The organism is Actinokineospora guangxiensis (assembly GCF_042657845.1).
Taxonomy (GTDB): domain Bacteria; phylum Actinomycetota; class Actinomycetes; order Mycobacteriales; family Pseudonocardiaceae; genus Actinokineospora; species Actinokineospora guangxiensis.
Window position 1 is genome coordinate 54794 of the sequence record NZ_JBHSKF010000021.1, and the last position, 54863, is coordinate 109656.

General features: G+C 73.3%; 43 protein-coding genes and 1 pseudogene (1 of these 44 cut by a window edge). 25 read left to right on the forward strand and 19 right to left on the reverse strand.

Features of this window, described 5'->3' with window-relative positions; translation table 11 throughout:
- A protein-coding gene (locus ACFPM7_RS29015; protein WP_378251019.1) for an NAD(P)-binding domain-containing protein crosses the window boundary here: on the reverse strand, nt 1-245 show its start. Its footprint begins 1021 nt before the window's first position; only the first 245 of its 1266 coding nucleotides appear in the window; it begins with the start codon at nt 243-245; its stop codon lies beyond the left edge, outside the window.
- On the reverse strand, nt 223-780 hold the full coding sequence (locus ACFPM7_RS29020; protein ID WP_378251020.1) for an OsmC family protein: 558 nt from the start codon (nt 778-780) through the stop codon (nt 223-225). Before ACFPM7_RS29020 ends, ACFPM7_RS29015 begins: the two co-directional genes overlap by 23 nt.
- A gap of 166 nt (nt 781-946) precedes the next feature.
- On the opposite strand from ACFPM7_RS29020, the gene metX reads away from it, so the two are divergent.
- The 3 genes from metX to ACFPM7_RS29035 are packed head-to-tail and all read left to right on the forward strand — an operon-like array spanning nt 947 to nt 3976.
- Nucleotides 947-2143, forward strand: a complete 1197-nt coding sequence (metX, locus tag ACFPM7_RS29025) for a homoserine O-acetyltransferase MetX (protein WP_378251021.1) — start codon at nt 947-949, stop codon at nt 2141-2143.
- A gap of 13 nt (nt 2144-2156) precedes the next feature.
- Nucleotides 2157-3497, forward strand: coding sequence for an O-acetylhomoserine aminocarboxypropyltransferase/cysteine synthase family protein (locus ACFPM7_RS29030; protein ID WP_378251022.1), 1341 nt, complete (start codon nt 2157-2159; stop codon nt 3495-3497).
- The gene (locus tag ACFPM7_RS29035; protein ID WP_378251023.1) at nt 3494-3976 is read left to right on the forward strand and encodes a CoA-binding protein; all 483 of its coding nucleotides are present in this window, start codon (nt 3494-3496) and stop codon (nt 3974-3976) included. Before ACFPM7_RS29030 ends, ACFPM7_RS29035 begins: the two co-directional genes overlap by 4 nt.
- On the opposite strand, the gene ACFPM7_RS29040 is transcribed toward ACFPM7_RS29035, so the two are convergent.
- Nucleotides 3948-4280: a hypothetical protein gene (locus ACFPM7_RS29040; protein WP_378251024.1), complete on the reverse strand. Its 333-nt coding sequence runs from the start codon at nt 4278-4280 to the stop codon at nt 3948-3950. The two genes, ACFPM7_RS29035 and ACFPM7_RS29040, sit on opposite strands and share 29 nt — an antisense overlap.
- Nucleotides 4281-4302: 22 nt before the next feature.
- Entirely contained in the window at nt 4303-4959 is a 657-nt protein-coding gene (locus tag ACFPM7_RS29045; protein WP_378251025.1) for a GOLPH3/VPS74 family protein, read from the reverse strand.
- Between the two features lie 101 nt (nt 4960-5060).
- On the opposite strand from ACFPM7_RS29045, the gene ACFPM7_RS29050 reads away from it, so the two are divergent.
- Nucleotides 5061-5264, forward strand: a complete 204-nt coding sequence (locus tag ACFPM7_RS29050) for a DUF3072 domain-containing protein (RefSeq protein ID WP_378251026.1) — start codon at nt 5061-5063, stop codon at nt 5262-5264.
- Between the two features lie 120 nt (nt 5265-5384).
- On the forward strand, nt 5385-6653 hold the full coding sequence (locus ACFPM7_RS29055; protein WP_378251027.1) for an SLC13 family permease: 1269 nt from the start codon (nt 5385-5387) through the stop codon (nt 6651-6653).
- Here ACFPM7_RS29055 and ACFPM7_RS29060 read toward each other — a convergent pair.
- Nucleotides 6650-9325 (reverse strand): glycoside hydrolase family 9 protein, encoded by a 2676-nt coding sequence (locus ACFPM7_RS29060; RefSeq protein WP_378251028.1) that lies wholly within the window; start codon nt 9323-9325, stop codon nt 6650-6652. The genes ACFPM7_RS29055 and ACFPM7_RS29060 overlap by 4 nt on opposite strands.
- 90 nt (nt 9326-9415) lie before the next feature.
- Nucleotides 9416-10015 carry a DUF1349 domain-containing protein gene (locus tag ACFPM7_RS29065; protein ID WP_378251029.1) on the reverse strand — a complete coding sequence of 200 codons (600 nt, stop codon included), beginning with the start codon at nt 10013-10015 and terminating at the stop codon, nt 9416-9418.
- A 370-nt stretch (nt 10016-10385) separates the two neighbouring features.
- On the opposite strand from ACFPM7_RS29065, the gene ACFPM7_RS29070 reads away from it, so the two are divergent.
- Nucleotides 10386-10571, forward strand: coding sequence for a glycoside hydrolase family 12 protein (locus ACFPM7_RS29070; RefSeq protein WP_378251030.1), 186 nt, complete (start codon nt 10386-10388; stop codon nt 10569-10571).
- Here the strand turns inward: ACFPM7_RS29070 and ACFPM7_RS29075 are convergent.
- From ACFPM7_RS29075 to ACFPM7_RS29090, 4 genes and pseudogenes are all read right to left on the reverse strand, one after another.
- A complete protein-coding gene (locus ACFPM7_RS29075) occupies nt 10568-11974 on the reverse strand; it encodes a rhamnulokinase (RefSeq protein ID WP_378251031.1) in 1407 nt (468 codons plus the stop codon). The two genes, ACFPM7_RS29070 and ACFPM7_RS29075, sit on opposite strands and share 4 nt — an antisense overlap.
- On the reverse strand, nt 11971-14001 hold the full coding sequence (locus ACFPM7_RS29080; protein ID WP_378251032.1) for a bifunctional aldolase/short-chain dehydrogenase: 2031 nt from the start codon (nt 13999-14001) through the stop codon (nt 11971-11973). The genes ACFPM7_RS29075 and ACFPM7_RS29080 overlap by 4 nt, the downstream gene beginning before the upstream one ends.
- Complete coding sequence (gene rhaI / locus ACFPM7_RS29085; RefSeq protein WP_378251033.1) at nt 13998-15164, reverse strand: L-rhamnose isomerase; 1167 nt, start codon at nt 15162-15164, stop codon at nt 13998-14000. Before rhaI ends, ACFPM7_RS29080 begins: the two co-directional genes overlap by 4 nt.
- Nucleotides 15164-15534 (reverse strand): annotated as a pseudogene (locus tag ACFPM7_RS29090) (L-rhamnose mutarotase). The gene rhaI and the pseudogene ACFPM7_RS29090 overlap by 1 nt, the downstream one beginning before the upstream one ends.
- Before the next feature lie 116 nt (nt 15535-15650).
- Between ACFPM7_RS29090 and ACFPM7_RS29095 the strand changes: the two are divergent.
- Nucleotides 15651-16694 (forward strand): LacI family DNA-binding transcriptional regulator, encoded by a 1044-nt coding sequence (locus ACFPM7_RS29095; RefSeq protein WP_378251034.1) that lies wholly within the window; start codon nt 15651-15653, stop codon nt 16692-16694.
- 47 nt (nt 16695-16741) lie between these two features.
- On the opposite strand, the gene ACFPM7_RS29100 is transcribed toward ACFPM7_RS29095, so the two are convergent.
- From ACFPM7_RS29100 to ACFPM7_RS29120, 5 genes are all read right to left on the reverse strand, one after another.
- Complete coding sequence (locus ACFPM7_RS29100; protein ID WP_378251035.1) at nt 16742-18322, reverse strand: carbohydrate binding domain-containing protein; 1581 nt, start codon at nt 18320-18322, stop codon at nt 16742-16744.
- Nucleotides 18323-18442: 120 nt separating this feature from the next.
- Nucleotides 18443-19333 carry an NAD(P)H-binding protein gene (locus ACFPM7_RS29105; protein WP_378251036.1) on the reverse strand — a complete coding sequence of 297 codons (891 nt, stop codon included), beginning with the start codon at nt 19331-19333 and terminating at the stop codon, nt 18443-18445.
- Between the two features lie 92 nt (nt 19334-19425).
- Nucleotides 19426-19914 (reverse strand): AbfB domain-containing protein, encoded by a 489-nt coding sequence (locus tag ACFPM7_RS29110; protein WP_378251037.1) that lies wholly within the window; start codon nt 19912-19914, stop codon nt 19426-19428.
- 328 nt (nt 19915-20242) lie between these two features.
- Nucleotides 20243-20854, reverse strand: a complete 612-nt coding sequence (locus tag ACFPM7_RS29115; RefSeq protein ID WP_378251038.1) for an AbfB domain-containing protein — start codon at nt 20852-20854, stop codon at nt 20243-20245.
- 471 nt (nt 20855-21325) lie between these two features.
- Nucleotides 21326-21817 (reverse strand): FBP domain-containing protein, encoded by a 492-nt coding sequence (locus tag ACFPM7_RS29120; protein WP_378251039.1) that lies wholly within the window; start codon nt 21815-21817, stop codon nt 21326-21328.
- A gap of 60 nt (nt 21818-21877) precedes the next feature.
- Between ACFPM7_RS29120 and ACFPM7_RS29125 the strand changes: the two genes are divergently transcribed.
- A complete protein-coding gene (locus ACFPM7_RS29125) occupies nt 21878-22447 on the forward strand; it encodes a TetR/AcrR family transcriptional regulator (protein WP_378251040.1) in 570 nt (189 codons plus the stop codon).
- Here ACFPM7_RS29125 and bla read toward each other — a convergent pair whose 3' ends face one another.
- Both bla and ACFPM7_RS29135 read right to left on the reverse strand, forming a co-directional pair.
- Complete coding sequence (gene bla / locus ACFPM7_RS29130) at nt 22448-23362, reverse strand: class A beta-lactamase (RefSeq protein WP_378251041.1); 915 nt, start codon at nt 23360-23362, stop codon at nt 22448-22450.
- Nucleotides 23359-24324, reverse strand: a complete 966-nt coding sequence (locus ACFPM7_RS29135) for an MBL fold metallo-hydrolase (protein ID WP_378251042.1) — start codon at nt 24322-24324, stop codon at nt 23359-23361. Before ACFPM7_RS29135 ends, bla begins: the two co-directional genes overlap by 4 nt.
- 111 nt (nt 24325-24435) lie before the next feature.
- On the opposite strand from ACFPM7_RS29135, the gene ACFPM7_RS29140 reads away from it, so the two are divergent.
- Both ACFPM7_RS29140 and ACFPM7_RS29145 read left to right on the forward strand, forming a co-directional pair.
- Nucleotides 24436-25320 (forward strand): LysR family transcriptional regulator, encoded by an 885-nt coding sequence (locus ACFPM7_RS29140; protein ID WP_378251043.1) that lies wholly within the window; start codon nt 24436-24438, stop codon nt 25318-25320.
- The gene (locus tag ACFPM7_RS29145) at nt 25317-26210 is read left to right on the forward strand and encodes a serine hydrolase (protein WP_378251044.1); all 894 of its coding nucleotides are present in this window, start codon (nt 25317-25319) and stop codon (nt 26208-26210) included. The genes ACFPM7_RS29140 and ACFPM7_RS29145 overlap by 4 nt, the downstream gene beginning before the upstream one ends.
- Here the strand turns inward: ACFPM7_RS29145 and ACFPM7_RS29150 are convergent.
- Entirely contained in the window at nt 26207-28777 is a 2571-nt protein-coding gene (locus ACFPM7_RS29150; protein ID WP_378251045.1) for an AAA family ATPase, read from the reverse strand. The genes ACFPM7_RS29145 and ACFPM7_RS29150 overlap by 4 nt on opposite strands.
- 224 nt (nt 28778-29001) lie before the next feature.
- Here ACFPM7_RS29150 and ACFPM7_RS29155 point away from each other — a divergent pair, with 224 nt between their 5' ends.
- From ACFPM7_RS29155 to mycP, 4 genes are all read left to right on the forward strand, one after another.
- Entirely contained in the window at nt 29002-31350 is a 2349-nt protein-coding gene (locus ACFPM7_RS29155) for a helix-turn-helix transcriptional regulator (RefSeq protein WP_378251046.1), read from the forward strand.
- Nucleotides 31351-31387: 37 nt separating this feature from the next.
- Complete coding sequence (locus tag ACFPM7_RS29160) at nt 31388-33781, forward strand: right-handed parallel beta-helix repeat-containing protein (protein ID WP_378251047.1); 2394 nt, start codon at nt 31388-31390, stop codon at nt 33779-33781.
- Nucleotides 33782-33858: 77 nt separating this feature from the next.
- Nucleotides 33859-36390, forward strand: a complete 2532-nt coding sequence (locus tag ACFPM7_RS29165) for a hypothetical protein (RefSeq protein ID WP_378251048.1) — start codon at nt 33859-33861, stop codon at nt 36388-36390.
- Nucleotides 36387-37610, forward strand: coding sequence for a type VII secretion-associated serine protease mycosin (gene mycP, locus ACFPM7_RS29170; RefSeq protein WP_378251049.1), 1224 nt, complete (start codon nt 36387-36389; stop codon nt 37608-37610). Before ACFPM7_RS29165 ends, mycP begins: the two co-directional genes overlap by 4 nt.
- A gap of 508 nt (nt 37611-38118) precedes the next feature.
- Here the strand turns inward: mycP and eccCa are convergent.
- Nucleotides 38119-42102, reverse strand: a complete 3984-nt coding sequence (gene eccCa / locus ACFPM7_RS29175) for a type VII secretion protein EccCa (RefSeq protein ID WP_378251050.1) — start codon at nt 42100-42102, stop codon at nt 38119-38121.
- Between the two features lie 136 nt (nt 42103-42238).
- Here eccCa and eccD point away from each other — a divergent pair, with 136 nt between their 5' ends.
- The 11 genes from eccD to ACFPM7_RS29230 all read left to right on the forward strand — a co-directional run.
- Entirely contained in the window at nt 42239-43645 is a 1407-nt protein-coding gene (eccD, locus tag ACFPM7_RS29180) for a type VII secretion integral membrane protein EccD (protein WP_378251051.1), read from the forward strand.
- A 3-nt stretch (nt 43646-43648) separates the two neighbouring features.
- A complete protein-coding gene (eccB, locus tag ACFPM7_RS29185; protein WP_378251052.1) occupies nt 43649-45079 on the forward strand; it encodes a type VII secretion protein EccB in 1431 nt (476 codons plus the stop codon).
- A gap of 132 nt (nt 45080-45211) precedes the next feature.
- On the forward strand, nt 45212-45544 hold the full coding sequence (locus tag ACFPM7_RS29190) for a hypothetical protein (RefSeq protein ID WP_378251053.1): 333 nt from the start codon (nt 45212-45214) through the stop codon (nt 45542-45544).
- A gap of 45 nt (nt 45545-45589) precedes the next feature.
- Complete coding sequence (locus ACFPM7_RS29195; RefSeq protein WP_378251054.1) at nt 45590-45874, forward strand: WXG100 family type VII secretion target; 285 nt, start codon at nt 45590-45592, stop codon at nt 45872-45874.
- 79 nt (nt 45875-45953) lie between these two features.
- Entirely contained in the window at nt 45954-46307 is a 354-nt protein-coding gene (locus tag ACFPM7_RS29200; protein ID WP_378251055.1) for a hypothetical protein, read from the forward strand.
- 1 nt (nt 46308) lies between these two features.
- A complete protein-coding gene (locus ACFPM7_RS29205; RefSeq protein WP_378251056.1) occupies nt 46309-46752 on the forward strand; it encodes a hypothetical protein in 444 nt (147 codons plus the stop codon).
- Nucleotides 46753-46794: 42 nt separating this feature from the next.
- Nucleotides 46795-49512, forward strand: a complete 2718-nt coding sequence (locus ACFPM7_RS29210; RefSeq protein WP_378251057.1) for a hypothetical protein — start codon at nt 46795-46797, stop codon at nt 49510-49512.
- Between the two features lie 3 nt (nt 49513-49515).
- Nucleotides 49516-51480 carry a WXG100 family type VII secretion target gene (locus tag ACFPM7_RS29215; protein WP_378251058.1) on the forward strand — a complete coding sequence of 655 codons (1965 nt, stop codon included), beginning with the start codon at nt 49516-49518 and terminating at the stop codon, nt 51478-51480.
- Nucleotides 51481-51494: 14 nt separating this feature from the next.
- Nucleotides 51495-51956, forward strand: a complete 462-nt coding sequence (locus ACFPM7_RS29220) for a YbaB/EbfC family nucleoid-associated protein (protein ID WP_378251059.1) — start codon at nt 51495-51497, stop codon at nt 51954-51956.
- Entirely contained in the window at nt 51949-52272 is a 324-nt protein-coding gene (locus tag ACFPM7_RS29225; RefSeq protein ID WP_378251060.1) for a hypothetical protein, read from the forward strand. The genes ACFPM7_RS29220 and ACFPM7_RS29225 overlap by 8 nt, the downstream gene beginning before the upstream one ends.
- A gap of 50 nt (nt 52273-52322) precedes the next feature.
- Nucleotides 52323-54863, forward strand: a 2541-nt coding sequence (locus ACFPM7_RS29230; protein ID WP_465251847.1) for a WXG100-like domain-containing protein, incomplete at its 3' end; no start/stop codon positions are given.

Below are 54863 nucleotides of genomic sequence, written 5' to 3' on the forward strand. Positions count from 1 at the left end.
TCGGGGTCCGGGCCGCCGTAGTGGTGGCCCGGCAGCCCGCTCTGCCAGTTGGGCGTGAGCAGCCGCAGCGAGTCCCAGCGCTCGGTGCGCCAGGAGTTCGCCACCTCGCCGCGTTCGAGCACGACGTGGTCGATCGCCCGCGCGCTGAGGAAGTGGCTGGCGGCCAGGCCCGCGTGGCCCGCCCCGATGACGACGGTCGTGGTGCGGTCTATGGCTCGGCCCTCAGACGACCTCGACGGAGACATCGGTCGGGTTGGTGAGCGCGTCGAAGACGGCGGACCGCTTCTGCGACTGCGCCACCAGCGCCTCGATGTCCTCGCGGGAGGCGTCGGCGTCGACCTTGAACGACACCGTGATGGCGTTGTAGCCGTTGCGCACGTCGCTGTCGGCGCCGAGGATGCCGCGGATGTCGTGGGCGCCGGCGATGGTCGCCTCGACCGAGCGCAGCTGGATGCCGCGGTTCTGGGCGACGGAGGCCACGCCCGCGGTCAGGCAGCTGCCCAGGCCGACGAGCAGGTACTCGATCGGGGTGATGCCGTTGTCCTCGGCGGCGAACACCTCGGGGTGGTCGGCGGTGAAGGCCGACTCGGCCTTGTGGTTCTGCTCGGCGCCCAGGCCCGCGAAGTCCTTGACGGTCGTGGTGGTGTGCACGCCCTTCTCCCACCGGGTGGTGGCGCGCCAGGTGAACTGCGCGGCCTCCGGGGCGCCCTTGAGGGCTTCCCGCGCGTCCAGCAGCGCCTGGACGTTGACGCCGTTGTCGACACCTTCGGTGGTGGTCATCCCGGTCCTCTCGCAGGCTCCGTTTGGGGTAGTCCCGTTGACCCTACCGCTCAGTGGAACGACTTCCCATAATTCGGGATCAGGGCTCCTGACCTGCATGTTCTCGTGATGTGGGAGGGCGTTCCACTCCGGTGGCGAGGCTCCGCGGCGTAGTTATGATGCGGTCATGGTGCCCGCGTCGACGCTCGCGGCCGGATCGGTCGGCATCGCGGAGACGCGACACCTCGACCTGCCCGGCCCGCTGTCCCTCGACTGTGGACGCGAGCTGTCCGGCGTGCGGATCGCCTACGAGACCTACGGGACGCTCTCGCCCCGGCGCGACAACGTCATCCTCGTCTGCCACGCCCTCAGCGGGGACGCCCACGCCGCGGGCCGCTCGGCCGAGCGGCCCGCGGCGGGCACCCGCGACGGGTTCGGCGCCGAGGACCGCGACGGCGCCGCGGGCGGCGCGCTCGGCTGGTGGGACGGGATGATCGGCCCCGGCAAGGCGTTCGACACCGACCGGTACTTCGTGGTCTCCACCAACCTCCTCGGCGGCTGCCGGGGCACGACCGGCCCGTCGTCGCCCAACCCGGAGACGGGCGCTCCCTACGGCTCCGCCTTCCCGGTGATCACCGTCGCGGACATGGTCCGCGCGCAGCGCGCCTTCCTCGACGCGCTCGGCGTCGAGCGCCTCGCCGCGGTGGCGGGCGGCTCGCTCGGCGGCATGCAGGCGCTGGAGTGGGCGACGCGCTACCCCGACCAGGTGGACTCCATCGTGGTCATCGCCAGCACGCACGCCTTGCAGCCGCAGGGCGTGGCGTGGAACGCGATCGCCCGCGAGGCCATCATGCGGGACCCGGCCTGGTGCGGCGGGGACTACTACGGCACCGGCAGCGCGCCGGACGCGGGCATGGGCGTGGCCAGGATGGTCGGCCACATCACCTACCTCTCCGCGCCCGCCCTGCACGACAAGTTCGGCCGCAGGCTCCAGTCCGCCGACGACCTGCGCTACACCCTCACCGAGCCCGAGTTCGAGGTGGAGAGCTACCTGCGCCACCAGGCGGACTCGTTCGTCAAGCGCTTCGACGCCAACACCTACCTCACGCTCTCCCGCGCGCTGACCTACTTCGACCTGGCCCGCGGGCACGGCGGCTCGCTGGAGCGCGCGCTGGGCGGGATCTCGGCCCGCACGCTGCTGATCACCTTCAGTTCCGACTGGCTCTACCCGCCCGCGGCCTCGCAGGAGATCGACGCCGCGCTGCGCGCCCTGGGCAAGCCGACCGAGCTGCACCTGATCGACGCGCCGTACGGCCACGACTGCTTCCTGCTGGAAGAAGAACGACAGACACCGATCGTCCGCCGGTTCCTGGCGGGCGGGTGAGGACGGGGAACTGGTGAGCGAGCACCCGCACCGGGTGGAGCCGGAGCACGAGTTCGGCTTCGAGACGCGGCAGCTGCACGCCGGGCAGCGGCCGGACCCGAACACCGGCGCCCGCGCGGTGCCGATCTTCCAGACGACCAGCTACGTGTTCGAGGACCCGGAGTCGGCCGCGGCGTACTTCAACCTCCAGGAGTATGGGAACACGTACTCGCGCATCATGAACCCGACGGTCGCGGTGTTCGAGGAGCGGGTGGCGAACCTGGAGGGCGCCGCGGGCGCGGTGGCTTTCGCCAGCGGCATCGCCGCCCAGGCCGCCGCCCTGTTCACCCTGCTTCAGCCGGGCGACCACGTGGTGTCGTCCTCGGCGCTCTACGGCGGCACCGTCAACCAGTTCAAACACCTGCTGCGCAAGCTGAACGTCGAGCTGACCTGGGTGGACCCCGACGACATCGGCGCCTGGCGCGCGGCGGTGCGGGAGAACACCAAGGCGTTCTTCGCCGAGACCATCGGCAACCCGGCGGGCAACGTGCTCGACATCGAGGCCGTCGCCGCACTCGCCCACGAGCACGGTCTGCCGCTGGTCGTGGACAACACCTTCGCCACGCCGTACCTGTGCCGCCCGATCGAGTGGGGCGCCGACATCGTGGTGCACTCGGCCACCAAGTTCATCGGCGGGCACGGGACCAGCATCGGCGGCGTGGTCGCCGAGGCGGGCACGTTCGACTGGTCCAACGGCCGGTTCCCGGTCGTCGCCGACCCGTCGCCCGCCTACCACGGCCTCCAGTTCCACGAGACGTTCGGCACCTACGGCTACCTGATGAAGCTGCGCGCGGAGACGCTGCGCGACCTCGGCGGCGCCATGTCGCCGTTCAACGCCTTCCTCTTCCTGCAGGGGCTGGAGACGCTGTCGCTGCGCATGGAGCGCCACGTCGCCAACGCCCGCCGGGTCGCGGAGTTCCTGGCCGGGCACGACCTGGTGTCCCGGGTCAGCTACCCGGACCTGCCGTCGAGCCGGTACCGGCCGCTGGTCGGCAAGTACCTGCCGAAGGGCGCGGGCGCGGTGTTCTCCTTCGACGTCGCGGGCGGGCGCGCGGGCGGGCAGGCGTTCCTGCGCGGGCTGACCCTGTGGTCGCACCTGGCCAACGTCGGCGACGCCAAGAGCCTCGTCATCCACCCGGCGAGCACCACCCACCGCCAGCTCGGCGACGACGAGCTGGCCGCGGCGGGCGTCGGCCCCGGCACCATCCGCCTGTCGGTCGGCACCGAGTCGGCCGAGGACCTCATCTGGGACCTGGAGCAGGGCTTCGCCCAGGTCGCTGAAACCGCTGCCGTGCTCGCGAAGGAGGCGGTGTGACCGACCTGGCGCGCTACCAGAACCCCCTGGACATCCAGCGGGTCCTCAACGCGGCGAAGACGATCGCGGTCGTCGGCCTGTCGAACAACGAACTGCGGGCGAGCCACTTCGTCGGCTACTACCTCCAGCGCCACGGCTACCGGGTGATCCCGGTGAACCCGCGCGCCACCGAGATCCTCGGCGAGACCAGCTACCCGAGCCTGCTGGACGTGCCCGAGCCCGTCGACACCGTCACCGTCTTCCGCGCGCCGGACGCGCTGCCCGGCATCGCCGAGGAGACCGTGCGCATCGGCGCCGGGGCCATCTGGTGCCAGTTCGGCGTGGTCAACGCCGAAGGCGCGCAGATCGCCGAGGACGGCGGCGTGTCGGTGGTGATGGACCGCTGCATCAAGGTCGAGCACGCGCGCTACGTCGGACGCATGCACTGGCTCGGCTTCAACACCCAGCGGATCACGTCGGTGCGGTCCGGGCTGCAGTAGGCCTCGGCGGGAGGGGCGGGCCGTCAGCACCCAGAAGCCGCTGCCGGGGATGGGACTCGCCGCCTCCAGCGCGAACCCGGCGGCGGCGTGCCGTCGTCGCCGCCGACGTCGAGCGCCACGCGGTGGGCGGCGAACTCGTGCGGGGCGGCAGGCGTTCGGCGACCATCCTGGTGGCATCGCGCATGGACGCGTTGACCAGTGCGGACTTCACCGGGTCCTCGCTCACCTTGGCGAGGAACGGCTTGCCGTACACCTCGGTGAACGACGTCTGCCCGGGGTGGTCGCCGCGCGGCAGACGGGTCACCCAGCCCAGATGGGTGCCGTTGTCAGGTGGTGCCCGCCGTGGTCGCGCCGGTCGAGGCGATCACCGCGACCATGACCGCGCTCTGCACCTCCTGCACGGCCTTGCGCACGGCGGCGGCGGCCCAGTCGCCCACGGCGATCTGCTTGGCGCGCCGCTTGGCGGCCTTCTTGTCGTCGGCTGGGATGACCCTGGTGACGACGTCCATCGCGTGCAGCAGCGCGATCAGCGCGCCGGTCCGCCCGTCCGGTTCGGCCGTGCCCGCCAGGACGGCGGCCAGGTGGGCGCGCAGGGTGGTCTCGCGCGAGGCGTCGGCGGTGGGCAGGCGGGTGGTGGGGAACAGGCCCAGCACCTTCTTCTCGTCGCGGCGCAGGATTCCGGCCTCGACCAGGTCGTCGGCGAGGTGGTCGCGCAGGCCCTTCGCGAGCGGGCCGAGGACGTTCTTCGGCTTCTGGCCGTCGCGCTCGCGGACCACGGCCAGCGCTTGGGCGAGCACCGGCTCCGGCGGGGTCGGCCCCGGCTTCGCGGCCAGGCGGCCGTCGGCCACCCCGACCAGATCGCGCTCGGCGAGGTCCACCAAGACCGCGCCCGCGAGCGCCTTGTCCGGTTCGGACATGCCGAACGAGACCTTCCCGGACTCGTCGTCGATGAGCAGGAGCAGCAGGTCGTGGGCCACAAGCATGCCGTCGAGGCTAGCTCCGGCGCGCGCGGTCCGCCGGACGGTCCTACCATCGAACCGGTGTTCGACTCCCCGTCGGGGGGAGCGCGCTGAGGAGGAAACGGATGGCCGAGCAGGACGTCACGCCGAACCCGGAGAAGGACCCGGCCGACTGGGTCACCGGCGACGAGCCGATGACCGGACCGCAGGCGTCGTACCTGTCCACGCTCGCCAGGGAGGCGGGCGAGGAGGTGCCGGACGGTCTGAGCAAGGGGGAGGCCTCCGAGCTGATCGACCGCCTCCAGGAGCGGACCGGCCGGGGGACCTGAGACCCGCGCGCGGTGACCGCGGGCACAGCCGAGGCCACCGCGCGGGGTGCGAGACTGGGGCGAACTCCTGGGGCCGCGCCTGCCGACCCGTGACCGGGTTCGCGGAGGTGCGTGCTGGGCGTGGGATGGACCGAGGTCGTCTCGGCGGGATTGCTGCTGGCCGTGCTCGGATTCGCCGTGGCGCGGCCACGAGGGCTGCCGGAAGCCGTGGCGGCGGTGCCCGCGGCGCTGGCCGTGGTGCTGCTCGGCGCGATCGGGCCCGCGGCGGCGTGGGACGAGGTCACCCGGCTGGCGCCGGTCGTCGGATTCCTGGCCGCGGTGCTGGTGCTGGCCAAGCTGTGCGACGACGAGGGCCTGTTCCAGGCGGCGGGCGCGGTGATGGCCAGGGTCGCGCGGGGCAGGCCGCGCAGGCTGCTGCTTGCGGTGTTCGTGCTGGCGAGCGCCATCACGGCGGTGCTCAGCCTGGACGCGACCGTGGTGCTGCTGACCCCGGTCGTGCTGGCCACGGCGGCGCGCATGGGCGTGCGGGCCCGACCGCACGTGTTCGCCTGCGCCCACCTGGCCAACTCCGCGTCACTGGTGCTGCCGGTGTCGAACCTGACGAACCTGCTCGCCGTGGCGGCGACGGGGATCTCGTTCCTGCGGTTCACCGCGCTGATGGCGCTGCCGTGCCTGGTGGCGGTCGTCGTGGAGTACCTGGTCTTCCGCCGCTTCTTCGCCGCCGACCTGGCGGGTACGACACCGCACCCGCCCGAGGCCGCACCCGCGACCGGGCCGGGCGGCGCCGGGGCGCGGCTGCCCGCGTTCGTGCTGTGGGTGCTGGGGGCGACGCTGGTGGGCTTCGTCGCGGCGTCGCTGGTGGGGGTCGGGCCGGGGTGGGTGGCCTTTGGCGGCGCGGCGGTGCTCGCGGTGCGGGCGCTGCGGCGGCGGCGCACGAGCGTCGCGGGGATCGCGCGGGCGGCGAACGTGCCGTTCCTCGCCTTCGTCCTGGCGCTCGCGGTCGTGGTGCGCGCCGTGGTGGACAACGGGCTCGCCGAGGCGCTGGCCGACGTCCTGCCGACCGCGGACAGTCTGCCGAGTCTGCTCGCCGCGGCGGCCGTCGCCGCCGTGCTCGCCAATCTGATCAACAATCTCCCGGCCGTGCTCGTCCTGCTGCCGCTGGCCGCGACCGGCGGGGTCCCAGCCGTGCTGGCGGTCGTCATCGGCGCGAACCTCGGGCCGAACCTCACCTACGTCGGCTCGCTGGCCACGCTGCTGTGGCGGCGCATCCTGCACCACCACGACGCCCACCCGACCCTGTCGGAGTTCACCAGGCTGGGCCTGATCACCGTGCCGCTCACGCTCGTCACGGCCGTGACGGCGCTGTGGGCGGGTGTGCACCTGTTCTAGGGCTCGACTCCCCAGCTGAGCGCGCCGTTGGTGTAGGCGGTGACCTGAGGAGCGTCGCGGTAGGCGGCGGTCGCGCCCGTGTAGCTGTGGTCGTCGGCCTGGTTGAGGGGGGACCAGTCGGACTTGGCGATGCGCAGCTGGACCTCCCCGGTGTCCTGGCCAGGCGGCACGGTGCCGGAGGTGAACGCGACCTGCACGTAGTGGTCGGCGCCCGGTTTCGCCGACGGCAGGCGCACGACGCTCAACCGGACGTTGGCGCAGCCGACCCTGGCGTAGTCGCACCAGACCTGGAAGGTCTGCGCGCCGTCGCCGGTGAACCAGTAGCGGGCGGTCGTCGTCGCCAGGGCGACGGCGCTGGTTCCGGTGTTGGCGATCAGGACCGCGCCGCGGATCTGGTTGTCCACCGGCCCGGAACTGGTGGTCCTGTGGCGCACCAGCAGCGGCCCGGTCGGGTCGGGCTCGGACTCGGCGCCGGTGCGCACCGCCAGCGGGGTGCTCGCCGGTGAGGTGTTGCCCGCGGCGTCGCGGGCGCGCACCGCGAAGGAGTAGTCGGTGCCCGGCGTCAGCCCGGAGACCACCAGCGACGTCGTCGTCGCCCGGCCGACGACCGCGCCGCCGGAGAGCACCTGGTACTCGGCGACCCCGACGTCGTCGCTGGCCGCGGTCCAGGCCAGGCTCGCGGTCCGCGCGCCGACCGACGTCGTCCGCAGGCCCGTCGGCGCGGTGGGCGCCTCGGTGTCGGGGACCGGCTCGCCCGGCGTTTCGCCCCACAGCACGCCGGAGGCGTCGGCGATCACGATGCGGTCGGTGGTCGTGCCGGTCGTGCCCGGCGGCAGGCCCTGGTAGGACCAGTCGTTGGTCGGGTCCCAGGCGCCCGAGCTGGTCAGGCGCAGCTGGATCTCGCGCCGCCACGCGCTCTGCCCGGCGGGCGCGATGTCGCCCTGGCACACCACCTCGACGTAGTGCACCGCCCCGGCGACCTGCCGTGGCGCCGAAGGCGCGCCGCACTGGTTGTAGTTGGTGGTCGCGGTGATCTGGCCCGCCGTGGTCGTGCCGTCCAGGGTGAAGTAGTAGCGCACCGCGCCGTCGCGCACCGCCCGGGCCGGGAACGCCGACTTGTTGTAGGCGAACATCTTCACCTCGGTGAAGGTCGGCGCCGACTGGGTGACGCTGGCCTGGGCGTAGATCTCGTCGCCGTCCGTGGTCTCGGCCACCGGGAAGTTCGCCGTCGGGGTGCCGCCGAACTGGTCGTAGACCTTGACCAGGGCGCTGGTGAAGCCCGCGTTGTAGTCCAGCGCGACCTCGTTGGCGACGTAGTCGGTGCGATCGTCCACATAGGCGTCATTGTTGGTTGAGGGGCCGCCGACCAGCGCGCCGTAGAGCACGTGCCGGTTCACCGCGGGGGACTGCATGGTGTCCAGCCACGCGCCGTGCGCGGTGCGGTGGTGCGGATTGCGCGGCGGGTTCGCGCCGAAACCGACGACGTAGCTGGAGGAGCGCGGGTTGTCGCCGAGGATGTAGTCGATCTGGCGGACGCCGAAGTCGTGGTAGCGGGCTCTGCGGGTGGCGTCGGTGACGTTCTCGGCGTGCACCATGGCGACGAAGGCGGTGTTGGCCGCGTAGCGCAGCGAGCCCCAGGTGTCCAGGACGGCCTGGCCGCCGGGGGAGTAGCGCACCCGCTGGCCGTTGTGGCCGGTGGTCCAGAAGTCCAGCCAGCGGTTGGCGTCGGTGAAGTACTTCTGGTTCCCGGTCAGCTCGGCGAGCAGCACATAGGCGCCGTAGGACTTGTCGTCCCAGGCGATGGTCCACTTGTACTTGCGCTCGGTGCTCTGCTGCTCGGTGCCGAGCTTGTCGTACTCGGCCTCGGCCTTGGCCAGGTAGCGGGCGTCACCGGTGGCCTTGTGGAGCCAGATCGCGCCCCAGACCAGCTCGTCCTGGTAGCCGCTCCACGACCGGTAGAAGTTGCGCGCGTCGGTGATGCAGTCGCTGTAGTTGCCCCGGTGGGTGTCGGCGAAGGTGAACAGCTGCACGGCGTGGGTGCGCAGGGTCGCGGCGTAGGCGGGGTCGCTGTCGCGGAAGACCAGGGACGCCGCGGCCGTCGCGGCGGCGTACTCGCCCGCGAGGTCGGACCCGGGGCAGGACGCGTCGACCTTGTAGGCGGGCCGGGCCATGGGCATGACCTCGGCCGGGCCCCACCACTTGTGGTCGTCGTCGCCGTTGCCGACCTGGCCGTAGACGGTGTTCGGCTCCGGGTGCGCCTTGATGATCCAGTCGGTGCCCCACTTGAGGTTCGCCTTGAGGTGCGCGAGCTGCCCGGAGCGGGCGTAGGCCTCGGGCTCCTCCACCGCGCCCCAGGCGAGCATGGTCATCGACGCCGCGAACGGGAGCCCGAACTTGACGTGGTCGCCCGCGTCGTAGAACCCGCCGGTCAGGTCGACCGAGCCCGCCCGGTCGCCGAGTGCGGAGTCCCCGCGCCAGGACACCCGGTTGGCCGCGCCGAGGTCGCCGGAGCGCTGCGCGTCGTAGAACCACAGCGACTTCTGCAGCGCCTCGGCGTAGTTGAAGGCGGGCGCGGCCTGCGCGGCCCCCGACACCGCGACCGGAACGACGGCGCCCGCGACTCCCGCGACGAGCGCGGCCCCCACCACCGCCCGAACGACCCGAGTGATCACGACCGCGTCCTCCCTCGAAGCCCGGACAATGCGCTGGGAGCGCTCCCAACGCACTGTAGACCCGGGCCCGGGACTTTGGGAACAGCCCACTCAGGTCCCGTCGCGCAGATCCTTGGGAGCCGACGGGGTGAAGCGGATGTCGGAGAAGACGCTCGTGCAGCCCTTGCCCGTCGGGGACTGGGACAGGAAGCCGACCCTGGCCGGAACGCCGAGGGCGAAGTAGCGGATCAGCCGCCAGTAGACGCCGTCCTCGGAGGCGTGGAAGGCATGAGCCTCGCCGGTGCGGGTGACGCGCAGCCAGGACGCCGGGGCGTCGAGGTCGAAGGAGTTCGCGTCGTCGGACTCGCCCCTGGTCACGACCGAGACGATGCTGGGCTCGCCCTGCGGGGTGAACTCGCAGCACAGCTTCGCCCAGTGGCGCTCGTCGGCGTGCACGAGCAGGACGCCCGCGTCGAAGGTGGCGTGGAAGCCGACCTCGACCTTGGCGCTGAGCTGGTAGTCCCCGGCGGGCGGCTCCCCGAGCAGGCGGAACGCGTCGGGCGACTGCGCCGAGCCCGCGGGGTCGACGAACAGGTCGGTGCCCGCGCCCGCCGCGATGGTCACCTGGTCGGGGGAGGACGTCCAGGAGGCGGGCTCGGGGCCGTCCGGCGCGAAGGGGAACGGCACGCCGTCGAGGGTGATCTGGGTCATGGTGCACAAGGTAGCCGCGCCGAGGTGTCGACGTCGGCGGGCGTCGTTCGACGAACTCGTTCGACACCAGAGCGAGCGAGGAAGCCGAGCGAACGGGGTGCGGAGGAAGGTCGGGGCGCGGATGGCGGTCGTGCCGGCCGCTGTTGGCGGGCTGCTCGTCGGGACGACCGGGACCGCCAGTGCGACGGCCTGAGCAGGTTGGCCAGCTCCTTCGACGTGACCAGGCCCAGTTCCGGCGCGTATGCCACGGCCTACGGCAGCTGGGCGGACAACCACGCCTGCGAGGTCATGATCTGGGTCAACAGGCAGAGCGCGGTCGGTCCGATCGGCGGTCGGGTGACGACGGTGTCGGTGGGGCCACACCTGGGACGTGCGCCGGGGCTCGAACGAGGTGTTCTCCTTCGCGCGGACCGGGTACACCAACGCGGGCACCGTCGATCAGCGCTCGCGGCTGGTGGGGCGATGGGACGGCCAACGACGTGCGGTTCGGGTTCGAGATCACCTCGTCGGCGGGGGCATGGAGTTCCGCGCCAACAGCTTCTCCATCACGGGCTAGGGGTGCAGCCGCCGTTCGGCCGCGTCCCAGTCGGCCCGGCCGGACGGGCGGTGGGAACGCATCGGCTGGGTCGTGCGCACCAGTGCCCGCATGGCGGGGAGGTCGGTCAGGTCCGCACCCAAGGTGCGGGCCTGCACGAGGATGTTGCCCAGTGCCGTCGCCTCCACCGGACCCGCCAGGACGGGCAGGCCGCAGGCGTCGGCGGTCAGCGCGCACAGCAGGTCGTTGCGCGCGCCGCCGCCGACGATGTGGACGACCTCCACCCGCACGTCCGCCAGCTCGGCCGCCTGGCGCACCGTCCTGCGGTAGGCGAGGGCGAGGCTGTCCAGCACGCACCGCACGAACTCCGGCGGCGTGCGCGGGACCGGCTCGCCCGTGCGGGCGCACGCGGCCACGATGCGCGCGGCCATGTCCCCCGGCGGCAGGAACGCCGGGGCATCGACGTCCACCACCGATCGCAGGCCGGGGGACTCGGCCGCCGCCGCGAGCACGGTGTCGAGGCCGACATCCAGCGTGCGCAGCAGTTCGGTGAGGACCCACAGGCCCATCACGTTGCGCAGGAACCGGATCGTGCCATCCACACCGGACTCGTTGGTGAAGTTCGCCAGCATCGCCGCCTCGCCCAGCTCCGGCTCGGCGAGTTCCAGGCCCACCAGCGACCACGTCCCCGAGGAGATGTAGGCGAAGCGCGCGCCCGGTTCGGCGGGCACGGCGGCCACGGCCGAGGCGGTGTCGTGCGAGCCGACCGTGATCACCGGGACGCCGGCGAGGTCGTGCTCGGCGAGCACCGGCCCGACGACCGTCCCCGGGTCGCGCAGCGGGGGAAGCAGCCGGGGCGGGATGCCGACGCGCGCGGCCAGCTCCGCCGCCCAGGTCCGGGCGCGGACGTCGTAGAGCTGGGTGGTGGAGGCGTTGGTGCGCTCGGCGCCCACGGAACCGGTCAGCCAGTACCCCAGCAGGTCCGGGATCAGCAGCGCCGTCTCCGCCGACTCCAGTCTGTCCCCTTCGGACAGGAGCTGATAGAGCGTGTTGAACGGCAGCCGCTGCGACCCCGTCACCGCGAACAGCTCCCGCTCGGGGACGTCCAGGCCCTCCATGATCCCGTCGGTGCGGGAGTCGCGGTAGTGCACCGGGTTGCCCAGCAGGGCCCCGCGGGCGTCCAGCAGGCCGTAGTCCACCGCCCACGAGTCGATCCCGACCCCGTCGACCCGGCCTGCCGCGCGCACCCCGGCGAGCACCTCGCGGAACAGCCCGAGGACGTCCCAGTGCAGCGTCCCGGCCACCCGCACCGGTCCGTTGGGGAAGCGGCGCACCTGCTCGGCCCGCAGCTCCCCGCGCCCCACCGACCCGACGATGACCCGTCCGCTGGAGGCCCCCAGGTCGACCGCGGCGACCCTGGTCACCGGACGAACGCCGCCGCGACCCCCGCGTCAACGGGGACGTGCAGCCCGGTGGTGTGGGTCAGCTCGCCCCCGGCCAGCGCGAAGACCGCGGCGGCCACGTGCTCGGGCAGGACCTCGCGCTTGAGGATCGTGCGCTGGGCGTAGAAGGCCCCCAGTTCCTCCTCGGGCACCCCGTAGACGGCCGCCCGCTGGGCCCCCCACCCGCCCGCGAAGATCCCCGACCCGCGCACGACACCGTCCGGGTTGACGCCGTTGACCCGGATGCCGTGCTCGCCCAGCTCGGCGGCCAGCAGCCGCACCTGGTGGGCCTGGTCGGCCTTCGCCGCGCCGTAGGCGAGGTTGTTCGGCCCGGCGAACACCGCGTTCTTGGACGAGATGTAGACGATGTCACCGCCCATGCCTTGGACGATCATGGCCGCCGCGGCGGCCTGCGAGACCAGGAACGAGCCCTTGGCCATGACGTCGTGCTGGATGTCCCAGTCCCGCTCGGTGGTCTCCAGCAGTGACTTGGAGATCGACAGCCCGGCGTTGTTCACCACCAGGTCGACCCCGCCGAAGGCCAGCGCCGCCGCGGCGACCGCCCCCCGCACGGCCTCGGCGTCGGTCACGTCGGCGGTGACCGCCACCGCCGCGTCCGGCCCGCCGATCCCGGCCGCCACGGCTCGCGCCGCCTCGCCGTCGAGGTCGGCGACGACCACGCAGGCGCCCTCGGCGGCGAGCCGTTCGGCGATCGCCCTGCCGATGCCCGATCCCGCGCCGGTGACCAGCGCGACCCGCCCGGCCAGCGGACGCGGCCTCGGCAGCCGCCGCAGCTTCGCCTCCTCCAGCGACCAGTACTCGATCCGGAACTTCTCGCTCTCGGCGATCGGCGCGTAGGTCGAGACCGACTCCGCGCCGCGCATGACGTTGATCGCGTTGACGTAGAACTCGCCCGCCACGCGCGCGGTCTGCTTGTCCTTGCCGAAGGAGAACATGCCCACGCCAGGGACGAGCACGATCGCCGGGTCCGCGCCGCGCATCGGCGGGCTGTCCGGGGTCGCGTGCCGCTGGTAGTAGGCGGTGTACTCGGCGCGGTAGTCCTCGTGCAGCTCCCTCAGCCGCGCGGTGACGTCCTCCAGCGGTGCGGTGGCGGGCAGGTCGAGCACCAGCGGCCGGACCTTGGTGCGCAGGAAGTGGTCGGGGCAGGAGGTGCCGAGCGCGGCGAGCGGCCCCAGCTTGGCCCGGGACAGGAAGTCCAGCACCACGTCGGTGTCGGTGAAGTGCCCGACCTGGCGCTGGTCGGTCGAGGCCAGCCCGCGCACCACCGGGGCCAGGGCCGCGGCCCGCGCGCGCCGCCGCGCCTCGGGCAGCGGCTCGAAGCCGGCCACCACCGGCCCGAACGGCTCGGCCGAGCCGTGCTCGGCCAGGAACGCCTCCGCCCCGCGGATGATCTCCAGCGAGTGCGCCTGGCACTCCTGCGACGTCGAGCCCCACGCGGTGATGCCGTGCCCGCCCAGGACCACCCCGATGGCGTCGGGGTTGGCGGCCTTCACCGCGGCGATGTCCAGCCCCAGCTGGAAGCCCGGCCGCCGCCAGTCCACCCACGCGACCCGCCCGCCGAAGCACCGCTCGGTGAGCGCGCGACCGTCGGCGGCGGTGGCCAGCGCGATCCCGGAGTCCGGGTGCAGGTGGTCGACGTGCGCGGCGTCGACCAGCCCGTGCATCGCGGTGTCGATCGACGGGGCCGCGCCGCCCTTGCCGTGCAGGCAGTAGTCGAACGCGGCGACCATCTCGTCCTCGCGCTCCACCCCCGGGTAGACCTCTACCAGCGCGCGCAGCCGGTCCAGCCGCAGCACGGCCAGGCCGGCCACGGTCAGCGTGCCCAGGTCGCCGCCGGAGCCCTTGACCCACAGCAGCTCGGTCGGCTCGGCCGTGACCGGGTCCACCGCCGACCCCTTGGCCGAGGTGTTGCCGCCCGCGTAGTTGGTGTTGCGGGGGTCCGAGCCCAGGGCGTTGCTGCGCGCGATCAGCTCCTCCGGCGTGCTCACGCGCCCCACCCCGCCTGCTCGCCGCCCACCCGCTCGGCCTCGATCGCCTGCTGGTAGCCGCTGCGCCGGTAGGCGGCGACCGGGTCGGGATCCAGCCCGGAGTCCGCGCGCAGCTCGGCGAGCAGCGGGCGCACGTCGGTGTTGTAGGCGTCCATCAGCACCGCGTTGGCCTCCAGCACGTCACCGGCGCGCTGGGCGGCGGCGAGGGCGTCGCGCTCGACCAGCAGCGCCTTCGCGGTGGCCTCCTGGACGTTCATCACCGAGCGGATCACCGCCGGGATCTTGGCCTCGATGTTGTGGCACTGGTCCAGCATGAAGTTGATGCCGCGCGCCGGGTCCAGCGCGCCCGCCCCGACGATCTCGTGCATGATCCGGAACAGCTGGAACGGGTCGGCCGCGCCGACCATCAGGTCGTCGTCGGCGTAGAAGCGGGAGTTGAAGTCGAACGCGCCGAGCCTGCCCTGGCGCAGCAGGAACGCGACGATGAACTCGATGTTGGTGCCCGGGGCGTGGTGGCCGGTGTCGATGCACACCGCGGCCCGCTCGCCCAGCTCCACGCAGTGCGCGTACGCCGTGCCCCAGTCCGGGACGTCGGTGGCGTAGAAGGCGGGCTCGAACAGCTTGTACTCCAGCAGCATGCGCTGGTGCCCGCCGAGGCGGTCGTAGGCCTCGCGCAGCGCGGCGGCGAGGCGGTCCTGGCGGGCGCGCAGGTCGTCCTGGCCGGGGTAGTTGAGACCGTCGGAGAACCACAGCTTGAGGTCGCGCGAGCCGGTCGCGTCCATGATCGCGACGGCGTCGAGCAGGTGGTCGGTGGCCTTGCGGCGGATGCCGGGGTCGGGGTTGGTGACCGAGCCGAGCTTGTAGTCGGGGTCCTGGAAGACGTTGGTGTTGATCGCCCCGATCTCCACCCCGAGGTCGGCGGCGTGGCGGGTCAGGGCGGCGTAGTCCTCGACGGCGTCCCACGGGATGTGCAGCGCCACGCTCGGCGCGACCCCGGTGAAGCGGTGCACCGTCGCCGCGTCGGCGATCTTCTCCTGTGGGGTGCGCGGCACGCCGGGCTGGGCGAAGACCTTGAACCGGGTGCCGGAGTTGGCGTAGCCCCACGACGGGGTCTCGATCCGCTGCGCCCGGAGTGCTTCTTTGACGCTCGCCCGGTCGGGCATCAGGTCTCCTCGCCATCGGGGCCATCGGGGCCATCGGGGCCATCGGGGCTGTCGGTGAGGTGGAACACCTCGGTGAGCGGGGCGCCCCCTCGTCGGAGCCGCGGCCGTCGAGCCCGGTGAAGTACTCGGCCATCTCGGCCTGCCAGCGGGCGTTGACCTCGGTGCCCGCCATCGCGGCCTGGGCGGCGGCGAGGTCGTCGGCCTCGACGCAGCCGATCAGCAGGCCGTCCTCGCGCAGGAAGGGCGAGTAGTTGCGCCAGCCGGTCTGGCCCAGCGCGGCCAGCATCTGCGGCCACACCGCGGCGTGGCGGGCGGCGTACTCGGCCCTGCGCTCCGGCTCCACCCGGAGGCAGAAGCAGTATCGGACCACGCTCACCCCAGGGCATTGAAAGGTTTCAAGTCGGTCTCGGCCAGGCTAGCTCGGCACATGAGGTACCGTCAACGACGGTGGGCAGGTCGGTTGAGACGTTTCAATCAGGGGGTCGGATGACGGGACAGGGCGATGCCGAGCCCAGGACTCCGGGGATCAAGGACGTGGCCGCCGCCGCGGGCGTCTCCCTCGGCACGGTGTCCAACGTCCTCAACCGGCCCAGCCGGGTCGCCCCGCACACCCGCGCCCGCGTGGAGGCGGCGATGGCGAAGCTGCGCTTCGTCCGCAACGACGCCGCCCGCCAGCTGCGCGCCGGGCGCAGCCAGGTCATCGGCTACGTCATGCTCGACGGCCGCAACCCGTTCTTCACCGACGTCGCCGCGGGCATGGAGGAGGCGACCGACGCCGACGACCTGTCGCTGTTCCTGTGCAACAGCGCCAACCTCGCCGAGCGCGAGCGCACCTACCTCGGCAGGCTCGAACAGCAGCGCGTGCAGGGCATCCTGATCACCCCCGTCGACCCGGACTCGCCGCTGCTGGACGAGATCGCCGCGCGCGGCACGCCGATCGTCATCGTGGACCGGACGCGCACGGTCACGACGCACTGCTCGGTCGCGGTGGACGACGTCTACGGCGGGGAGATCGCCGTGCGCCACCTCATCGAGCAGGGCCACGAGCGCATCGCCTTCATCGGCGGCCCGGCCTCGGTCGGCCAGGTCCGCGACCGGCGCGCGGGCGCCGTGCGCGCCCTGCGCGACGCCGGGCGCTCGCCTGATGGCCTGGTGGAGCTGGAGACCGCGTCGATGACCGTGCCCGACGGCGCGAACGCGGGCCGCAGGCTTGCCGGCCTGCGCGCCGCGAAACGCCCGACGGCCGCCTTCTGCGCCAACGACCTCGTCGCGCTCGGCCTGCTCCAGAGCTGTGCCGCCCTCGGCCTGCGGGTGCCGGAGGACCTCGCCATCGTCGGCTACGACGACATCGATTTCGCCGCGGGCGCGACCGTCCCGCTGACCTCGGTCAGCCAGCCCCGCCGCGCCCTGGGCCGCACCGCGGCCGAACTGCTGGTGCAGGAGACGGCCGACCCCGAGCACATCCACCAGCAGGTCACCTTCACCCCGGAACTGGTGGTGCGCGCCTCGACCGGCGTGGGCCGCGCCTGAGCGCCCGACTGTCCGGTGTGGACAGCCGGGCGCGGCGCGGGGGCGGATCAGCCGGTGAAACCCGCGGTGATCCTGGTGAACTCCCAGTTCGGGCCGTCGCGGTTGACCGACCAGAAGGCGAGGCGGCCGAGGTCGTTGGCGTTGGCCCAGTCGCGGATGCGGGTCCAGGTCTGCGCCGTGGTGATCTCGCCGACGTCGCTGCTGCCGTTCATGCCGGAGATGCCGACGTGGGCGTAGGCCTCGGCGTCGCTCCAGCCGAAGACCGACCGGAGCTTGTCCTTGAGGGCCACGGTGGAGGTGACCGTGGCGGCGTACATGTCCGCGTGGCCGTCGAAGTTGAACGGCATGATGGTGAAGTTGTCGATGTCGGCGCCGAGGGCGTGCGCCCGCTCGATCAGCCGGTTGCCCCACGAGCTGGGGCCGCTGATGTAGGTCGGGAAGGTGAGGATCGTCTTCAGGCCGGGGTTGTTCTGCTTGACGATCTTCAGCGCGGTCAGGACCCGGTCCTGCACGGCGGCGTTCTCGAACTCGTCGGTGTTCTCGATGTCGACGTCGATGGCGTTGAGGTCGTAGGCGTCGATCACCTTCTGGTAGGCGCCCGCAAGCGCTTCCGGCGTCGCGCAGTTCGGGCCGAGCTTGTTGCCGCTCCACCCGCCGATCGAGGGCACCACGTCACCGCCCGCGGCGCGGATGGCCTGGATGGTCGACTGGTCGATCCCGCCGAGCAGCGGTCGCTGGCTGTCCCACGCCGGATTGCAGCCGTTCTGCGCGAGGATGAACGCCATCGTGTACCAGCGAACGCCGGTCGAGCGCATGACCTCGGTCGCGCTCGGCGGGTTGCCCCAGCCGAGGTAGAGGTAGGGCGCGGCCTGGATGAACCGGTCGCCGCCACCACCGCCCTGCGCTGTCGTCGCCACGACCGCGATCGAGACGGGCGAGGTGTTGCCCGCGGCGTCCTTGGCGCGCACGGTGAAGATGTAGCGCGTGTCGGGGGACAGGCCCGTCACCGTCGCGGTGGTGCCGGTGACCGAGGTCGTCGTGCCGCCCTCGCGGATCACGTCGTAGCCGGTCACGCCGACGTTGTCGGAGGCGGCGTTCCAGGCCAGCGACACGCTGGTCGCGCTCACCCCGGTGACCCTCGGGTTGCCGGGGACCGTCGGGGCCTGGGTGTCGTTGCCGCCGCCGGGTCCGTCGAGGCTGACGTCGTCGGCGTGGTAGGTCCCCTGGCCGTACCAGCCGTGCAGGTAGACCTGGGCGCTGGTCTGGGACGCGCCGGTGGTGAAGGAGACGGTGAGCTTGGTGTAGGCCGACGCCGACGGCGTCCAGGTGGCCGCGCCGCCGTTCACCCCCAGGTGGACGTAGTTGCCGCGCACCCACGCGGTGAGCGCGTACGCCGTGGACGGCCGCACGGTGACGGTCTGCGCGCAGCGGGCGTTGTCGCTCGCGGTGGCCGCGCCCGCGAGCGCGCCGGAGCCCGCGCGCACGGGCGAGGTGACGACCGAGCCGGTCCCGCCGGAGCAGGACCAGCCGGACAGCGAGCCCGCCTCGAATCCGGGGTTGGTGAGCAGGTTCGCCGCGACGGCCGGGGTGGCCGTCAGCAGGCCTCCTGCGAGGAATGCGGCTCCCACTAGGGTGAGCGCGCGGTGACGGGTACGCACGGGACCTCCCGGTGCAGGGTGGGATTGGTCTGGACCTCATTGAAGTCCAGGCCGCCGACCCCGTCAACGGGCGTTCCCTCGACCGCCGACCTACCGCGCCAGCCGCGCCCGCTCGCCCAGAGCGTCCAGCACGGCCCGGTCGTAGTCCACCGGCTCGAACGGCACCAGCTCGCGGATCGCGGTGTCGCGCACCACGACCTCGTTGGACATCGAGTCCACCAGCGACCGCCCGGTGCGCAGGTCCACATCGGTGACCAGCGAGAGCCACCAGGACGACAGGCCGGGGGAGAGCAGCGGCACCGGCAGCGCCAGGTGCACGCGGCCCTGGATGAGCGCGACCCTGCGCATCATCTCCGCGTAGGTGAGCACCTCCGGCCCGCCGATCTCGTAGACCTGGCCCAGCGCCTCGTCCTTGTCGAGCACGCCGACCAGGTAGCGCACGGCGTCGTCCACCGCGATCGGCTGCGTCCGGGTGCGCACCCAGCGCGGGGTGATCATCGCGGGCAGGTGCTCGACCAGCTGGCGGGTGATCTCCCACGACACACCGCCGTGGCCGATGATGATCCCGGCCCGCAGCACGGTCACCGGCACGCCCGCCGCGCCGAGCAGCTCCTCGACCTCACGGCGGCTGCGCAGGTGGTCGGACAGCCCGTCGGCCTGATCACCGAGCCCACCGAGGTACACCACGCGCCGCACCCCGGCGTCGGCTGCGGCCCGCCCGAAGGCGCGGGCGGCTGCGGCGTCGCGCTCCACGAAGTCGGCCGAGTCCAGCGAGTGCACCAGGTAGTAGGCGGCGTCGGCATCCTTGAGCGCGTCGGCCAGCGAGTCGGGGTCGTGCACGTCGCCGCGCACGGGCTCGCCCGCCCCGTCGTAGGACTCCGGCCCGCGCGTCATCGCCAGCACCTCGTGCCCGGCCTCGACCAGCGCGGGGCACAGCCGCCGACCGACGAACCCGGACGCTCCCGCCACCAGTACCCGCACCCGGCGATCCTCCCCCGGCGCGCGGGCCACCGCGACTCGGCAGGAGGCCGGGGGCCGCCGCGGCGCTCTCCTGGCGACGGCCCCCGGCCAGCTCATTCCAGGACGAACGCCGCGTCCGCCCGGCCCGTGGCGTCGGCGAGCCCGGCGCGGCGGTGGACGCTCGCGTCGGAGCCGAACGGCGCGGAGCCGTCGCCGCGCCCGACGCAGAGCTGGAAGTCGCGGTGGCGCAGGAAGTACCCGGGGACGTTGGTCGACTCCAGCGACACCGTGCCCGACCCGGCCGGGCCCGCCACGACCCGGAACTGCGAGTCCGCCAGCGGCGCGAGGTCCGCCTCGATCCGCGCCCGGTACTCCCAGTGCCGCACGAACCGGTCCGGGTAGTTGTCGGACTCCAGCCGCACGGGCGAGGCGCCGTCGGGCACGGGGATGCCGAAGTCCGGCGTGCCGTCGGAGCGCCAGTAGAGCTTCTGCACGCGGGTGCGGCGGTTCGGGTCGTTGAGCGGGTCGCCGGAGATGTCGCGGTAGTCGCGGGAGTGGTAGACGAGGATGTCGCCGGCCTGCGCCCAGGTCAGGTAGCGCACGCCGTTGACGGTGAAGGTTGAGGCGTCGAGGGCGAAGGTGTCCCACGGGGCTGATGCCGCCGCGCTCGGTCCAAGTGCCGGACAGCGGGTTGGCCGAGGAGTTCTGCAGCACGTACATGCGGATGCGCCACACGTCGTCGCTGCGGCCCGCGGCGAAGCAGATGTACCACTTGCCGTTGATGTGGTGGATCTCCGGCGCCCGGATGTGCGCGCCCATCTCGCCGCTGCCGTGCTTCCACCAGATCACCTGCTCGGGTGCGCTCGCCAGGCTCTGGATCGCGGTGGCCCGCCGCAGGATGATTGTGCCGTTCATGGGCGCTCCCGGGGGTCAGGACAGCGGCGCGGTCACGGTGAAGGAGGCGTCGCCTGCGAACACCGAGCCCGCGGCGCGCTGGTCGAGCCGTAGTTCGCAGTTGTCGTGGCGCGGGTGGCGGCCGGGGTTGTTGACCGACTGGAACGAGTAGCAGTTGCCGTTGGCCAGGCCCGAGCGGACGGTGAAGGTGGCGTCGGCGCGCTCGGTCGCCGTGCCGACCGGGTCGATGCGGACGTTCCCGTTCAGGTGGCGGACGTGCCGGTCCGGGAAGTGGGCCGAGCGCAGCGAGCGGTTGCCGGTGGCGATCTCGGTGCCGTCGCCGGACTCCTCGCGCAGCACGGTGAAGCGCCGGGCCGTGCCGGACAGGCCCGTCAGCTCCACTGTGGAGCCGAAGGAGGGCAGGTCCGCGCTGTCGGAGTAGTAGCGGCCCGCGCCGTACTGGTCGAAGTAGAGCCGCCATCGGTTGTCCGGCAGGCGCACCAGCGCGGGGCCTTCCAGGCCCGAGCCCCAGCCCGCCCAGTCGCCGGTGCCGACGAACCGCCACGGGCCCGACAGCGACGTGGCCGTCGCGTGCTCGATGTACTTGGTGGTCTCGTTCTTGAGGAAGTTGTGGTAGGTCCCGCCCACCTTGGCGATGGAGCTGTCGATGTAGTTCGCCGGGATGCCCAGCGCGACCGGGGACGTCCAGGTGGACAGGTCCGCGCCGGTGGCGGTGACCCGGTAGGGCCGGAACTGGCCCGCCGTTCCTGTGGTCGAGGCGGAGAACGCTGGGGTCGCGGTTCAGACCGGACGGCGGGCGGTAGGCGTTGCCGCGGACAAGGGTGAACGCGGTGGCGTTGGGTGAGTCGTAGACGTCCATGGTGGACTCGCTGCTGTTGGTGAACGCCGTGGCCGAGTAGACGATGCCGTACTGGCCGCGCGCGGCGTCCCAGAACGCCTCCGGCGCCCAGGTGTGCGTCGGCATCGAGTGCATCGTCAGCCGCCGGTAGCCGGGCAGGGTGCCGACTCCCGGGCGAGTGCGGCGCGCTTCAATACCCAGCGGTCAGGAAACGCGCCGCTGTTCCCCGAGCGGCCTGGTGATCGTGTTAGCGATAACAGTCAGCCGGTGACCTTGGCGAGGAACGCGGCGAGGTTGGCCGTGGTGCGGGCGGCCTTCTCCGGCACGGAGAGGGTTTCGCTGAGGCGGTCGCCCGGCGGGAGGTCCTTGAGACCGCGCAGGTAGAGCGAGCACGACAGGTCGGCGCACAGGTAGGTGCCGACGGTGTTGCCCAGCTTCCCCTCCTTGCCCGCCCGCGCCGCGACCATCAGCGAGACGCCGCCGGTGTGGGTCGTCAGGCACATCGCGCACATGCTGCGGCGGGGTCGGGTCGTCGACGGCGGCGGGCAGCGCAGGGCGAGCGCGCGCAGGCCGTCGCCGGTGGGGATCGCCAGGTAGGCGCGGTCGCTCGCCTGGGGATCTCGCCAGCCGAAGAAGTCCAGGTCGGGCCACGGGCGGGTGGCGAGGTCCTTCGGGACGGCCAGGCGCTTGGCCTCGCCCTTGCTGCAGTTGACGAAGGCGGCGCGGATCTGCGGCTCGGTGAGTGGCTCCATGGGGCCGACGGTAGGTAACCTATGAGTATTAGGCAAATGCTTAATGAGTGGAGGTATCGGATGCCGCGTGCCGGGCTGACCGCCGACAAGCTGGTCGCCGCCGGGGCCGAGCTGGCCGACGAAGCCGGGTTCGGCCAGGTCACGGTGGCCGCGCTGGCCAAGCGGTTCGGGGTGGCCGCCGCGAGCCTGTACTCCCACGTCGGCGGCACCGGCGACCTCAGGACGCGGGTCGCCCTGCTCGCCCTGGACGAGCTGGCCGACCGGGCGGCCGACGCGGTCGCGGGCCGGGCGGGCCGCGACGCGCTCGCCGCCCTCGCCGACGCCTACCGCGAGTACGCCGAGGCGCACCCCGGCCGCTACGCCGCGACCCGCCACCGCCTGGACCCGGCCACCGCCGCCGCGAGCGCGGGCCCCCGCCACGCCGCCCTCACCCGCGCCGTCCTGCGCGGCTACGGCCTGGCCGAGCCGGAGACCACCCACGCGGTGCGCTTCGTCGGCGCGACCGTCCACGGCTTCCTCGACCTGTCGGCGTCGGGCTCCTTCGCCCACAGCGAGCCGCACGCCCGCGCGTCGTGGACCCGCGCCCTCGACGCGCTCGACGCCGCCCTGCGCGCGTGGCCCACGCCGTGATCACGCCAGCGCGGTGATGGCGTGGCCCGCCGCTTCGGCGATGAGGGCCTCGTCGTGGTCGGCGTCCCGGGCGGAGCGGCTGGACATGATCGCGACCAGCAGCGGCGCGCCGCCGGGCGGCCAGACGACCCCGATGTCGTTGGCGGTCCCGTGGCTGCCGGTGCCGGTCTTGTCGGCGACCCGCCAGCCGTTGGCCCCCGCGCGGATGCGGCGGTCCCCGGTGGTGTTGCGCTCCATGAGCCCGCGCAGCAGGGCGCGCTTGTCCTCGGGCAGCGCGTCCCCGATGAGCACGTCCCGGAAGGTGCTGCCGAGGGCGCGCGGGGTGCTGGTGTCGCGCGGGTCGCCGGGGACGGCCGAGGTGATGTCGGGCTCCCAGCGGTCCATGCGGGTGGTGCGGTCGCCGAGGGAGCGGGTGAAGGCGGTCAGCGCGGCCGGGCCGCCGATCTCGCGCAGCAGCAGGTTGCCCGCGGTCCCGTCGCTGAAGCGCACGGCCGCGTCGCAGAGGGCGCGGATCGTCATGCCGGTCTCGACGTTGTCCTTGGTGATGAACGAGCTGGCCATGAGGTCGGCCTCGGTGTAGCGCACGACGGTGTCCAAACGCGACAGCGGATTGCCGCGGAGGACGGCCGCGGCGGCGAGGGCCTTGAAGGTCGAGCAGAAGGCGAAGCGCTCGTCGGCGCGGTGGGCCAGGGTGGCGCCGGTGGCGGTGTCGACGGCGTAGACGCCCAGTCGCGCGTCGAACTTCCGCTCCAAGGCCCGCAACGGCTCGGTGGGCAGGAGCCGCGGCGTCGTGGGGTCGGCTGTGGTGGGCAGGGTGGTGGGGACGGAACTGGTCGTGGGCGGGGTGGTCGGGGCCGCACAGGCGGCGAGGGGCAGGAGCGCGAGGCCGCCGAGGAAGGCGCGTCGGCTGGTCATCGGGCGCCGAACCGGTAGGGCGTGAGGTACTCGGGCAGCAGCACGCGGGTGCGCGGGGACGCGGCGCGGACCGCGCGGACGAAGGCGTCCAGGCGCTCGCGGTCGCGCGGGACCACCGGGGGCGGGTTGCGCAGCTCGGTCTCGAAGTCGTCCCAGTGCACCGGCACCACCGTCCTCGGGTGGTCGAGCGCGGCGAGCAGGCGGGGCGCGTAGTCGGCGGTGGCGTCGGTCGAGGGCACCGCGACCATGGCGACGTCCGGGGCCAGGCCGGCGAGGTCGCGCTCCACGAAGTCGCTGGCGCCCATGAAGAACACCGACGGACCGCCGCGCACGCGCAGCAGGTAGGCGAGCGTGTCGCCCTCGGGCAGGTCCGCGATCGTCGCGGGCCGCGGCGGCACCGCGTGCCGCACCCCGGGGAAGGCCATCGAGTAGCCCGCGTTGCGGCTGTGCAGCGCGGCCACCACCTCGACGGTGTGGTCGCCGAAGTCCAGCACCTCGCCGCCCTTGACCGGGCTGAGCTGTGCCTCGGGCAGGCCGAACGCCTGGCCGACGTGGTAGGTGGTCAAGGTGCCGAACACCCGGGCGCCCGAGGCGGCGGCGAGGTGCGGGACGTCGGCGAAGTGGTCCCAGTGGGTGTGGGTCACCAGGATCGAGGCCGGGTCGCCGGGGAGGTCGGCGATGCGCTCCTCGTCGACGGTCAGCGGGGTCGCGGGGTTGAACGGCGGGCTGAACAGGCCGGTGCTGAAGCGGCTGAGGAACGGGTCGACCAGCACGGTGGTCGCGCCGATGTCGACGCGCCAGCCCGCGCAGCCCAGCCAGCGGAACACCGCGCCCCCGGTTCTGCCCCCGGTGCTGCCCCCGGTACTGCCCCCGTGCGCCGCTGCCGTGGCGGGCAGCGCGGTGACCGCGACCCCTGCCGCCGTGGCGCCCAGGAACCCGCGCCTGCCGATCGTCACGTCCATCTGTGTTCCCCCGCCGTGCTCCGGTTGGTGGCACGTCCGAGCCTGGCAGCGGTTGTCGATGCTGTCCAAGACAGAACAGGCATGATCAATGCTGGATCGGCATAGAATCGGATGGTGGACGTCCTCGCCGCCTGCAAGGCCTTCGTCGCCGTCAGTGGGCACGGCAGCTTCACCGCGGGCGCGGCGGCGGCGCGCATCCCCCAGTCGGTGGCCAGCAGGCGGGTGGCCGCGCTGGAGGAGCACTTCGGCGCGAAGCTGCTGACCCGCACCTCGCGCAGCGTCGCGCTGACCCCGTTCGGGCAGGAGATGCTGCCCTCGGTGCGCCGGCTGGTGGAGCTGGCCGACGCCCTGCGCGACGACGCCGAGCGCGCCCGGCTGCGGCCCTTCCGCCTGGCCGTGCCCGAGGTGTGCGCGCCGAGCGCCCTGGCCCGGCTCGTCGCCGGGGCCCGCGCCCACGACCTGGACATCGACCCGCGCCCGGCGGGCCCGGCCGAGCGCGCCGAGCTGGCCCGCGGCGGCGAGGCGCGTGCCGCCCTCGTCGCGGTCCCGCCCGGCGACGGCGCCTGGCGGGTGCCGCTGGGCCTGGCCTGCCGCGCCGACCCCGGCGACGTCGGCGCGCTCTACCTGGACACCCTGCGCGCCGGCCGCGCCGAGCGGAGCGCCCGCGGCCGCCGCGTCTGGGTGCAGCCGGAAGACGACGTGCCGCACGTGCGCGACCGGCTGACCCGGCTCGGGGCCGCGGTGGGCCTGCGACCGGCCCAGGTGGCGGTGGCCGCGTCGGTGGTGGTGGCGGCCGCGGGCTGCTACGGCGCCGATGACCTGGTGCTGTGCTCCCCGGAGCAGGCCGACGACCTGGGCCTGCACTGGCGGCCGGTGGGCGAGGAGGACCTGGCGCGCGGCTACGCCGTCACCGCCCGGCTGCGCGAGGACGCGAACCGCGTCCGGTCCCTGCCCGCGCCGCTGGTCGGCCGCTGCCTGGGCGGGGCGGGCCGGTGAGCGTGCTGCGCCAGGCGCGGGCGGCGCTGGAGGACGCGGGCCTGCGCGGGTCGTTCCTGGTGCGCGACCTGGACACCGGCGAGGAGATCGGGATCGACCCGGACGAGGAGTACCCGATCGCGTCGCTGGTGAAGGTGCCGCTGGCGGTCGCCACGCTGGAGCGGGTGGCCCGCGGCGAGATCGATCCGGCGCTGCCGGTCACGATCCGCCCTGAGCAGGTCACCGGCCCGGGGCCGACCGGGCTGAGCAAGTTCCGGCACCCGGCGACCGTCGCCGTGGACGACCTGCTGCACCTGAGCATGGCCATCAGCGACAACGTCGCCGCCGACACCCTCTTCGCCCTGACCCCGCCCGCCCGGGTGACCGCCGAACTCCGGCGGCTGGGCCACGACGGGATCACCGTCCGGCACCTGATGCGCGATCTGGCGGCCACCCCCGCTGCGCGTTTCTCCGCCGAGGACGCGCACCTGGCGCAGCGACTGGCGATCGACGCGGCCACCTCCGGCGGCGGGCACCCGGTGTCGCAGCTGGACGTCAGCCGGGCCAACTCGGGATCGGCGCGGGCGCTGGCCGACCTGCTGCACGCGGTCTGGCGTCCCTCCACTGTGGATGCCGGGGTGGCCGGGCGGGTGCGGGAGCTGATGGGGGAGAACCTGCTGCGCCAGCGGCTGGCCCCGGACTTCGCCACGGACTCGGCCCGGTGGTCGTCGAAGACGGGGACGCTGCTGAACCTGCGGCACGAGGTGGGCGTGGTGGAGCACGCCGACGGCCAGGCGTTCGGCGTGGTGGCGCTGACCGAGTCGTGGGTGCCCGCGGTGGTGCAGCCGGGGGCCGAGGCGCAGATGGCGTGGGTGGCGCGGCGGCTGCGGGACCACCTGCGAGGGCGCTAGCTCCCCGGCCGGTAATCGCCCTTGAGGATCGCGGTGGAGAGTTCGATGCGGGAGCGGTAGCCGGTCCGGGTGAAGAGGCGGGACAGGCGGCCTTCCACGCTCTTGTCGCTGGTGCGCAGCGCGGCGGCCAGTTGCTTGTTGGTCAGTCCGCCCGCAGCGAGGACGGCCAAGAGGTGTTCGTTCTCGGCGACGCACTCCTGGCGTCCAGGAACGGGGATGGCGTGGTCGCGCATCAGGTTCCTCGTCCAGGCGCGGTGCAGGAGGGCGTCCAGGCCGCTCAAGGCCGCGTAGGCCTCGGGGAGCAGGTGGGGGGCGTGCTCGACCAGGCGGGTGAAGGTGGTCGCCCGCTCCAGGGGGTCGGCGCTGCGGCGGGCGGCGCGCTCGCAGGCCAGCGCGGCCTCGTGGTCCTTGTCCACGGTGGCGCGGGCGAGATGGGTGAGCAGGTCGGCGCGGCTGGTGCGGGGGAGGGCCTGCAGGGCGGCCAGCGAGCGCTCGGCCTCGGGGCGGTCGCCGCGGGCGACGGCGAGATCGATCAGCTCGCTGTGCAGCAGGTCCATGCCCGCCGCCAGGTCGTCCTCGGCGCGGCGCAGGAGTCGGGCGCGGGCGGCGTCGTCGTCGCCGTGGGCACGGTCGAGCCGGGCTTCGGCGATGTCGAGCAGGTGCGGCAGCGCGGCGGGGACGTCCCTGCCGGAGGCGATCAGCTGCCGGGCGGCGGGGAGTTCGCCGCGGGCGGTCAGCAGCGCCGCCGCCGCGGCGATCGCGGCGGGGTGGCGGGTGCCGAGAGCAACCGCGCGGCGGGTCAGGTCGATCGCGGTCGCGGCGTCGCCGCGGGCGGCGGCGAGCAGGGCGCGGACGTGCTCGGGCAGGGCGGTCTCGGCGAGGTCCGCCTCGGCCGCGGTCCGGTGGGCCTCCTCGGCTTCGCCGAGGGTGAGGAGGGCTTCGACGCGGGTGGTGACGTGGGCGAGCAGGTGCCTGCCGGGTGCGGGAGCGGTCAGGGCGGCGAAGCGGTCGGGCGAGCCCGTCCACAGCTCGGCCAGGGCCAGGGTGCGCTCACCGAGCATCGCGGAGACCGCGTTGTCCGTCCGCCACGACTCGTCGGCCAGCAGGAGCGCGCGGACGTCGCGGAAGCGGTTGAGGCGCAGCAGTGCGCGCGCCCGGGTGACCGGGTCGCCCGTGGTCGCCAGGTCGGTGAGGGCGGCGTGGTCGTCCACCGCATCGGCGGTGATCGCGCGGACTTCCTGGACGGCGTCGGCGGTCAGGTGGCCGGCGTGCTCGTCGAGCAGGAGCCGGGCGGCGGAGAGGGTGCGGGCGCGGTCTGCCCCGGCCGCGCACGCCACGACGTGGCGGAACCGGATGTCGGCGCGCTCGGCGTCGTCGCCGGCCAGCGCGGCGGCGGCGGTCAGCCAGCGCAGGGACCGCTCGCCCGGCGCGGTGGCGGCGTGCTCCAGCAGCGCGCGGACCGCGCGGTCGCGGTCGAGGAGGAAGCCCGCGTCGGCGATCCGGTCGGCGACGCGGTGCGGGTCCTGGCAGCTCGCCTCGCCGGACCACACCGCGGTCACCGCGAGCGCCGACAGGCGCCTGCGCTCGAACGGGCCGAGCGCGGCGACCAGCGCGGCCTCGACCAGTGGAACGGTGAACCGCCACGACGCTCCGCGCCTGCCCCGGTGCAGCACCCCGGCCGTCCTGAGCCCGTCGAGCAGCCCGCCCGCGACGTCCTCGGCGACCCCGAGCGCCGCGCCGAGCAGCCGGGGCGCCGCCGCGCCCAGGGGCGCCAGCACGGCCATCGCCTTCGCCGCCGACCAGCAGTCCTCGCCGAGCGCCCTGACCGCGGCGACCAGAGCGCCGTCCGGGTCGGGCTCGACCGGGGCGTGCGGGCGCACCAGGTATGCCCGGCGGTCGAGCACCTCGACCGCGCCGCGCAGTGCCTCGACCGCGTCGCGCCGCGCGGCGGGAAGCCCTCGGCCCAGCGCGCGGACCCGGGCGGTGAGCGCGGGCTCCGGGGTGGCTCCCAGCGCGGCGGTCAGCTCGCGCTCGACCTCGGGGCACGACATCGGGGCCAGCCGGACGTCGGCGACCAGGCCTGCCCCGCGCAGATCGGCGACCACGGCGGCCAGCCGAGGCGGCAGCACCCTGGCTGTGCACACGCAGCTCCTGCCCGCCGGGCCGTCCGAGCCGAGTACCAGCACCAGCGCGTGCAGCACGGCCACCGAGTCGGGGTCGAGCAGGTGCGCGTCATCGATCAGCAGCACGCCGCCCGCCGGGATGCGGGCCGCCACCGCGGTGGCCGCCCGGCGCGCCAGGTCGGCGTCGTCGGCCGCGCCCGGCACCGGGCCGAACGGCGGACCGGCCCGCTCCGGCAGCCGCAGCGGGCCGTCGCCGAGGGTGAACCGCACCGGCAGCACGTCCCCGCGCGCGGTGCAGCTGACCGCCGCCACCGGGCGCCCCGACCGCCCCGCGCGGTCGCCCGCGTGGGCGAGCGCGGTGGTCCGCCCCACTCCTGACGGGCCGGTGACCAGCACGAACGGTCGCCCCGCCGCGACCTCGCCGTCCAGCACGTCCTGTCCCATGCGCGCGACCCCCGTGGTTGAACCGCTCGGCCACCCGGGACCACGGGACCGCTGTCGCGCCCGGATCGGGGGATAACCCTACGTCCCGGGTGGGGAACCCCCGGTGACGATCGGGACTGCCCCCACCCCCGGGAGGGTCGTCCCCAGAGACCCGGGACGGCCCCGCGCGACACGCTTCTCCTGATCACCCAGCCATCCAGGTCCGTGAAGCGGGGGACGCCACGATGAAGGGTCAGCGCCAGGAGCTCGCGGGCCAGCGGGCCGGACTCGACCGGCTGCGCGGGCGCGGCGCCGGCCCCGCGCTGGTGCGGGGACCGGCGGGCAGCGGCAAGACCACCCTGGTCCGGCGGCACCTGGCCGAGACCGGGGAGCCCGCCGTCGAGCTGGGCCCCGGCGCGGCGTGGGACGAGTTCCGCGCAGGTCCGCTGCTGGCCGCGGTGCGGGCGGGCTTCGAGTCCTTCAGCGGGGTGCCGCGCCTGGCCGAGGCCGTCGAGGCGGTCGGCGCGCTGTGCGTCCCCGCCTCCTACGCCACCCCGGCGCGCAGGCACCGGCTCCTCGGCGCGCTCGCCGCGCTGCTCGGCAGGCTCCGCGAGCGCACCCGGCTCGTGGTCGTCTTCGACGCCGCCGACGACCTGCCCGCCGCCGCGCTCGTCCCGGTCCACCGCGCCGGGCACGCCGCCATCGCCTGCGCCGTCCGTGCCCCGGAACTGTCCGTGCTGGCCGATGTGGTGGTCGACCTCACGCCGCTGGAGGACGACGACGCGGGCCGCCTGCTCCGCCAGGTCGCCGCCGCTCCCGTCGACGACGCCGCCGTCGGCGCCCTGCGCACCGGCCTCGGCGCCCTCTACGGCAACCCCGGCACGCTGGTGTCCACAGTGGAGACTCTGAAGGCCGCGGGCGGCCTGGCGAAGGTGCACGGCGTGCTGGCCCTGCGCGCCGCCGTCGCACTGCCCGCCGGGCACCGCCTACTCGCCGAGGTCGATGCGCTCGGCGAGGTCGGCCGCCTGCTGGTGCGGCTGGCCGCGGACGCGCCCGGCATCGGCATCGATGACATCCCCGCCCTCGCCGCCGCCACCGGCCACGCCCCGCACGTCTGGGGCAACGCCGTGGACCGGCTCGTCACCGCGGGCGCGCTCGCCCACGATGAGCACGGCCGCCTGAGCTGCCCGGTCCCCGCCCTGGGCGCGGTCGCGGCCGACGCGGACGCCCTGGCCCGCTCGGTCGCCGCCGTCGGCGCCGCTCGCCCGCGCGCCACCGGCTCGCCGTTCGCCGTCGGCACGGCCGACCGGGCCGGTGTGGAGTGCTCCGAGACCATCCGGCACCTGATCTCCACCGCGGACTACGCGGGCCTGGCCGCCTTCACCGCCGACGCCGCCCGCGACGGCAGCCGCGAGGAACTCGCCGCCGGGGCCGCGCTCGCCGCCCTGCACCTCGGCCGCCCCATCCCCGCCGCCGCGCGGTCCGCGCTCGATGGCGCCGCGACCGACCTCACCCGCCGCTGGTTCTCCCGCCGCGGCGGCGTCGCGGCCATCAGCGCCGCCGACGTCGCCGCCGCCCTGCGCCCGCTGGGCCGCCGCGCCGCCCCCGCCGACAGCACCGAGGACACCCACGACCTCGTCCCCGTGCTGCGCTCCGTCCTCGGCCCGCTCTACCGGCTGCCCGCCGACGGCCCCGTCGCCGCCTACCACCGCGTGCGCGCCGGCTACGCCGACGGGGACTGGGCGGGCGCCCTCAGCGCGGCCCGCGACCTCGAACTGCGCCACCCCGAGCTGCCGATCACCGACGCCGCCCGGCTGCTCGCCGCCGAGATCTGCGGCTGGCGCGGCGAGGACCGCCAAGCCGCGTCCTGGCTGGCCGCCGTCGGCGAGGACACCCCGTTCCCCGGGCTGCGCGGCTGGGTCGCCACCGGCCTGCGCGGGCACGCGGGCGAGGACGCCTTCACCCACGGCTGGAAGTGGTACACCGAGCACCGCGCCCGGTTGGAGGAGCCCGGCGCCGCCCGGCTGCTGACCCGCCTGGCCGCCGTCGCCACCGACACCTACGGCGCGCGTGCCGTGCAGCGCGAGACCGAGTCCCGCTGCGGGCGCACCTCGGGCACCGGCCTGCTCGTGCGCGGCCTCGTGGAGGCCGACCCGGCGTGCGTGCGCGCCGCCGAGCGGGTGATCCGCGCCCGCGGCGACCGCTTCGAGCTGGCCGTCACCTGCCTGGGGCTGGCCAGGATCAGCGCCGAGCCGCGGCCGTGGCTCTCCGAGGCCTACGAGCTGGCCAGCGCCATGGGCGCGGTCAAGCTTGTCTCCACAGCCAAGCGCACGATGGCCGGGCGCGGCGTCGAGGTCCCGGCCCGGCGGAGCCGGGCGGCCGAGCGGGCGGGCGCGCTGGAGATGTCGGATGTGGAGCTGCGGATCGTGGAGCTGATCCGTTCCGGCAAGACGAACCGGCAGATCGCGGTCGCGCTGCGGGTCAGCGCCAAGACCGTGGAGAAGCACCTCACCAGGTTGTTCGCGAAGGCGGGCTGCCGCACGCGGCACGGGCTGGCGACGTCCGGCCTCGGCGCGGAGCTGGTCGGCGCGTGATGCGGGGCAGGCAGGCGATAGCGGAGGAGTCGCGACCGTGAGCAAGGACGTCATCGTCATCTCGCAGGACCCCGGGCAGGGGCGGCGCACCATCGGCGACGCCGTCGCGGGCGCGTCGGTCGGGGCGCTGATCGTGGTGGGGCCCGGCCGCTACCGGGAGAGCCTGGTGCTGACCAAACCGGTCACCATCACCGCCGAGAACGGGCCCGGCACCGTGCAGCTGATCGCCGTCAGCGGCCCGGCGGTGACGATGTCGACGGACTCGGCCGCGCTCTCGGGCCTGACCATCGTCTCCGACGACGCCGACAACCCGGCCGTGCTCGTCGCCCAGGGACAGCTGAGCATCACCGAGTGCGAGGTGCGCGCCGCGGCGTGGGCGGCGGTGTTCGCGCGCGACCGCGGCACCGTCCTCATGCGCGACTGCGAGGTGCGCAACACCGTCGGCGCGGGCGTCGTGGTGACCGCGCCCAACGGCGGCGTGCTCGACGGCTGCGCGCTGACCGACCTGGGCACCTCCGCGGTGGTCGTCGCCGACGACGGCAACCTGGCGCTGCGCTCGTGCGCGGTGCGCGGGGCCGCGGGCAACGGCATCTGCCTCAACGGCCGGGGCAGGCTGACCGTCGAGGACACCGCCGTCAGCGGGACCGGTAAGCCCGCCGTCGCCGTCGAGCAGCACGCCGGGCTCTCCGCCGTGCGCCTGACCGTGAGCGATGTGCCCGCCATCGGCTTCTACCTCGCCACGAAAGACCGGGTGCTGCTGGAGGACTGCGCGGTCGAGCGCTCCTCGGGAGAGGGCGTGTTCGTGGCCGAGGGCTGCGCGCCGGTGCTGCGCGGGGTCAGGGTCAACGGCGCGCGCGGGCGCGGAATGCACTTCGGCGGGCGCTGCGGCGGTACCGTCAGCGGCAGCTCGGTATCCGATGTGGACGGTTTCGGGATCGTGGTGACCGAGCGCGGCACCACCGAGTTCGACCAGGTCGCCGTGTCCGGGTGCACCGGCGCCGGGGTGCGCGTGGACGAGGGCGCCGACCCGCTGCTGCGCAGGCTGCGCGTGCTGGGCTGCGACGGCGACGCCATCGAGGTGACCGGCGGGGCGCGCGGGACGCTGGAGAACGTCGAGGTCGACGGCGGGACCACCGGCCTCGCGGTCACCGGCGGCGCGCGCCCGACGGTGACCGGGCTCAGCGTGCGGCGGCCGTCGGGGGCCGGGGTGAGCGTCGCCGCCGCGGCGCTGGCGCTGTCCGAGGCGGCCATCGACGGCGCGGGCGGCGACGGCGTGCACGCGGGCAGCGGCGCGGACCTCTCGCTCGTCGGCTGCCGGGTGCAGGGCAGCGCGGGCATGGGCTGCCTGTTCGCCGAGGGCTCATCGGGCACCGCCACCGGCTCGGAGTTCTCCGGCGGCGGCGCGGACGGCATCCGCATCGAGACCGAGGAGTCCGTGCGCGTCGCCGGGTGCACCGTGCGCGACAACCACGGCAGCGGCGTCCGGCAGACCCGGCCGGGCACCGCGATCGAGGTGCTGGACCTGATCACCAGTGGCAACCTCGCCCCCGACGCCTTCGGCACCTCCGCGGGCAGTCCGGCCCCCGCCGCGCCCGCCCCGGCCCCCGCCCGCCCGGCGCGCGGCTCGGACCCGCTGGTGGAGCTGGAGAACCTCGTCGGCCTGGCCGGGGTGAAGGCCGAGGTGACGTCGCTGATCAACCTCAACAAGATGGCCAAGCGCCGCCAGGACGCCGGGCTTTCCGCGCCGCCGATGGCCAGGCACCTGGTCTTCGCCGGGGCGCCGGGCACCGGCAAGACCACCGTCGCCCGGCTCTACGGCGAGATCCTGGCCGAGCTGGGCGTGCTGCGCAAAGGCCACCTGGTCGAGGTCGCGCGCGCCGACCTGGTCGCCCAGATCATCGGCGGCACGGCCATCAAGACCACCGAGGCATTCGAGTCCGCGATGGGCGGCGTGTTCTTCATCGATGAGGCCTACACGCTCTCCAGCAGCCGCGGCGGCACCGGCCCCGACTTCGGGCGCGAGGCGATCGACACGCTGGTCAAGCTGATGGAGGACCACCGCGAGGACATCGTCGTCATCGCGGCGGGCTACTCCAAGGAGATGACCGACTTCCTCTCGGCCAACCCCGGCATGGAGTCCCGCTTCAGCCGCACGATCGAGTTCGCCAACTACACCCCCGACGAACTGGTCACCATCGTCCGCGCCCAGTGCGCCAAGCACGACTACCGCCTGGACGACGACGCGGGCGCGGCCCTGCTCAAGTACTTCGACGAGATCCCCAAGGACGGCACCTTCGGCAACGGCCGCACCGCCCGCCGGGTCTTCGAGCGGATGACCGACCGCCAGGCTTCCCGCCTGGCAGGCGACCCCGACGCCAACGCCGCCGACCTCACCCTGCTCACCCAGGACGACCTGGCCACCGCCCGCTGATCCGACCGCCACCTGAGCCCGACCGCAGAGCCGGACCGTATGAGCCGGACCACCTGAGCCAGACCACGGAGTGACAGATGCGCGACACCGACCCCCTGGTCGCCGAACCGCACGAGCCCCGCCACCTGCTGATCCGCCTTCGCGACGAGCCCGGCCTCAGCGCGCCGGTCGCGACGGTGGAGCCCCACCAGCTGCTGGTCCTGGCCACGCCGGGTGCGCACGCGTCGCCGTCGCTGGTGGACGAGCTGGTGCAGCGGCTGCGCGGGACGCGGGCGGAGTCGGTGTGGATCGCCGTCGCCGGGCTGGCCTCCGCGGAGCGGGTGCGGCGGATCGCCGACGAACTGGACGTGGAGGTCGTCGCGCCGGACGGCGGGGTCGCCGTCGTGCCGGGGGCGGAGCTGTACGCCGGGGCAGGGGTGGGCGGCACCGGGTGGTACCGGTGCGAACCCGGTCGCGAGCCGGTGTTCCACGGCGCGCGGTTCTCGGCGCCGGAATGGGAGTCGTGGCTGCCCGCGGACGTCGCCGGGACGGTCGGGGTCCCATGCGGTCTGGTGGTCGGCGACGTCCCGGGAGAGCCGGGCGGCTGGGTGGTCGGCGAGGCCAGCGGCGGCGGCGCGTTCGGGGTGCCCGTGAACCGGCGGTTCCCGAAGGTGGTCGTGGGCTCGGCCGTGCCCGCTCCCGAGACGGTGGCCCACGTGCTCGGCGGCCTGCCGGACCGCCCGGTGATGCTCGTGCCCGCCGTGCCCGGTGCGCTGGAGCCCGGCTGGCTCGCGGAGCTGGCCCGCCTGCTGGGGCGCGAGGTGGTGTTCAGCGCTGGGACGCAGGTCCGGGCCCGGTCCGGGGCGGTGTCGACGCTGGTGCCGGACGGCAGGGGCGGTCGGCTCTTCCGGCCGTTCGCCCTGGTGCTGCGGCAGGACCCGGACGGCGGGCCCCAGGAGGTCCTGGACATCGCCGCCGCCCCTCCCGGCTGGGAGCGCGGCGGCCCGCGCGCGTACCGCCGCGACGGCGTCCTCGCCGAGGTGGTCCCCTCTGGCCTCGTCCTGCACTCCGGCGACGCGGATGTGTCTCTTGTGGACGCACCATTCGACCCGGCGGGCTGGACGCTCACCGTGGGCGCGCCGGGCGGCGTGATCGCCCTTCCCGCCCTGCAAGCGGCCGAACAGCTCCTCGCCGACCTGCCCGCCGAACAGCGCGCGGCCGTCACCGTCCGCTTGGCGGGCACCGCCGACGCCGACGCCGCCCGCGCCCTCGACCCCACCCCGCGCGCCCACGCTCCCCAGCCCCCCGTCACGACGACCCCGCCGCGCCCCTCCGCACCGCCGCCGGTGCCCACGTCCACGCCGCAGAAGCCAGAGCCGCCTGTGCTTCCGCCCGTGGTGTCCGCCTCGCCGCCACCGGTGGTCCCACCCGTGCAGCCGGCAACCGAGCCTCCCGTGACAGCGCCGCCGGTGACAGCGCCGCCGGTGACAGCGCCGCCGGTGACAGCGCCGCCGGTGACAGCGCCACCCGTCGAGCCGCCCGTGGTCGAGGCTCCCACACCTGTCGTCGCGACCACCTCCGCGCCGCCGCGCACGACCAGCGCGCCCGCCGCCCAGGGCACGTCCGACCCCGCTCCTCCGAAGCGGGAGATCCCTCCCACGCCCGAGAAGGAGGCCGAGCCCATGCCCGCCGACCTTCCCCGGACGGCGACGTCCGCCCCACCGGTCATGACCACCTCGGGCGCGCCGGTCTCCACCGTCTCCGAGCGCGCGGGCACACCCGCCGCCCCGGTGGAGCGTGCCGATCGGACGATTCGGGCACTGGAGGTGCCCGCGCGGGCCAGCACCGCGGCCGAGCAGCTGCGCTTCACCACCGCGGCCGGGGACTACTTCTCCGAGGCGCTGGCGACCGTCAACGCCGCGATGGCGACCTGGCCCGCGATGCGCGTTGACGAGTCGTCCGGGGTGAAGGCGGACTATGTCGCTGTCTGCCTGTTCCTCGGCAAGGGTGCCGGGGACGCGCTGTCGCTCAACGCGGCGTTGAAGGCAGGCCAGGCGGGCGAGCTGGACGCACAGGTCGCCTGTCTGATGTCGGGCATCCGGCGACTGCCGACGCAGCGGCGGGCCGTGCTGCGGCAGGGGATGGTCGCCGAGTCGCTGGAGCACCGCAGCGCGCCGGGCACGGTGCTGACCGAGCCGGGATTCCTGCCCGCGTCGATCGACCTGGACGTCACGCTGCCCGGGGCCGACCTCGATGTGCTGATCTGGCCCAGCACGGCGCGGCGGACGTCGGAGCTGCTGCTGGGCAGGCCGGTGGACGAGGCGCTGTTCGTGGCGGGGGCGCGGTTCAAGGCGCTGGCGGTGCGGACCGCTGAGGACGAGTCGGAGGAGGAGAAGGAGGTCGCGGCGCCGCGGGTCGCGGTGCTGTACCGCGAGCTGGCACCGGGGGAGGTGCCCACCACCAGCGACCTTGACGAGCGCGACCTGGCCGTGCTGGCGAAGCTGGACGGGGTGCTGGAACGGCGTCACCGCAACGGGTTGCGGGTGGTCGACGATCCGGAGGTGGCGGCCCGGCTGACGACCTCGATGGTGGTCTGGCAGCGCGAGACCGCCACGGCGGTGGCGTCATGAGGTGGGCGGCGGCGGTGCTGGCGGCCGGGCTGCTGACAGCGTTCCCACTGGCAGCGTTCCCCCTGGCGGCGTCCGCGCAGCAGGACACCACCTCGCAGGAGAACCCGCCCACCACCACGCAGGAGCCCGAGCCGTGCCTCCCCGCGCCGCCGAAGGTGGAGCCGTCGGTACCGTGGGGACAGCGCCAGCTCGCGCCGGAGCGGGTATGGCCGCTGACCGACGGGACCGGGATCACCGTCGCGGTGGTCGACACCGGCGTCGACGCCTCCATCCCGCAGTTGCGGGGGGCGGTCCTGCCGGGTGTGGACACCACGCAGGCGGGACCCGCGAACACCGACTGCTTCGGGCACGGGACGTTCGTCGCGGGAATCATCGGGGCCCGTGCGGTGTCGGGGACCGGGTACGTCGGGGTCGCGCCGGGGGTGCGCATTCTGCCGATCCGGTGTGCCACCACCGACGACCCCTCGGTCGCCGGGGCGCTGACGCCTGAGGGAATGGCGGCGGGAATCCGGGCCGCGGTGGACGGCGGGGCCCGAGTGATCAACGTGTCGGCGAGCACGACGGAGCGGAACGCGGCACTCGCGGATGCTGTGGCGTACGCGGAGAAGAAGGACGTTGTCGTCGTCGCGTCGGCGGCCAACAGTGCTGAGCAAGGGGAGTCGGTGACCTATCCGGCCGCGTATCCGTCGGTGATCGCCGTGGGGGCGGTGGACGAGGCCGGGAAGCACGCGCAGTTCTCGCAGACCGGGCAGTTCGTGTCGTTGGTGGCTCCCGGGGTGGATGTGGTGGGGTTGGGGCCTGGTGGGGGTGGGCATTGGACTGGCAGCGGGACGAGTTACTCGGCGCCGTTCGTGACCGGGGTTGTGGCGTTGGTCCGGGCTTACCGGCCCGGGTTGTCGGCTGCTGAGGTGAAGGCTCGGTTGTTGGCCACCGCTAGTCATCCCGCGGTGCGGCTGCCTGATCCGGCGTTGGGGTGGGGGATGGTAGATCCGCTGGCTGCTGTGACGATGGAGCTTCCGGGCGAGGGGTCCGTGGTGTTGCCGCCTGATGCTGTGGCTGCTCCGGTGGTTGTGGTGGATGAGGTGGGGGGTGTGGTGGCTGTGGCCGGGTTGGTGGGGGGTGTGGTTGTGGTGTTGTTTCTGGGGGTGGTGTTGCGGGTTGGGGGTCGGGGGAGGAGGAGGGGGTTTCGGGCTGCTCGGGTGGTTGAGGTTCGGGAGTAGGGTTCCCGCTTGCCGGCGTTGGGCGGTCGGGGTCCGATGGGGTGGATTCGCTTCGGCGGGGCCCCTATGAAGAATCGCCGCTGCGTGAGACGCGGCGTGGGATCGGCAAGCCGGTCTCACGCACGCCAGTTCAGCGGCGATTCTTCTCCCCCGCCGAAGCGAATCCACCCCATCGGACACCTCTCGCCGGTGAGCACACCCGCTTGACCTCGTCTCTGTCTCTCCCGCGTGCCTGCTTCGTGTCTTTCGGTCAGCCGCCTTGCTGCCTGTCTTTGGCGTTGGCACTTCGCTAGCCTGTCCGGTTCCCTTGCCTCCTTGCCTCCTTGCCTCCTTGCCTCCTTGCCTCCTTGCCTCCTTGCCTCCTTGCCTCCTTGCCTCCTTGCCTCCTTGCCTCCTTGCCTCCTTGCCTCCTTGCCTCCTTGCCTCCTTGCCCCGACCGGAAACGAACCGTGGCCCGTCCCGACTCTCGTCAGGAACGGGCCACAGTCCTCTGCGGATAATCAACCGCCTAGCTGTTCTCCGGCTTCGCGAAGCCCTCCACCAGCGGCGTCTGCACCAACCGCACAGCCCTCCGCCGGTTGATGAACTGCGCCCGCCCCGGCGGCAGCGTCCGAGGCTTGAGGTTGCCCAAGAACGACCCCTCCGTCTTCGGACAGGACAGCAGCACAGCAGGCGTCCCCAGCTCCCACATCCGCCGGACCGCCTGGTTGGACATCGACCGGCTACCTCCAGTCGTGCTGCGGGCGATGATGATGTGGACCCCGATGTCAGCCGCCTGGGGCAGCAGGGGAATGAGCGGATCCAGCGGCCCCGACCCGGAGGCCTCGGCCAACTCGAAGTCATCAATGATGATGTAGAGCCTCCCGCCCTCCCACCAGTCGCGAAGGGGAAGCCGGCCGGGCGTGATCTCAGGGCCGGGGATTCGGCTCTTGAGGACCTGCGTGGCGCCCGCGATCGACTTGGTGAGGGCTTCGGCGCCGACGGCGTACTCCAGTTGGTGGGTGGTGGGGATGGAGTCGTGGAGTTCTCGGCGGAAGTCGCCGAACATCACTCGGGCCTGGTCGTTGGTGTGGTGGGCGGCGACTGAGCGGGCGATGTGGCGTAGGAGGTTGGTTTTGCCGGATTCGGCGTCGCCGTAGATGAGGAGGTGGGGGCTGGCGTCGAAGTCGTGCCAGAGGGGGGCCATTTCGACGTCGTCGATGCCCAGGGGGACGCGCATCTCGGCGGTGGGGCCGGGGGCGGTGGGGGCGGGGAGTTCGCGGGCGGTCAGCAGGTGGGGCAGGAGGCGGACCTTGGGGGCCGCGGGGGCCGTGGGGAGGGCGAGGGATTCGGCCAGTTCGACGGTGGCCTCGGCCAGGTCCTCGGTGTCCGACGAGCCGTCGATGCGGGGCAGGGCGGCCAGGAAGTGCAGGCGGTCGGGGGTGATGCCGCGGCCGGGGATGGCGGGCACGGTGGCGGCGAAGCGGCTGTTGACCTCCGAGTCGACCGGGTCGCCCAGTTTCAGCTCGAAGCGGGTGCCCAGCACGTCGCGCAGCCATGGGCGCATCTCCGACCAGCGGTTCGACGCGATCACCAGGTGGATGCCGAAGCTCAGGCCGCGGGCGGCCAGCTCGGTGAAGCGGTCCTCGATCTCCTCGAAGTCCTGGCGGATCGAGTACCAGCCGTCGACCACCAGGAACACGTCTCCGTACGGGTCGATGTCGTGGTAGCGGCCCGCCCGGCGGGCGCGGCGGTAGGAGGCCATCGAGTCGATGTTGTGGTCGGCGAAGATGGCCTCGCGCTTGGCCATCAGGTTCGTCACCTCCAGCACCGTCCGGGTGACCCGGTCGCGGTCGAGGCGGTTGGCGATCGATCCGACGTGCGGGAGCTTGGCCAGGGCGGTCAGCGTGCCGCCGAAGTCCAGGCAGTAGAACTGGACCTCGGCCGCCGTGTGGGTCAGCGCCAGGCCCGCGATCATCGTGCGCAGCATGGTGCTCTTGCCGCTCTGCGGACCACCCACCACCGCCACGTTGCCCTTGCTGCCGGACAGGTCCGCCAGCAGCAGCTCGCGCTTCTGCTGCGCGGGCAGGTCGATCAGGCCCACCGGGACGGTCAGGTTCGCCGTCTGCAGGTTGCCGACCGGGCGCGGGCCCAGCTCCGGGTCGTCCACCAGCGGGGGCAGCAGCTGGTCCAGCGTCGCCGACTTCTTCAGCGGCGGCAGCCACACCTGGTGCGCGCGCGGCCCGACGTCGCGCAGCTTGGTGATCAGCACGTCCAGCACCGTGTCGGTGCCCTCCGGCTCCTCGACGGGCTCGGGCTCCGGCTCGGGCCGGGCCTGCGGCTCGACGTAGCCCACGCCGAAGGGCACCACGCGCTGCTCCACCGACTTGTCCACCGGGCCGCGCCGCTTCGGGCGGTACGGCGAGGACGAGTATGCGCCCTTGAAGCGCACCAGCGTCTGGGTGTCCGGGCGCAGGTAGCCGTTGCCGGGGCTGTTGGGCAGCTCGTAGGCGTCCGGCACGCCGATGACGCTGCGGCTCTCCATCGCCGAGAACGTGCGCAGGCCGATCCGGTACGACAGGTGCGTCTCCACCTTGTGGATGCGGCCCTCGTCCAGGCGCTGGGAGGCCAGCAGCAGGTGCACGCCGAGGCTTCGGCCCAGGCGCCCGATCATGGCGAACACGTCGATGAACTCCGGCTTGCTGGAGAGCATCTCGGAGAACTCGTCCACCACGATGAACAGCGCGGGCATCGGCTCCAGCGGCACGCCCTGGGCGCGGGCGGCCTCGTAGTCGCGGCGGGAGGCGTAGTTTCCCGCCGCGCGCAGGTACTCCTGGCGGCGGTTCATCTCGCCGGTCAGCGCGTCCTGCATGCGGTCGACCAGCTCCAGCTCCTCGGACAGGTTCGTGATCACCGCCGAGGTGTGCGGCAGCTGGTCGAAGCCGAGGAACGCCGCGCCGCCCTTGAAGTCCACCAGGACGAAGTTCAGGTCCTCGGAGGAGTGCGTCGCCGCCAGCGCCAGCACCAGCGTGCGCAGCAGCTCGCTCTTGCCGGAGCCGGTCGCCCCGACGCACAGCCCGTGCGGGCCCATGCCGTCCTCGGCGGCCTCCTTGAGGTCCAGCTCCATCGGGGTGCCGTTGCCCGCGATGCCGATCGGCACGCGCAGCCGCCGCTTGGCGGTCATCCGCTCGCGGCGGTAGCGGACCGGGTCGAAGTGGGCGACGTCGCCGAGGCCGAGCAGACCGGCCAGCTCGTAGTCGGCGGCCATCGGCTCATCGTCCTCGGAGACCTCGCCGACCCGGTAGCGGGCCATCGTCCTGGCCAGCGCGGACGCGCCCCGCTCGCTCATCGCGTCCGGCCTGCACAGCGGTTTGCTCGCGGGCCTGCCGAGGCGGTCGAAGGAGACGGTGCTCGCCTGCTCGGCGGTGACCTCCAGGAACAGCACGCCCGGCCGCTGCTGCCAGGGCAGGCTGCCGGAGACGTCGATGACCACCGCGTTGCGGTAGCCCTCGTCGGCGGCGCGGTGGTCGGCGGGGACGCTGACGCCGTCGACGATGAGCACCACGTACGGCTCGGACGCGGTCACCGGCGTGTCGGCCTCGAAGCGGGGCCTGCCGGTGAACGCCGCCCCGCCGAGCAGGGCCTCCACCTCGCCGATCGAGTCGGCCACCAGCCGCCGCGGGCCCGCGGCGTCGCGGGCTTCGAGGTCCTGGTTGTGCGGCAGCCATTTCAGCCAGTCCCAGCGCTGCACCCGGTCGTCCTCGGCGCACAGCGCGATCCGCACGTCGCCGGGCGCGTGCGCGGTGGCGAGCTGGCCCAGCATCGCGCGCACCAGCCCCAGCACGGCGGCGTCGTCGCCGCCGAACTGGATCTGGCCGAACCCGCGCAGGTACACCGCGATCGGGGCGTTCGGCAGCGTCGAGTACGCCCGCAGGAACCGGCGCAGCGCGTGCGCGGCCAGCGGTTCGAGGTCCTCGATCGGCTTGGTGTCCGGCGGCAGCAGCTTCATCGCCGAGCGCTGCGTGCCCACCCCGATGCGGACCTCGCCGAAGTCGTCCTGGGCCGGTCGCCGCTCCCACAGCCGGTAGCCCAGCGCGATCGACCACAGCGCGCGCGGGTCCGGGTGCACCCAGCGCGCGGCCCGCTGCTGGGCGGTCAGCGCCTTGCGGACCCGGCCGCGCAGCTGCGCCAGGTAGCGGATGTAGTCGCGGCGGTGCCCGTGCAGCTTCTGCTTGTGCGTCACCGAGTTGCGCACCATCTGCACCACGAGCATGCCGATGACCGACACCAGCATCATGCCGCCGCCGATGTAGGACATCAGCCCGGAGCCGGGCCGCACGAACATCAGCACCATCGCGATGGAGCCCAGGCCCATCGGGGCGTACATCAGCACCGAGCTGATCCCGCCGCCCTGGTCCTCCGGGACCGCGGGCGGCTCCTGGATCTGGATCTCGTCGCCCGGCACGGCCGGTTTGGGCCGCCGTGCGCGGCGCGCGAACAAGACCGTGCTCATGTCGCTCTCCCTCGGTGAGTGGACTTCCCCCACTTGGCGCGTGCGGGCTCCGCTACAGGGTTCTCGTGCGGCGGCCCCCGTTAGGTTCGCCTTGATTCCGGGAGTGGGCCCGCAGGCAGGAAGGACCTGGTGCCAGATGGAAGAGCAGACACAGCAGCGCACGGCGACGATCGGCACGTCGGCCCGGCTGCGCTTCGTCCTGGGCGGCGGTGTCACCGAGGTCGCGCTGCCGACCGAGGCGACGCTGACCGACCTGCTGCCCGCCGTGCTGCCCCAGTTCGGGGCCGACTGGGTCGAGCAGGGCGCCGACCACGAGGGCTGGGTCGTGCAGCGCGTCGGCGACGCCCCGCTGGACGAGGACCGCACCCTGGCCGAGCTGAACCTGCTCGACGGGGAGACGCTGTACCTGCGCCCGCGCGCCGACCAGCTCGCCCCGATCGACTACGACGACCTGGTCGACGGCGTCGGCGAGCAGGTCCGCGAGCACCCGGGCGCCTGGCGGCCCCAGCACACCCGGTGGATGTTCCGGGTGGGCAGCGCGGCCACCCTGCTCTTCGGCCTGGCCCTGCTGCCCGGCGTCGGCGCGGTCGGCCTGCAGGCGACGATCGCGCTGGCCTGCGCGGTGCTGCTGCTCGGCGGCAGCGCCCTGGCCGCGCGCGGCGCCACCGACCCGCACGCCGCGACGATCCTGGCGGGCACCGCGGTCTGCTACGCCGCCGTCGGCGGGGTGCTGCTGGTGCACGCGATCGCCCCGCTGGCGTCCTTCCCCGTCGAGGTCGCGGTCGCGGTGACGGCGGCGTTCCTGGCGCTGTGCGCGGGCGGGTTCCTGGTGGCCGACGCGGCACTGCTGTTCACCGGCGCGATCCTGTTCGTGCTGGCGATCGGGGTCACCGCGCTGATCGCGATCGTCGCCGACCTGGCCGTGCCGCAGGCGGTGGGGATCGGGCTGTCGGTGTGCCTGATCGTCGGCGTGTTCCTGCCCGCCACCGCCTTCCGGCTCTCCGGGCTGACCCTGCCGATGCTGCCCTCGGACGCCCCCGAGCTGGACGAGGACATCGACCCGGTCCCGGCCAGGATGGTCGTGGAGCGCGGCACCGCCACCGTCGGCTACTCCACCGCCCTGCACGTGGGCCTCGGCGCGGCGCTGTCGGTGCTGCTTCCGCTGCTGGTCTTCGGCGGCACCGGCTGGACGATGACGCTGTCGCTGGTCGTGGCGTTCCTGCTGCTGCTGCGCACCCGCCACCCCAGCGGCGTCGTGCAGCGCTGGGCGATCCTGACCCCCGCCGTCGTCACCGTCATCGCCAACCTCGCGCAGATCGCGGAGGAGCGCACCGAGGGCGGGCGGCTGCTCGCGGTGTTCCTGCCGCTGCTCGGCGTCGGCGCCGTCCTGCTGCTGTTCAGCAGGATGATGCCCGGCAAGCGGCAGAAGCCGTACTGGGGCCGCGCCGTGGAGATCCTGGAGTCGCTCACCGCCGTCGCGGTGATCCCGATCCTGCTGCAGGTCCTGGGCGTGTACGCCTGGATGCGCGGATTGGCGGGCTGAGAGATGCAGTCGCGCCGGGATCAGGTACAGGCCTACTTCTTCGTGGTCGGCAGGCTCGTGGCCGCCGTCGTGCACGGCAAGCCCGATGTGCTCCAGCAGCCCAACAAGCGGCTGAACACCGGGACGTTCCTCGGCGTGGTCGTCGGGGCCGTCCTCATGGGCATCTTCGGCATCTACGGCCTCTTCGTGCCCGGTGGCGACACGTCCTGGCGGCACGCGGGGGCCATCGTCATGAACGAGGACTCCGGCGCGCGCTACGTCTTCCTCGACGGCCAGCTGCGCCCGGTGCTCAACTACTCCTCGGCCCGCCTGGCCGCGGGCGGCGCGGGCGGCGGCAAGATCTTCGAGGTCTCGCAGAAGTCGCTGGACGGGACCCCGGTCGGCCAGCCCATCGGCATCCCCGACGCCCCCGACGCGCTGCCCGGGGCGAAGGCGCTCGACACCGGCCCGTGGACGGTCTGCGCGCAGCCCCCGGGCACCGGTCCCCAGGCCGGCGGGCCGTCCTCGACGCTGCTGGTCGGGCAGGCCCCCGCGCTGGATCCAGCCGGGCAGCGCGCGCTGCTGGTGCGCGCCCCCGACGGCACCGACTTCCTCGTGTGGCAGGGCGTGCGGCACCGCATCCCGGGCCGCACCGAGGCCACCGCGCTCGGCTACAGCGGCGTGGACCCGCTGGCGGTCACCACCGCGTGGCTCAACCCGATCCCGCAGGGCCCGGACCTGGCCGTGCGCGCCCCCAGCGGGGTCGGCACGGCGGGGCCGAGGATCGACGGCGGGCCGAGCACCGTCGGCCAGGTGTACCTGGTCCGCAACCCCGCCATCGGCACCGACCAGCTCTACCTCGTGCGCTCCGACGGCGTCGCCCCGCTCTCCCCGACGACCGCGGCGCTCCTGCTGGCCGCGCCGTTCACCAAACAGGCCTATCCGGGCACAGCGGTCACCCCGATCGAGGTCGGCCCCGGCGCGCTGACCGGCGTCCCCGCCTCGGGAGGCGACCCCGACCTGGTCGGCACCCTGCCCAGGACGCCGCCGGAGATCCTGCAGCCGAGCGCCGACACCGCGCTGTGCGTCGCCTTCACCCCGGACGGGGAAGCCGGGATGCGCGCCGCGGCGGGCGTGCTGCCCGCCTCCGTCCACACCGACTCGATGCCGGTCGCCGCGCACCAGGCGGGCGTGACCGCCGACCGGGTGGCGATCCCGGCGGGCGGCGGCGTGCTCGTGCGCGAGCAGTCCACACCGGACATCGCGATGACCACGGTGTACCTCATCACCGAGACCGGGATGAAGTACCCGCTGGCGGGCGCGGACGTCGTCAAGGCGCTCGGCTACACCGAGCAGACCGCCGTGGCCATGCCCGCGGCCATGCTCGACCTGCTGCCGACCGGGCCGCTGCTCAGCCAGGAAGGCGCGCTGAGCGTGCAGGCCCCCGCCCCCTGAGGCTCATGAGGGGAACTCCGCTTCCTTCCCCTCCCGGCTCCCGGACCCGCCCGCCGCCGAGCCGCCCGACCTAGCGTTGGGGTAGCTCGGAGACCTGGGCTTTGACAGGAAGACAACGACAGGAGACCCGCGATGTCGCGCTCAACCCAGCTCGACCCCGTCGAGATCCACAAGCAGGCAAGCAACCACGACCAGACCCGCGAGAACATCGTCGGGCAGCTCGACCAGCTCAAGGTCGACGTGCAGAACGTCCTGCAGGCCAGCGGCAGCGCGGCGACCCGGGCGCTGAGCACCAGCACCGACTCGTGGGTCGAGTCGGTCAAGAAGACGGTGATCTCGCACATGGAGGCCATGGCGCAGAACATCCGCCGCGAGGCCGACGGCCAGGAGGCCACGGACGAGAGCCTCAACAGCCAGATCATGAACATCCCGATCGAGACCGGCAACTTCCTGGGCGGCAGGTAACCCCTCCGCTCCTCACGACCCCCTCACGGCGAACTGGAGACAGCGATGATCAGGTACGACTACGAGGCCATCGACGTGGCGATCTCGATGATGCAGAAGAAGGCGCAGGAGATCGCCAACCAGACCGACGAGCAGCAGCAGCAGGTCAAGGCGATCATGGTCGGCTGGGAGGGCTCCACCGCGCTCGCCTACAACGCCCTGTGCGACGACCTGGAGAAGGACCTGCGCGAGAACGTCGGCATCCTGGAGCAGCTGAAGGCCACCTTCCAGCAGGGCGCCAACGACATGCAGGACATGGACGCGCGCGGCGGCAAGAACGTCTACAGCTGAGACCTGCGGTGCGCGTGCCGGGCGCGCCGCCGTCCGGCACGCACCCGCAGGACACCGATCCGTCCACAGGAGGCACGAGATGACCGGGACGAACCTCAACGTCGAAGCCGTCAAGGGCTCGGCGGCCAACATCGGGCGGATCATGGACGACATGTCCGCCTTCACCGAGCTGCGGGCCGCCTGGCCCGCGCTGGGCGACTTCGACCTCGCCCAGCAGCTCCAGGCCATCGTGGACGACCGCCGCACCGGCGTCATCGTGCACGCCGAGCAGCTGCGGACCTCGCTGACCGAGATCGCCAAGGCGCTGCACAAGGTCGCCACCGACGTCGAGAACACCGACGAGGGCACCGCCGAGAAGATCCGCGCGGTCGTGGCGGGCCTGCGCGTGCGCGTGCAGGAGGACCTCGCCCAGCTCGACGGGCAGCGGGTGTGACGTGGCGGCCACCGAGTACGACAAGGAGGCCATCGAGGCCGCGGCGAACAAGCTGGGCACGCTGCTGGACGACATGGACGACTTCAACGAGCTGAAGCCGCACTGGCCCAACGCGGGCAAGTTCCCGCTGGCGCAGTGGCTGGAGCGCATCGTCGACGACCGCCGCAACGCGATCGTCGCCCATGCCGAGCACCTGAGGTTGACGCTGGAGAGCTCGCAGACCTCGCTGCTGCAGATCGCCGAGGACTTCGACAACCTCGACGGCGGCAACGCCGAGAAGATCAAGGGTGTGCTCGACAAGCTGACCACGCGCATCCAGGGCGAATGGGACACCTGGGACAGCAACACCGAGAAGGACCACCGCAACTACACCCCGCGCGGCGACGGCAACGCCACCGACGGCGACGGCTACAACGACGACCTGAACGACCCGCTCAAGTACTGACCGGCCACGAGCCCGCCCGTACCCATCGACAAGGTTGGAAACATGGCTGCGATCCCGGATGTCGGTATCTACAACGCCTCAGCGCCGCACATGCCCGTCTCGGCCTATGACACCCTTGAGAAGCTGATCGATGTCACGGCGGGTCTGATCACCCAGGACGGCGGCGGGCAGTCCAGCGACTCCGGCAACCACACGGCGGAGGCGTGGTACCGGCTACAGACCCAGGTCGACGCCGCGACCAAGCGCCTCGGCGAGGTCAACGACGCGATAGCCAAAGAGGTCAAGGTCCTCGCCGACAACCTCAAGGGCGTCGCGGGCGACGCCTACAACGGCTTCCTCCGCGAGGTGCTCACCGAGAGCCAGGAGCTGTACAACACCCTGCACGCCAAGCAGTTCGGCACCAAGGTCGGCGACATCGGCCACTGCATCCAGTGGTTCGCCACCGAGTGGTGGCGCATCATCGAGGAGTCCGAGGCCAACCGCAAGGACGCCGAGGTCAAGGTGGTCGCCCTCGCCGCGGCAGAGCAGGAGCGCATCCAGACCGTCGAGGACGCCCAGACCGTCATCGACAACCTCAACACGAGGATGGACCAGGTCAACGACGCCGCGGAGAAGGCGCTCATCACCAGCCTCCAAGAGCTGCTGGGCGAGATGGTCCGGCAGTACAACGCCCGCGGCCAAGACCTGGCCCCGCTCTACATCGCCGGCGGCGACCAGCCGTCCAGTGGCGGGGACAACAACAATAACAACAACAACAACTCGAACAACGACGACGAGAACCAGTACAACCCGCCGGACACCGACGAGCAGCAGCAGAACGTCCCGGCCAACTTCAACGCGGGCAGGCTGGCCGAGGCGGCGATGGGCACGCCGGGCCAGGAGTTGATGTCCGGCCAGACCGCGGGCGTCGACCCCCTGGGCGCTGCGGGCGGTGGGACTGGCGGTGGGACTGGCGGGGGCACGGGCGGGGCGGCCGACGCGGCGAAGAAGGCCGCGATGGACGCCATCGACGGGGTCAAGGCCAAGACCACCGACCCGGAGGCCCAAGCCGCCCTGGACGAGGCGAAGGACGCCGTCGGCAAAGCGCTCGACGGTGTGGGCGGTGGCACCGGGGGCGGCACCGGCGGTGGCTCAGGCGGCGGAGTCCCCGGCGCGGGCGGGGCGCTCGACGCGGCCAAGGACGCGGCGAACAAGGCCATCGACGGCATCAAGGGCGGCACCACCGACCCGGAGGCCCAGAAGGCGCTGGACGACGCGAAGAAGGCCGTGGGCGACGCGCTCGACGGCCTGGGCGGCTCGGGCGGTGGGCTCGGCGGCGGCATGGGCGGCGGCACCGGCGGCGGTTCCGGCGGCGGCTCGCCGAAGTCCAAGGCGCTGGACGACGCCAAGAAGGCGGCCATGGACGCCATCGACGGAATCGCCGACAAGACCGACGACCCGGAGGCCGACAAGGCGCTCGAAGACGCCAAGAAGGCTGTCGGCGACGCCCTCGACGGTCTGGACACCGACGCCCAGAGCGCGCTGGACGAGGCCAAGCAGGCCTCCGACAAGGCCTTCGACGACCTCAAGGCCAAGACCGACGACCCCGAGGCCAAGCAGGCCCTCGAAGACGCCAAGAAGGCCGCGGGCGAGGCGATCGGCAACATCAAGCCCGACGGCGGCGGCGCGGAGTCGGCCCTGCAGAAGGCGGGCGAGGCGGCCAACAAGGCGCTGGAGGACGCGCTCGGCAAGACCACCGACCCCGAGGCGCGCAAGGCGCTCGAAGACGCCAAGAAGGCCGTCGGCGACGCCATCGGCGACATCGACCCGGAGAAGGCAGGGCTGCTCGGCGACGCCAAGGACAAGGCGCTCGACGCCATCGACGGCATCGGCGACAAGACCGACGACCCCGAGGCGCAGAAGGCGCTGGACGACGCCAAGGACGCCGTCGGCAAGGCGATCGACGCCATCGGCGCGGGCGGCGACGGACCGGCGGGCGACGCGCTCAAGTCGGCGGGAGCCGAGGCGAGCAAGGCGCTGGACGAGGCCATCGCCAAGACCACCGACCCCGAGGCCAAGAAGGCACTTGAGGACGCGAAGAAGGCCGTCGGCGAGGCGATCTCCGGCATCACCCCGACCAAGAGCGACCTGCCGTCGACCGTCTCCGGCGGCCCCGGCTCGATGGACCCGGAGGCCAAGGCCGCGCTCGGCGAGGCCAAGCAGACGATCGGCAAGACCCTGGACGACCTCATCGCCAAGGAGAACGACCCCGAGGCCAAGCAGGCGCTGCGCGACGCCAAGGACGCCGTCGGCAAGGCCATCGACGGGATCAAGGCGCCCGGTGCCGAGCTGAAGGACTTCCTCGGCGGCGGGGGCAGCGGTGGCGGGTCCGGTGGCGGCTCGGGTGGCGGCGTCGGCGGGCTCGGCAGCGGCGGCGGCGTCGGGGGCATCGGCGGTGGTGGAGCGGGCGAGGCGGTGCCCCGCGCGCAGTTCGACACCGACGTCGCCCAGCAGCGCGGCCTGAGCACCACCGGCGGCGTGCAGACCGTGTCCGGCACCCCGCAGGGCGCGGCGTTCCCCGGCTCCTCCGGCGGCATGCCCATGGGCGGGATGCCGATGGGCGGCATGCCGATGGGGATGGGCGGCATGGGGGGCATGGGCGGCGGCCAGCAGGGCAGCGAGCGCGAGCCGCAGATCTGGCTGCAGGCCGACAAGGACGCCTGGAGCGACGACCCGGACGCCCAGGACGACGCCGTCCTCGGCCGCACGACGAGGACCTGACCCATGGGGGACAGCCCGCCCAACCCGCAGCCGATCCCCGACGACCCGTGGCTGGAAGGACTCACCTTCGAGCAGGTCGCCCAGCTGGTCACCGGCGTCGACCCGGAGGTGTTCCACCGCCGCGCCGCCGCCTTCGACCAGGCGGGCGCCCGGATGCAGGACGCCCTCGACCAGGTGCGGCGCGAGATGAACGCCGTGCGCGAGGTGTGGACCGGCCGGGCCGCCGACGACTTCGACGCCGTCGTGCGCGAGGTGACCGCCAAGGTCAGCGGGGCGCTGCAGCACCTGCACAGCCCCGGCTACGGCGCGACGCTGCGCGCGGCGGCCGACCGCCTCGCCGACCACCAGCGGCGCTTGCGCGACCTGCAGGGCCAGAAGGCGCAGCTGGAGAGCGCGCCGCCGGTGGCGGGCGGACCCTCACCCGAGGAGACGGCCAAGCTGACCGGGGACTCGGCCAAGCAGGTCCTGCGCGACCTGCGCATGGCGTACTGGGAGGTCGGCAACGCGATGCCGGTCCTGCCCTACAAAGCGCCGCAGGTGGTGGCCGACACGACCGTCGTGGACAAGGCGCAGGTCATCGCCAACGGCGGCAACCAGCCCGTGGTGCGCGCGGCGGTCACCGATCCGCTGGCGGGCGGGCCCTTGGGCGCGCCCGGCCAGTTCGTCGGGACGCGCCTGCCCGGCGGCGGGTTCGGCGGCTTCGGCGACGGCGGCCAGGCGGGCGGGTTCATCGGGTCGGGCGGGTCAGGGGGCTCCGGCGGGTCGGGCGGCTTCGGCGGTTCGGGGGGCTCGGGAGGGTTCGGCGGGCAGAACGGGGGCGGGCACGACTCGTCCGTGCTGGGCCGCGGCGACCCGTCCGGGCCGGGCTGGGCGCCGATCGGGCCGGGCGCGGTGTTCGCCGCCAACCAGGTCGACCCGACCGGGAACGCGGTCATCGGGCAGCGGTGCGCCCCGGCCGCTCCCCGCGACCAGCTCGGGCAGCTCGGGCAGCGCGGCTCCGGGCTGGACATGGCCCCGCACGGGGTGCTGGGCAGGCCGGAGGCGCGCGGGGGAGCCGACCCCGGGGCCAAGGGCGGGCCCGGGTCGAAGGCGGGCAAGGACGGCAAGGACACCCGCGAGAGCCTGGACCTGCGCCGCGACGTCATCGAGGACGCGCTGGAGCAGGACGCGCGGACGCTGCCGGAGACGGTCTCGGGTGGGACCAGGCCCGTCGAGCGGGGCACGGACGGCGAGGACGCCGCGATCGGCGGGAAGGCCGACGGCCGGGAGATCGGGTCGGCGGTGCCGACGGAGATCGAGGGCAAGCCGGTCGAGGAGAAGCCCATCCGGACGGCGGTCGACCCGCCGCCGGTGGTGGCCGCGAAGGCCGGGGAGGTGGCCGCCCAGATCGCGGCGACCTCGGGGCACCCGGTCGTCGCGGGCCAGGACGGGTCGGGCCAGGACGAGAACCAGGGGTTCGCCAAGCGGCCCCTCGGCGGCGGGCTGGATGTCGCGGGCGCGCTGCCCAAGCCGCTGCCGGACGTGGGCGGTGTCATCGCGGCCTCGTCATCCGGGTCGGCCGGGGGAGTGGTGCAGGCGTTCTCCCCCGAGCTGCGCGCCGGGCCGGAGGGGCTGCGGGTGCCGGGCGAGGTCGTCGCCGGGCCCGTGGCGCCGGGACCGGTCGGCACGGCGGCGTCCGCGCCCATGGGCGGGATGCCGATGGGGCCGATGATGATGGGCGGAATGGGGATGGGCGGCATGGGCGGTGGGTCCCAGCAGGGCGGCCGGATGTCCGCGGTGCCCAACGAGTTCCGGCCCGAGCTGTGGGACCCGGTGACCGGCGAGCCGCTGGCCGTCGGCAGGCGTGAACCCCAGCGCGACCCGGAGCCGTGTGAGTCCCAGCAGCGGAAGCTGTCCAAGGACGAGGTCCAGGCGCGGCTCGCCGAGAAGTTCGCCGAGCTGGACCGGTTGACGGGGCGCAAGACCTGACGAGGGGAATGGCCATGGCCGACTGGAACTCCGCGGACCCCGCCCAGGCGGCGGAAGACGCCTTCGCGAGCCTGGAGCGGGAGACCCGCAAGCTGGCCGACCTGGGCAAGCACTGGGACGAGGCCGCCACCGTGGTGCGGGCCAAGGACCACTCGCTGGAGATGACCTTCGACGGCCGCGGCGAGCTGGTCGACCTCACCTTCAACGCGGCCAAGTACCGGGCCATGCCGCCCGCCCAGCTGGCCGCGGTGATCATCGAGACGCTGCGGGCGGGCCGGGAGCAGGCGCAGCAGAAGATGGCCGAGCTGATGGGCGTCGGCGACATCCCCGGCCTCGACCTCGACGGGCTCGTCAGCGGCCAGGTGCGGCCCGACGAGATGCTCAGCGCCCTCATCGGCCCGATGTTCCAGACCCTGGGCGACTTCGGCATCGACGACCCGCGCCCGACCAAGCGAGAGGAACGCCGCAATGGCTAAGGACTTCTACCTCGACGGCCAGGAGTTCGGCGTGGTCACCGGCGACCTGCGCCGCACCGGCTCGAACCTCGGGGACGACCAGGCGCGCCTCACCACCACGCTCAGCCAGTACACCGGCTGCTGGGGCGACGACGAGATCGGCAAGGCGTTCGAGACCAACTACTGGGGCAACTCGGAGAAGGTCCGCCTCGGCAGCGGCACCGCGGCCGAGGGGATCGTCAACACCGCGGACAGCGCGAAGAAGACCGGTGAGGTCCTGACGAGCGTCGATGAGGAGACCGCTCGCCGCCTGGACCTGGAAACCACCGCAGAGTGATCGTGGCAGTGCACTCGCCAGTCGGCCATGGGAAGGAGGTGTTGTGAGAGATGGCTGACGGCGAGGGCGTGACCGGCGCGGGGTCGCACATGACGACCGAGCTGCCCGCCGGTCTGCAGAAGTTCTTCAAGGTCACCCTGGGCATGACCTGGCCGGAGGGCAGCGAGGGCGGCCTCAAGGCGATGTCGCAGGCGTGGCTGGACTTCCAGGACTCGGCGGGCCTGCGGGCGGGCGAGATCGAGGCGCTGATCCCCCGGCTGAACCAGGCCATGCAGGGCGTGACCGCCGACGCGCTGGCCGACTACCTCAAGGAGGTCGGCGTCGGCCTGCGCGAGGTCGAGACCGCGGCGGGCGAGTTCGCGAAGATGACCAAGACCGCCGCCGCGGACATCCAAAAGGGCAAGATCATGCTCATCGCCATGGCGGCGATGGTCCTGGCCACGGTGATCTCCCTCATCGCCTCCCTCTTCGGCGCCTTCGCCGTCCCCGGCGCGCTGGCGGCGGGCCGCATCGCCCTCGGCGAGATCTGGAAGGCCATCGTCAAGAAGATCACCCAGCTGACCTGGCAGAAGGCGGCCGAGTTCGCCGCCAAGCTGACCTGGACGATGGGCAAGTACGCCGCGGGCGGCGCGGCGTTCATGGGCGGCCTGGACCTGAGCATCCAGGGAATCCAGATCGCCTTCGACGGCAAGGACGGCGTCAGCGGCCGCGACGAGATCGACTGGGAGTCCATCAAGGGCTCGGTCGTCGGCGGCGCGATCGGCGGCGCGGCATTCGGAGCGTTCCACGGCATCGGCAAGGGCATCGCGGGCATCGGGAAGAACGTCAAGCCACCGGGCTGGGTGCGCGGCGTCGGCCAGATCGGCTACGCGGGCGGCCAGATGGGCATGGTCGCGGGCAGCAACCCCTTCGTCAACATGGCCACCGGCAACGACGACGAGATCTGGGCGGGCATCCTCGGCGGCGCGTCGGGCTACCACGGCAGCAAGGGCATGTCCGCCAGGGTGGACCAGGCCGTGGGCAACTTCACCAAGGATGTCGCCGGACGTTTCGGGATGAAGTTCGACACGCCAACCCTTCCCGTCGACCCGGAGAAGCAGGCCCTGCTGGGAGACAACGACTCATCACGGTCTACATCTGACGGTGATTCGGTCTACGGCGACGGTGATTCGATCCGGTCTACTTCGGACGGCGACTCGGTGTTCAACGAGCCGCTGGTGATTCCGGACGGGCCGCTGGAGACCAGTGGCGGGTACTCGGGGGGCGGGCAGCCCATCGGTGTGGGGGAGGGGCGGTTCGGGAGTCTGTTCAGCGGTGGGCAGGATGGGGTGCGGACCACATCGGACGGGACATCGGGCGGGACGTCGGGCGATGGCTCGCCGGTGGTGACGGAGTCCGGGGGTCGTGAGGGCGGCCGGGAATCGGGTGGACAGCGGGGTGAAGGCTCGGAGCAGCGCGGCACCGATTCGCGTGGCGATTCGCGCGGCACTGATTCGCGCGGCACTGATTCGCGCGGCCTCGATTCGCGCGGCACTGATTCGCGCGGCCTCGATTCGCGCGGCGACTTCGACGGCACGGCCAGTCGCCAGGGCGAGGGCGGCTTCGGCCAGCGCGAAGGCCAGATCGGATCGGACTCCCGCATCACCACCGACGACTCCACCCAGCAGCACACAAACCCGTGGACCGCCAACCAGACCCCCACCACGGTGCAAGGCGGCCCCGTCCCGACCCAACTGGGACAAGGCGGCCTCGGTGGCGGTATGCAGTCCGCCCCACTAGGCGGCAACTCGACCCAGTCGGGTCCGCAGGCAGTCCAGGGCGGGCAGAACTCGCAGCCGCCGACCCAACAGTCGGGCCTACAAACCAGCACGCAGCCGAGCACCCAGATCGGCCAGCCGAACACCCAGCCTGGCCAGTTGGGGACGCAGTCGGGCCAGCCGAACACCCAGCCTGGTCAGCTGGGCACCCAGTCTGGTCAGCCGGGCACTCAGACCGGTCAGCCTGCTCAGCCGGGTACCCAGTCTGGTCAGCCGGTCACGCAGTCGGGCCAGCCGAACACCCAGACTGGTCAGTCAGGCCAGCCGGGCACTCAGTCGGGCCAACCGGGCACCCCAACGGGCCAGCCGGGCGCGCAGTCTGGCCAGCCTCTCAACCAGTCCGCTCAGCCGAGTACCCAGTCGGGTCAGCCGAACTCCCAGCAGAGCAACCAGTCCGCCACGGGAGGTGGCTCCAAGGGCGCTCCGGTGGTGACGGAGTCCGGCCCCCAGACCACCACCGGCACCCGAGGCCAGTCCCTCCTGGACACCCCCGTCCCCGAACTCCGCACCCCCGCCCTGGCCGACACCCACACCTCCACCCCCCAGCCCAAACCCACCCTCTCCATCGACACCTCAGTCGCCACCCGCACCACCGACCCCGTGAGCCCACTAACCCCCACCGACGCCCAGTCCCGCCCGACCGGCCCGGTAAGCCCCATCAGCCCCGTCACCCCCTTCCCCCAGACAAGCACGCAAACCACCCCCGCCCCCTTCACCCAGACAGGCGCCCAACCTCTCCCCCATCAACCAGGTCCTCTCCCCGCTGGGCATCCA

Excerpts from the sequence above, each read along its gene's own strand:
- ACFPM7_RS29065 (WP_378251029.1), bottom strand. The coding sequence starts at position 10,015 with ATGACCCAGATCACCCTCGACGGCGTGCCGTTCCCCTTCGCGCCGGAC.
- metX (WP_378251021.1), top strand. The coding sequence starts at position 947 with ATGGTGCCCGCGTCGACGCTCGCGGCCGGATCGGTCGGCATCGCGGAG.
- ACFPM7_RS29165 (WP_378251048.1), top strand. The coding sequence starts at position 33,859 with ATGCGCGACACCGACCCCCTGGTCGCCGAACCGCACGAGCCCCGCCAC.
- ACFPM7_RS29195 (WP_378251054.1), top strand. The coding sequence starts at position 45,590 with ATGATCAGGTACGACTACGAGGCCATCGACGTGGCGATCTCGATGATG.
- eccCa (WP_378251050.1), bottom strand. The coding sequence starts at position 42,102 with ATGAGCACGGTCTTGTTCGCGCGCCGCGCACGGCGGCCCAAACCGGCC.
- eccB (WP_378251052.1), top strand. The coding sequence starts at position 43,649 with ATGCAGTCGCGCCGGGATCAGGTACAGGCCTACTTCTTCGTGGTCGGC.
- ACFPM7_RS29200 (WP_378251055.1), top strand. The coding sequence starts at position 45,954 with ATGACCGGGACGAACCTCAACGTCGAAGCCGTCAAGGGCTCGGCGGCC.
- ACFPM7_RS29150 (WP_378251045.1), bottom strand. The coding sequence starts at position 28,777 with ATGGGACAGGACGTGCTGGACGGCGAGGTCGCGGCGGGGCGACCGTTC.
- mycP (WP_378251049.1), top strand. The coding sequence starts at position 36,387 with ATGAGGTGGGCGGCGGCGGTGCTGGCGGCCGGGCTGCTGACAGCGTTC.
- ACFPM7_RS29215 (WP_378251058.1), top strand. The coding sequence starts at position 49,516 with ATGGGGGACAGCCCGCCCAACCCGCAGCCGATCCCCGACGACCCGTGG.
- ACFPM7_RS29210 (WP_378251057.1), top strand. The coding sequence starts at position 46,795 with ATGGCTGCGATCCCGGATGTCGGTATCTACAACGCCTCAGCGCCGCAC.
- ACFPM7_RS29045 (WP_378251025.1), bottom strand. The coding sequence starts at position 4,959 with ATGCTTGTGGCCCACGACCTGCTGCTCCTGCTCATCGACGACGAGTCC.
- ACFPM7_RS29155 (WP_378251046.1), top strand. The coding sequence starts at position 29,002 with ATGAAGGGTCAGCGCCAGGAGCTCGCGGGCCAGCGGGCCGGACTCGAC.
- eccD (WP_378251051.1), top strand. The coding sequence starts at position 42,239 with ATGGAAGAGCAGACACAGCAGCGCACGGCGACGATCGGCACGTCGGCC.
- ACFPM7_RS29225 (WP_378251060.1), top strand. The coding sequence starts at position 51,949 with ATGGCTAAGGACTTCTACCTCGACGGCCAGGAGTTCGGCGTGGTCACC.
- ACFPM7_RS29140 (WP_378251043.1), top strand. The coding sequence starts at position 24,436 with ATGGTGGACGTCCTCGCCGCCTGCAAGGCCTTCGTCGCCGTCAGTGGG.
- ACFPM7_RS29120 (WP_378251039.1), bottom strand. The coding sequence starts at position 21,817 with ATGGAGCCACTCACCGAGCCGCAGATCCGCGCCGCCTTCGTCAACTGC.
- rhaI (WP_378251033.1), bottom strand. The coding sequence starts at position 15,164 with ATGCCCGACCGGGCGAGCGTCAAAGAAGCACTCCGGGCGCAGCGGATC.
- ACFPM7_RS29020 (WP_378251020.1), bottom strand. The coding sequence starts at position 780 with ATGACCACCACCGAAGGTGTCGACAACGGCGTCAACGTCCAGGCGCTG.
- ACFPM7_RS29095 (WP_378251034.1), top strand. The coding sequence starts at position 15,651 with ATGACGGGACAGGGCGATGCCGAGCCCAGGACTCCGGGGATCAAGGAC.
- ACFPM7_RS29135 (WP_378251042.1), bottom strand. The coding sequence starts at position 24,324 with ATGGACGTGACGATCGGCAGGCGCGGGTTCCTGGGCGCCACGGCGGCA.
- ACFPM7_RS29190 (WP_378251053.1), top strand. The coding sequence starts at position 45,212 with ATGTCGCGCTCAACCCAGCTCGACCCCGTCGAGATCCACAAGCAGGCA.
- bla (WP_378251041.1), bottom strand. The coding sequence starts at position 23,362 with ATGACCAGCCGACGCGCCTTCCTCGGCGGCCTCGCGCTCCTGCCCCTC.
- ACFPM7_RS29050 (WP_378251026.1), top strand. The coding sequence starts at position 5,061 with ATGGCCGAGCAGGACGTCACGCCGAACCCGGAGAAGGACCCGGCCGAC.
- ACFPM7_RS29125 (WP_378251040.1), top strand. The coding sequence starts at position 21,878 with ATGCCGCGTGCCGGGCTGACCGCCGACAAGCTGGTCGCCGCCGGGGCC.
- ACFPM7_RS29220 (WP_378251059.1), top strand. The coding sequence starts at position 51,495 with ATGGCCGACTGGAACTCCGCGGACCCCGCCCAGGCGGCGGAAGACGCC.